This window comes from Arthrobacter sp. 9V (assembly GCF_902506065.1).
Classification (GTDB): Bacteria; Actinomycetota; Actinomycetes; order Actinomycetales; family Micrococcaceae; genus Arthrobacter.
In genome coordinates this window covers 4489196-4546866 of record NZ_LR732912.1, presented here as the reverse complement: position 1 = coordinate 4546866, position 57671 = coordinate 4489196, and the positions used below count along the sequence as shown (strand labels likewise).

General features: G+C 59.8%; 55 protein-coding genes and 1 pseudogene. 38 read left to right on the top strand and 18 right to left on the bottom strand.

Going from position 1 to position 57671, the window contains the following annotated elements; translation table 11 throughout:
* Positions 1-183: 183 nt before the first annotated feature.
* The 10 genes from BACI9J_RS20905 to BACI9J_RS20860 all read left to right on the top strand — a co-directional run bounded on the left by BACI9J_RS20905 (position 184) and on the right by BACI9J_RS20860 (position 7241).
* On the top strand, positions 184-1812 hold the full coding sequence (locus BACI9J_RS20905) for a Mu transposase C-terminal domain-containing protein (RefSeq protein ID WP_236558799.1): 1629 nt from the start codon (positions 184-186) through the stop codon (positions 1810-1812).
* A 48-nt stretch (positions 1813-1860) separates the two neighbouring features.
* Entirely contained in the window at positions 1861-2778 is a 918-nt protein-coding gene (locus BACI9J_RS20900) for a TniB family NTP-binding protein (protein ID WP_159736054.1), read from the top strand.
* Positions 2775-3719, top strand: a complete 945-nt coding sequence (locus tag BACI9J_RS20895) for a TniQ family protein (RefSeq protein WP_159736053.1) — start codon at positions 2775-2777, stop codon at positions 3717-3719. Before BACI9J_RS20900 ends, BACI9J_RS20895 begins: the two co-directional genes overlap by 4 nt.
* Positions 3720-3960: 241 nt before the next feature.
* On the top strand, positions 3961-4227 hold the full coding sequence (locus BACI9J_RS20890) for a glutaredoxin family protein (RefSeq protein ID WP_159736052.1): 267 nt from the start codon (positions 3961-3963) through the stop codon (positions 4225-4227).
* A gap of 5 nt (positions 4228-4232) precedes the next feature.
* Positions 4233-5090: a single-stranded DNA-binding protein gene (locus tag BACI9J_RS24485; protein ID WP_236558798.1), complete on the top strand. Its 858-nt coding sequence runs from the start codon at positions 4233-4235 to the stop codon at positions 5088-5090.
* A gap of 73 nt (positions 5091-5163) precedes the next feature.
* The gene (locus BACI9J_RS20880; protein WP_159736051.1) at positions 5164-5616 is read left to right on the top strand and encodes a hypothetical protein; all 453 of its coding nucleotides are present in this window, start codon (positions 5164-5166) and stop codon (positions 5614-5616) included.
* Entirely contained in the window at positions 5600-5860 is a 261-nt protein-coding gene (locus BACI9J_RS20875) for a ParB family protein (protein ID WP_014923453.1), read from the top strand. Before BACI9J_RS20880 ends, BACI9J_RS20875 begins: the two co-directional genes overlap by 17 nt.
* The gene (locus tag BACI9J_RS20870; protein ID WP_159736050.1) at positions 5857-6447 is read left to right on the top strand and encodes a thermonuclease family protein; all 591 of its coding nucleotides are present in this window, start codon (positions 5857-5859) and stop codon (positions 6445-6447) included. The genes BACI9J_RS20875 and BACI9J_RS20870 overlap by 4 nt, the downstream gene beginning before the upstream one ends.
* A gap of 40 nt (positions 6448-6487) precedes the next feature.
* On the top strand, positions 6488-6748 hold the full coding sequence (locus tag BACI9J_RS20865; RefSeq protein ID WP_159736049.1) for a chemotaxis protein: 261 nt from the start codon (positions 6488-6490) through the stop codon (positions 6746-6748).
* 7 nt (positions 6749-6755) lie between these two features.
* On the top strand, positions 6756-7241 hold the full coding sequence (locus tag BACI9J_RS20860; RefSeq protein WP_043471873.1) for a hypothetical protein: 486 nt from the start codon (positions 6756-6758) through the stop codon (positions 7239-7241).
* Between the two features lie 58 nt (positions 7242-7299).
* On the opposite strand, the gene BACI9J_RS20855 is transcribed toward BACI9J_RS20860, so the two are convergent.
* The gene (locus tag BACI9J_RS20855) at positions 7300-7713 is read right to left on the bottom strand and encodes a hypothetical protein (RefSeq protein ID WP_159736048.1); all 414 of its coding nucleotides are present in this window, start codon (positions 7711-7713) and stop codon (positions 7300-7302) included.
* Between the two features lie 437 nt (positions 7714-8150).
* Here BACI9J_RS20855 and mobF point away from each other — a divergent pair, with 437 nt between their 5' ends.
* The 3 genes from mobF to BACI9J_RS20840 all read left to right on the top strand — a co-directional run bounded on the left by mobF (position 8151) and on the right by BACI9J_RS20840 (position 14712).
* The gene (gene mobF / locus BACI9J_RS20850) at positions 8151-12755 is read left to right on the top strand and encodes a MobF family relaxase (protein WP_236558797.1); all 4605 of its coding nucleotides are present in this window, start codon (positions 8151-8153) and stop codon (positions 12753-12755) included.
* 196 nt (positions 12756-12951) lie between these two features.
* Positions 12952-14001, top strand: a complete 1050-nt coding sequence (locus tag BACI9J_RS20845; protein ID WP_159736046.1) for a PDDEXK nuclease domain-containing protein — start codon at positions 12952-12954, stop codon at positions 13999-14001.
* A 102-nt stretch (positions 14002-14103) separates the two neighbouring features.
* Positions 14104-14712 (top strand): VOC family protein, encoded by a 609-nt coding sequence (locus tag BACI9J_RS20840; protein ID WP_159736045.1) that lies wholly within the window; start codon positions 14104-14106, stop codon positions 14710-14712.
* Positions 14713-15031: 319 nt separating this feature from the next.
* On the opposite strand, the gene BACI9J_RS20835 is transcribed toward BACI9J_RS20840, so the two are convergent.
* The 3 genes from BACI9J_RS20835 to BACI9J_RS20825 all read right to left on the bottom strand — a co-directional run bounded on the left by BACI9J_RS20835 (position 15032) and on the right by BACI9J_RS20825 (position 18715).
* Positions 15032-15670, bottom strand: coding sequence for a phosphoenolpyruvate carboxykinase domain-containing protein (locus tag BACI9J_RS20835; protein ID WP_236558870.1), 639 nt, complete (start codon positions 15668-15670; stop codon positions 15032-15034).
* Positions 15671-16127: 457 nt separating this feature from the next.
* The gene (locus tag BACI9J_RS20830; protein WP_159736043.1) at positions 16128-17570 is read right to left on the bottom strand and encodes an aldehyde dehydrogenase family protein; all 1443 of its coding nucleotides are present in this window, start codon (positions 17568-17570) and stop codon (positions 16128-16130) included.
* A gap of 44 nt (positions 17571-17614) precedes the next feature.
* Complete coding sequence (locus tag BACI9J_RS20825) at positions 17615-18715, bottom strand: NAD(P)-dependent alcohol dehydrogenase (RefSeq protein WP_159736042.1); 1101 nt, start codon at positions 18713-18715, stop codon at positions 17615-17617.
* 249 nt (positions 18716-18964) lie between these two features.
* On the opposite strand from BACI9J_RS20825, the gene BACI9J_RS20820 reads away from it, so the two are divergent.
* Together BACI9J_RS20820 and BACI9J_RS20815 are read left to right on the top strand one after the other, a co-directional pair.
* Positions 18965-19657, top strand: coding sequence for a GntR family transcriptional regulator (locus BACI9J_RS20820; RefSeq protein WP_159736041.1), 693 nt, complete (start codon positions 18965-18967; stop codon positions 19655-19657).
* Between the two features lie 8 nt (positions 19658-19665).
* Positions 19666-20346 (top strand): HAD family hydrolase, encoded by a 681-nt coding sequence (locus BACI9J_RS20815; RefSeq protein WP_159736040.1) that lies wholly within the window; start codon positions 19666-19668, stop codon positions 20344-20346.
* 140 nt (positions 20347-20486) lie between these two features.
* On the opposite strand, the gene BACI9J_RS20810 is transcribed toward BACI9J_RS20815, so the two are convergent.
* Positions 20487-21314 carry a fumarylacetoacetate hydrolase family protein gene (locus BACI9J_RS20810; RefSeq protein ID WP_159736039.1) on the bottom strand — a complete coding sequence of 276 codons (828 nt, stop codon included), beginning with the start codon at positions 21312-21314 and terminating at the stop codon, positions 20487-20489.
* 1 nt (position 21315) lies between these two features.
* Positions 21316-22251, bottom strand: a complete 936-nt coding sequence (locus BACI9J_RS20805; protein WP_159736038.1) for a VOC family protein — start codon at positions 22249-22251, stop codon at positions 21316-21318.
* 117 nt (positions 22252-22368) lie between these two features.
* Here BACI9J_RS20805 and BACI9J_RS20800 point away from each other — a divergent pair, with 117 nt between their 5' ends.
* From BACI9J_RS20800 to BACI9J_RS20755, 10 genes are all read left to right on the top strand, one after another.
* On the top strand, positions 22369-23154 hold the full coding sequence (locus BACI9J_RS20800; protein WP_201296635.1) for an IclR family transcriptional regulator: 786 nt from the start codon (positions 22369-22371) through the stop codon (positions 23152-23154).
* Positions 23155-23559: 405 nt separating this feature from the next.
* Positions 23560-24723: a sugar ABC transporter substrate-binding protein gene (locus BACI9J_RS20795; RefSeq protein WP_159736037.1), complete on the top strand. Its 1164-nt coding sequence runs from the start codon at positions 23560-23562 to the stop codon at positions 24721-24723.
* Positions 24724-24870: 147 nt separating this feature from the next.
* Entirely contained in the window at positions 24871-25824 is a 954-nt protein-coding gene (locus BACI9J_RS20790) for an ABC transporter permease (RefSeq protein ID WP_159736036.1), read from the top strand.
* Complete coding sequence (locus BACI9J_RS20785; RefSeq protein WP_159736035.1) at positions 25821-27377, top strand: sugar ABC transporter ATP-binding protein; 1557 nt, start codon at positions 25821-25823, stop codon at positions 27375-27377. Before BACI9J_RS20790 ends, BACI9J_RS20785 begins: the two co-directional genes overlap by 4 nt.
* A 13-nt stretch (positions 27378-27390) precedes the next feature.
* On the top strand, positions 27391-28383 hold the full coding sequence (locus tag BACI9J_RS20780) for an ABC transporter permease (RefSeq protein WP_159736034.1): 993 nt from the start codon (positions 27391-27393) through the stop codon (positions 28381-28383).
* Positions 28384-28445: 62 nt separating this feature from the next.
* A complete protein-coding gene (locus BACI9J_RS20775) occupies positions 28446-29219 on the top strand; it encodes an SDR family oxidoreductase (protein ID WP_159736033.1) in 774 nt (257 codons plus the stop codon).
* A 94-nt stretch (positions 29220-29313) separates the two neighbouring features.
* Positions 29314-29742 (top strand): cupin domain-containing protein, encoded by a 429-nt coding sequence (locus BACI9J_RS20770; protein WP_159736032.1) that lies wholly within the window; start codon positions 29314-29316, stop codon positions 29740-29742.
* 16 nt (positions 29743-29758) lie between these two features.
* Positions 29759-30058: a hypothetical protein gene (locus tag BACI9J_RS20765; protein WP_159736031.1), complete on the top strand. Its 300-nt coding sequence runs from the start codon at positions 29759-29761 to the stop codon at positions 30056-30058.
* Positions 30059-30100: 42 nt separating this feature from the next.
* On the top strand, positions 30101-31252 hold the full coding sequence (locus tag BACI9J_RS20760; protein WP_159736030.1) for a Gfo/Idh/MocA family protein: 1152 nt from the start codon (positions 30101-30103) through the stop codon (positions 31250-31252).
* A gap of 506 nt (positions 31253-31758) precedes the next feature.
* The gene (locus BACI9J_RS20755; RefSeq protein ID WP_159736029.1) at positions 31759-32853 is read left to right on the top strand and encodes an NADH:flavin oxidoreductase/NADH oxidase; all 1095 of its coding nucleotides are present in this window, start codon (positions 31759-31761) and stop codon (positions 32851-32853) included.
* Positions 32854-33041: 188 nt separating this feature from the next.
* Here BACI9J_RS20755 and BACI9J_RS20750 read toward each other — a convergent pair whose 3' ends face one another.
* A complete protein-coding gene (locus BACI9J_RS20750) occupies positions 33042-33791 on the bottom strand; it encodes an IclR family transcriptional regulator (RefSeq protein ID WP_159736028.1) in 750 nt (249 codons plus the stop codon).
* Between the two features lie 153 nt (positions 33792-33944).
* Here BACI9J_RS20750 and BACI9J_RS20745 point away from each other — a divergent pair, with 153 nt between their 5' ends.
* The 9 genes from BACI9J_RS20745 to BACI9J_RS20705 all read left to right on the top strand — a co-directional run bounded on the left by BACI9J_RS20745 (position 33945) and on the right by BACI9J_RS20705 (position 42690).
* The gene (locus tag BACI9J_RS20745) at positions 33945-34562 is read left to right on the top strand and encodes a nuclear transport factor 2 family protein (RefSeq protein ID WP_159736027.1); all 618 of its coding nucleotides are present in this window, start codon (positions 33945-33947) and stop codon (positions 34560-34562) included.
* A gap of 16 nt (positions 34563-34578) precedes the next feature.
* Positions 34579-35409 (top strand): sugar phosphate isomerase/epimerase family protein, encoded by an 831-nt coding sequence (locus tag BACI9J_RS20740; protein ID WP_159736026.1) that lies wholly within the window; start codon positions 34579-34581, stop codon positions 35407-35409.
* 166 nt (positions 35410-35575) lie between these two features.
* Positions 35576-36940 carry an MFS transporter gene (locus tag BACI9J_RS20735; RefSeq protein ID WP_159736025.1) on the top strand — a complete coding sequence of 455 codons (1365 nt, stop codon included), beginning with the start codon at positions 35576-35578 and terminating at the stop codon, positions 36938-36940.
* A complete protein-coding gene (locus BACI9J_RS20730) occupies positions 36937-37977 on the top strand; it encodes a Gfo/Idh/MocA family protein (RefSeq protein ID WP_159736024.1) in 1041 nt (346 codons plus the stop codon). Before BACI9J_RS20735 ends, BACI9J_RS20730 begins: the two co-directional genes overlap by 4 nt.
* A gap of 27 nt (positions 37978-38004) precedes the next feature.
* Positions 38005-38826, top strand: coding sequence for a sugar phosphate isomerase/epimerase family protein (locus BACI9J_RS20725; protein WP_201296634.1), 822 nt, complete (start codon positions 38005-38007; stop codon positions 38824-38826).
* A gap of 16 nt (positions 38827-38842) precedes the next feature.
* Complete coding sequence (locus BACI9J_RS20720) at positions 38843-39757, top strand: dioxygenase family protein (RefSeq protein WP_159736023.1); 915 nt, start codon at positions 38843-38845, stop codon at positions 39755-39757.
* Complete coding sequence (locus tag BACI9J_RS20715) at positions 39754-40809, top strand: maleylacetate reductase (RefSeq protein WP_159736022.1); 1056 nt, start codon at positions 39754-39756, stop codon at positions 40807-40809. The genes BACI9J_RS20720 and BACI9J_RS20715 overlap by 4 nt, the downstream gene beginning before the upstream one ends.
* A 199-nt stretch (positions 40810-41008) precedes the next feature.
* Positions 41009-41392: a nuclear transport factor 2 family protein gene (locus BACI9J_RS20710; protein WP_159736021.1), complete on the top strand. Its 384-nt coding sequence runs from the start codon at positions 41009-41011 to the stop codon at positions 41390-41392.
* Positions 41393-41892: 500 nt separating this feature from the next.
* A complete protein-coding gene (locus BACI9J_RS20705; protein WP_159736020.1) occupies positions 41893-42690 on the top strand; it encodes an SDR family NAD(P)-dependent oxidoreductase in 798 nt (265 codons plus the stop codon).
* Positions 42691-43167: 477 nt separating this feature from the next.
* Here the strand turns inward: BACI9J_RS20705 and BACI9J_RS20700 are convergent, their stop codons facing one another.
* From BACI9J_RS20700 to BACI9J_RS20680, 5 genes are all read right to left on the bottom strand, one after another.
* Complete coding sequence (locus BACI9J_RS20700; protein WP_201296633.1) at positions 43168-44319, bottom strand: hypothetical protein; 1152 nt, start codon at positions 44317-44319, stop codon at positions 43168-43170.
* A 360-nt stretch (positions 44320-44679) separates the two neighbouring features.
* Positions 44680-44838, bottom strand: a complete 159-nt coding sequence (locus tag BACI9J_RS20695) for a DUF3039 domain-containing protein (protein ID WP_159736019.1) — start codon at positions 44836-44838, stop codon at positions 44680-44682.
* Positions 44839-45180: 342 nt separating this feature from the next.
* A complete protein-coding gene (locus BACI9J_RS20690) occupies positions 45181-46278 on the bottom strand; it encodes an ATP-binding protein (RefSeq protein WP_159736018.1) in 1098 nt (365 codons plus the stop codon).
* 443 nt (positions 46279-46721) lie between these two features.
* Positions 46722-47021, bottom strand: coding sequence for an antibiotic biosynthesis monooxygenase family protein (locus BACI9J_RS20685; protein WP_159736017.1), 300 nt, complete (start codon positions 47019-47021; stop codon positions 46722-46724).
* Positions 47018-47677, bottom strand: coding sequence for a cupin domain-containing protein (locus tag BACI9J_RS20680; RefSeq protein ID WP_236558795.1), 660 nt, complete (start codon positions 47675-47677; stop codon positions 47018-47020). Before BACI9J_RS20680 ends, BACI9J_RS20685 begins: the two co-directional genes overlap by 4 nt.
* A 35-nt stretch (positions 47678-47712) precedes the next feature.
* Here BACI9J_RS20680 and BACI9J_RS24675 point away from each other — a divergent pair.
* Positions 47713-48042: pseudogene (locus tag BACI9J_RS24675) on the top strand (transposase); the annotation flags it as partial.
* 301 nt (positions 48043-48343) lie between these two features.
* Here the strand turns inward: BACI9J_RS24675 and BACI9J_RS20670 are convergent.
* Entirely contained in the window at positions 48344-48589 is a 246-nt protein-coding gene (locus BACI9J_RS20670) for a hypothetical protein (RefSeq protein ID WP_159736016.1), read from the bottom strand.
* Positions 48590-49003: 414 nt separating this feature from the next.
* Complete coding sequence (locus BACI9J_RS20665; RefSeq protein ID WP_236558794.1) at positions 49004-49615, bottom strand: TetR/AcrR family transcriptional regulator; 612 nt, start codon at positions 49613-49615, stop codon at positions 49004-49006.
* An 87-nt stretch (positions 49616-49702) separates the two neighbouring features.
* Here BACI9J_RS20665 and BACI9J_RS20660 point away from each other — a divergent pair, with 87 nt between their 5' ends.
* Complete coding sequence (locus tag BACI9J_RS20660) at positions 49703-50110, top strand: nuclear transport factor 2 family protein (RefSeq protein WP_159736014.1); 408 nt, start codon at positions 49703-49705, stop codon at positions 50108-50110.
* A gap of 1194 nt (positions 50111-51304) precedes the next feature.
* Here the strand turns inward: BACI9J_RS20660 and BACI9J_RS20655 are convergent.
* Entirely contained in the window at positions 51305-51706 is a 402-nt protein-coding gene (locus BACI9J_RS20655) for a winged helix-turn-helix transcriptional regulator (protein ID WP_159736013.1), read from the bottom strand.
* A gap of 41 nt (positions 51707-51747) precedes the next feature.
* Between BACI9J_RS20655 and BACI9J_RS20650 the strand changes: the two genes are divergently transcribed.
* Both BACI9J_RS20650 and BACI9J_RS20645 read left to right on the top strand, forming a co-directional pair.
* Positions 51748-52599 (top strand): enoyl-CoA hydratase/isomerase family protein, encoded by an 852-nt coding sequence (locus tag BACI9J_RS20650; protein WP_159736012.1) that lies wholly within the window; start codon positions 51748-51750, stop codon positions 52597-52599.
* Between the two features lie 23 nt (positions 52600-52622).
* Entirely contained in the window at positions 52623-52850 is a 228-nt protein-coding gene (locus BACI9J_RS20645; RefSeq protein WP_159736011.1) for a hypothetical protein, read from the top strand.
* A 559-nt stretch (positions 52851-53409) separates the two neighbouring features.
* Here BACI9J_RS20645 and BACI9J_RS20640 read toward each other — a convergent pair.
* The 3 genes from BACI9J_RS20640 to BACI9J_RS20630 all read right to left on the bottom strand — a co-directional run bounded on the left by BACI9J_RS20640 (position 53410) and on the right by BACI9J_RS20630 (position 57284).
* On the bottom strand, positions 53410-53868 hold the full coding sequence (locus BACI9J_RS20640) for a hypothetical protein (protein ID WP_159736010.1): 459 nt from the start codon (positions 53866-53868) through the stop codon (positions 53410-53412).
* A gap of 154 nt (positions 53869-54022) precedes the next feature.
* On the bottom strand, positions 54023-55513 hold the full coding sequence (locus BACI9J_RS20635; protein WP_159736009.1) for an NAD-dependent succinate-semialdehyde dehydrogenase: 1491 nt from the start codon (positions 55511-55513) through the stop codon (positions 54023-54025).
* A 61-nt stretch (positions 55514-55574) separates the two neighbouring features.
* Complete coding sequence (locus tag BACI9J_RS20630) at positions 55575-57284, bottom strand: acetolactate synthase catalytic subunit (protein WP_201296632.1); 1710 nt, start codon at positions 57282-57284, stop codon at positions 55575-55577.
* Positions 57285-57671 lie beyond the last annotated feature (387 nt).

The following is a 57671-nucleotide window of genomic DNA, read 5'->3' as shown; positions in this document are numbered from 1 at the left end:
CCAGGCCAGCTGCTAAAGAAGCCGGGGGAGTCACGTCGGACTTGTCATTTTCAGAAGCTGACGGCACAGAGGCCCCTGTAACCCCGGGAGTTGTGCACAGGACTCTTGAACACTGGTTGCTCGATAGTCCTGTGCATTATGGTGCTTTTGTTCGGTACTCCTGTTCCCTAGAAGGAGGCAGGTATGGATGCTGATCAGAGTCGTCTTGCTGCCGATGGGCAGTTGACGATGTCGGATGCCGCATGGGAACAGGCCAAGAATCGTGCCGCGGTGATCGGGGCGTTGGCGCAGCGCCGCACCCCAAGCGCCGCTGCTGTTGACCAAGCGGCCATGGAACTTGGTGTTTCCCGACGCCGGATTTACGTGTTGCTTGCCCGGCATCGCCAGGGTTCGGGTCTCGTAACGGACCTTGCGGTCCATCGTTCCACAGGAGGTAAGGGTCGAAACCGACTGCCGGAACCGGTTGAAGAAATCATGCGCGACCTTATCCGCCGGCGGTTCCTTACGCGACAAAAGCTGAGTGTTGCGGCACTTCACCGGGAGATTGGCAGGGCCTGCGCGCTGAAAGGCTTGAAGCCCCCTACGCGGAACACGGTGACTCGGCGTATTTCCATGCTCAACCCCGTTGAAGTGGGACGACGCAGGGAAGGGCCGGATGCCGTGAGGACCCTGCAGGCCGCGGGCGGTGAGGTGCCGCTGATCAGTTCGGTCCTGGAGCAGGTACAGATCGACCACACGGTCATTGATGTGGTCATCGTTGACGAACGGGAACGTCAGTCGATTGGCCGCCCGTATCTGACCGTGGCCGTCGACGTCTTCAGCAGGGCCCTCGTGGGCATGGTGGTGACGCTGGAACCTCCATCGGCTGTTTCGGTGGGATTGTGCCTGGCCCACACCGTTGGGGACAAGCGTCCTTGGCTTGAGCGGCTTGGCGTGGAGGTGGATTGGCCGATGAGCGGCAAACCGAAATCTTTGTTCTTGGATAACGCGGCAGAGTTCAAGAGCGAGGCGCTGCGGCGTGGCTGCGAGCAGCATGGCATCAGGTTGTCCTATCGGCCACCCGGGCAACCCCACTACGGCGGCATTGTCGAACGCGTCATCGGCACAGCCATGCGCAGGATCCACGAACTTCCGGGAACAACGTTTTCCAACCCGGGGGAGCGGGGCCGCTATAACTCGGAGAGGTTGGCTGCCTTGACGCTGCCGGAGCTTGAGAAGTGGCTGGTACTTGCGGCTGCCAGCTACCACGGCAGCGTGCATAAGACCTTGGGACAAACCCCGGAAGCCAAGTGGGCTGCCGGGATAGCCGCGACCGGCCTGCCCGCCGTTACCGCCAACCAGACTTCCTTCCTTGTGGACTTCCTCCCTGTCATCCGCCGCACGCTGACCCGAACAGGCTTCGTCGTCGACCATGTCCACTACTTTGCGAACGCTCTGAAACCGTGGATCAGCCGCCGCGGCAAACTGGAGCCGTTCGTCATCCGACGAGATCCACGCGATATCAGTCGGATTTGGGTGTTGGAACCGGACGGACACCACTACGTGGACGTCCCGTACCGGTCGATCGCCAACCCTCCCATCAGCACATGGGAGCACCGGCAGGCTCTGGCCCGGTTACATGATCTCGGCGCTACCCAAGTGGACGAAGCAGCACTGTTCCGGATGATCGACCAAATGCGCCAGGTCAGCGAGACTGCCGTGAAAACGACCAAGCGTCCGCAGGGAAACCGAACGTCGCAAACATGCCAAGAACCCGGGCCGACCAGACCCCATACCTTCAAAACTCCCACCACCTCCGGACACACCACGTAGCAAGGACCCGGAAGAGGTTTCCGTTCAACCCTTCGAACAGATCGAGGAATGGTGACCGTGGAAGATAACGAGACCGGGGATTTGTCGCATCTGCACCCCGTATCGCAGGAATTAGCAAAGCTGCCCACCGAGGAGAGGGTGCGGCGCATCCGAGCAGACCGGTGGATCGGCTACCCCAAGGCCTTGGACGCCGTCGCACGTTTGGAAATACTCTTCAGCCGGCCGAAGAAGCAGCGCATGCCAAACCTCCTGCTGGTCGGCCCAACGAACAATGGCAAGACCATGATCGTCGAGCGTTTCCATCGAATGCATCCACCTGTAACTGGCCCGGACGGCGAGAACATCCCGGTCGTGTGCATGCAAATGCCCTCGGAACCCTCGGAGCTTCGCTTCTACACTGCCCTCCTTAACGCGATGGGAGCGCCCTTCCGGTCAAACCTGCGCCTACCTGAAGCCGAACGTCTGGCCCTCTCACTCCTTCGCGAAGTCGAAGCCCGGATGCTCGTGATCGATGAGTTCCACAACGTCCTGGCTGGCCACGGTGAGAAACGACGCGAGTTCCTGAACCTGCTCCGGTATCTGGGCAACGAACTGCGCATCCCGCTTGTCGGCGTCGGCACACGTGAGGCCTACTTGGCCGTCCGGTCCGATGACCAGCTTGAGAACAGGTTCGAACCGTTCATTCTGCCGCTCTGGGAAGTGGGCCTGGAGGCCAGGTCGCTGTTGGCCAGTTTCGCCACGGCATTCCCATTGCGCTTACCGTCGGTCATCGAAACTGAGGACATGGCGAGGTATTTGCTTGCCCGCAGCGAAGGCACCATCGGTGAACTCGCCCACCTTCTGACGGCGGCCGCGGTTGCCGCCGTCGAGACCGGCGAGGAGAGGATCAACCACCGGACCCTGACCCGGGCAGACTACATAGGACCATCGGAGCGGCGCAGGCTCTTCGAAAAGCAGCTCCAGTGACGGCGGTGCGGCGCTGGCCCGTGCACCCGGCACCGACGCCCGGTGAGGCGCTTTCGTCCTGGCTTCGACGGATCGCCGTCCGCTATGAAGTCCGCCTCGAAGACCTCGTCGTCGATCTGGGCTTCTGGCCCGGCCGGGCCGCGGACCTGGACACCTGCCCACCCGAACGTTTCGCCCAGGAGCTCTCCACAAGAACCGGCGTCGATGCGCACCGGATCCGGAGAATGAGCCTCAGTGGCTGGTCACCCTGGCTACTTGACCGGACCGAACCGGATCCCGGGACGTTTGCCAAGTACACGCGACAGTTCTCCGTGCTGCTGCCAGCGGAAATACGGTGGCCGCGTGAGATCTACCCGTGGATGCCTTGGTGTCCAACCCGCCCGGCAATGAGGGCGTGCCCGCATTGCATCGCGACGACGGCGCCTCTCCACCCTTACAAGTTATTGTGGCTGCTGCCGCTGACGCTTAGCTGCCCGATTCATGGATGTCTTCTGGAAAAGTGGACTAAGTCGGCCAGCTACTTCGGGGGCTGGGAACGCAGGCCGCCAACCCCAAGGCCTGTTCCTGCCACGCTGTTGGCGATGGACACCAGAACCTGGCAGGCCATGGCGACGGGGAGAGTCCAGCTGCTCAGCCAGCAGGTCCCTGCCGGGATCTGGTTTCGATTGATGCGCACTATCATCGACGAGCTGGGCGCACCCCTGACCGAGTGCCGGACAGCTAATCGCATGATCATGGGGATTTGGCAACAGGCCGGCCATTCCGGACGGGTAGGACCCCTTAAATGGCAACCCCACGAAGGCTACTCAATCGACAGCCAGCTCCGGACACTGGAGGCAACGGCGACAGCAATTCAACTTCTTGAGAGCGACGCCCTCACCGGCAGAGGCGCGAACACCGTCTTCTTCCGACCGGCAACGGCCCCGGTGGACAGCTGCTAAGGAAGCCGGGATGGGGGCAATGCACAGGACTTGTGACATTTGTGCCGTCAGCTTCTGAAAATGACACGGACTACTGCCCGCAACACCAAACCCGGCACCCGCAACGGGTACCAAATCAGACGCAAAAAACCCTAGAATACGCGGCAAAATCCTTTTTATCCGAGTGGATAAACGCTAGAATAGTAGTAGCAAGCCAGACAGACGAACCTAACTAAAACTGATACGAAACCGAGGACTGAAAATGACTGCTTCAACCGCCGCATACACGGTCTACACCAAGCCCGGTTGCCCGAACTGCGACCGCACCATGGAGTACTTCGACTCCAAAGGCATCACCTACACGCCCGTGGACATCACCGAAGTACCCGCAGCGCTGGAGTACATCACCCAAGAGCTCGGCTACTCCCAGGCACCGGTCATCGTGAACAACTCCGATGACCAGGACCACTGGTCCGGCCTCCGCCGCGACAAGCTCGTCCAAGCGGCCATGAGCCACAAGGCAGCGTGAGGACCGTGACCACCCCGCACCCTGTGGACGGGTTCAAAATCAGCCCACGGATCCCGTTGGAGGTGGACCTGTTCCGGGAAACCAACCCCAGCGGCAGGATCTACCCCGACACCCAGGACTACGACCCGTACGCCGGCTACTACACCAACCCCTGCAGCATCGAAGATGACCGCTACCTTGCAGCGATCAGTAGGGCACCCATCGGGGCCGGCGGTCTCTGGGACGAACACACCGCAGACCAGCACCAACCCAACGACCTCACCCACGACCAACCGGGTGGGACTGAACCTCAGAACGAAACCAGCACACACTCCGAGAACACCACCAGCACACGAGGAAAAGGAACCATCATGGCCGGCGAAACCACGATTACTGTCATTGGAAACCTGACATCAGACCCAGAGCTGCGTTTTACTCCAAGTGGTTCGGCGGTAGCGAATTTTACGGTCGCTTCAACGCCCAGGACCTTCGACCGTCAGTCCAACGAGTGGAAGGACGGGGAGACTCTTTTCCTCCGCGGCAGTGTGTGGCGGGAAGCAGCTGAGAACGTCGCCGAGTCCCTGACCAAGGGCACGCGCGTGATCGTTTCCGGCCGGTTGAAGTCCCGGTCCTACGAAACCAAGGAAGGCGAAAAGCGCACCGTCATAGAGCTTGAGGTAGACGAGATCGGGCCCAGCTTGCGTTACGCGAACGCGAAAGTGAACCGCACCCAGCGCAACAACCAGGGCGCAGGAAACGGCGGAGGTTTCGGGAACCAGAATGGCAGCGGACAGGCTACCCAGCAGGACGACCCATGGGCCTCGAACGCACAGACCAACGCCGGTTCCTGGGGCACCGGTCCCGACTCAGAACCCCCTTTCTAAACCCGCGTGGTGCCGGGGCCGGGCATTACGTCGGCCCCGGTATCCATCGATCCATCAAGCACAGGACCTGAACATGACCCATGCAGAGGACCTTCGTCGTTGGGCGAAAGGTACGTACACAACCGAAGCGGCCACCGAGCTGTTGTTGCGGGCGTTCAACGGGCGTTTCGCGGAGCCGGACCGTCCTTGGATCCACGCCCGGTCTACAGGCAAGGGCACGGTAGATGTCGCGTGGATAGATTTCGCCAAGCTGGCTGACCACGCTCAAAGAGGTGCTTTCTCCGGGGGAGAGGAACGCTTCCTGCTGCTGGCCGCGTCCATCGGCGGCGAAGTGCACATCAACCTCGCTCATGTTCTGGCCGGAATGGATCGAGCCCGGACTGACCTTATTTTGGCGGCCGTGTCACACGCGACCGGCAGCCACGACCATCCCGGAATCACCGTGGGCGCGGACGGCACTCCCAGTTTCTCCGGGCTACCGACAACGCTGTACCCGTGGCCTGGTGACGATGACCAAGCCCACTGAGAAGAAGGGGCCCTACTTCACTGAAGAGGACCTCAATCAGATCCGCGCAGCGGTCCAAGCCGTCGGGAAGCTCGAGGGGTATGTGTCCATCTCGGACTTCGTTGAAGCAGCTGCACGCCGGGAACTGCGGCGGCTGCAGCGCAAGTACAACGACGGCCGGAAATGGCCGGGAGTTGAAGCCGGCGAGCTACGCCCAGGGCGACGGACCCGCGCCGAAACAGCAGTGAAGGAGGACCACCCGTGAACGCCATCCAATACAGGGGCCGGCTCCTACTCGGCAGCGTCGTGGCCGTTCTTGCCCTGTCCGGTTGCACGTCCCAGGGCGGACCGCAGATCGTTCCCGCCGGCAGCCAAGCACCGCTGCACGAAGTCCCCTGTGATGCGACGGACACAGCGGCCCGTCCGCCGGCACTTCAAGTCACGGCCAGCGGCCCGTACACCGTGGAAAAGGTGGTCGATGGGGACACTATCCGGATCAACTGCAACGGCACCAACACCCGGGTCAGGCTGGTCGGCATCAACGCACCGGAGAGCGTCAAGGAAGACGCACCGGTGGAGTGCGGCGGACCGGAAGCGTCCACCTACCTGCACTCACTCCTGGATGGACAGCAGGTCTTTCTTTCAGCGGATCCCGCCCAAGGTGTGCGCGACAAGTATGACCGTCTTCTTGCCTACGTGTGGACCATAGAGGGTACCCTGGCCAACCGCACGATCCTTGAACAAGGTCACGCTGAAGCAACCGGCTACGGCAAATCCTTCGCCTACAGCGAGGACTTCACCGCGGCCGCCGACCAAGCCAGAAAGAGCAAGGCGGGGAGATGGAACTGCTGAGACCACCGACCACCCATCAACCAATCGTTAGGGGAACACCGTGGCCGTCGTTCTGATCTTCTTCGCAGCGTTCGCCGCCGTCGCCTTGGGCGGCTGGATCATCTACGCACTCACCCACCCTGTGGCCGCCGGCCAAGGAATTCTCATCTTCCTCTGCAAGGCGGCCGGCGTGATCGCACTGATCACCGCCGTCGTGTCCTGGCTCGGTCAGAGCCTGCTCCAGGCAGTGCCACCGGCCCTGTTCATGGTCGCGTTCTTCTTCGCCGCGAACAGGCTGGAACGCCGTTGGCGGCGTTGGTAGCCCGGCCATGAACCAGTCACAGGATGCTGAGCGCTTCTGGGCGAAGGTCAGTAAGGGGCCGCGGGAGAATGATTGCTGGCTGTGGGGCCGGGCGGTTGCCGATGATGGCTACGGTAGGTTCACTCTCAACAGCGACGGACGCACCCAGGCGGTCCGTCCCCACCGCTTTGCCTTTCACCTGGCGTACGGTGCCGATCTGGACGGCTTCGGGCCGCTGATGCACCATTGCGACATACCGCTCTGCGTACGGGCAACAACCGGAACGGACACACACCTGAGTGTCGGGGATGCCAGAGCGAACATGCTCGACCGTCAGTCCAAAGGCCGTGACACGAACGGCACGGGTTTCCGGTGGAGGGGACTTGCACGTCGACAGTTCGCGGAACGTTCCAGGGCGCTGAGGGACGAAGTCCGCGCGCATGGGTGGGAACGGGAGGAGCGTATCCGGGCGCTGCTCGCTGGAGCGGATCCGGATGCGCCAACGCTCTTCTAAAATATCGAAAGCCCCCGGCAGAAGTGCCGGGGGCTTTCATGTGTCGTGCTGTCGGTGATCAGGCAGCAACGTCCTGATCGTCGGCGTGGGAAGAATCGCGTTCCTTCGACTCATCGCTTGCAGGGGAAGCAGGCTTTTCGTCAGTGATGAGGTCGAGCATGCGCTTCAGTTCGGCTCCGCTCAGTCCCAGCCGGGCAGCCACGGCGGACTTCGGCTCACCGGAATCGAGCATGGCACGAACCGTCACCGCGGCACCGCGGACGGCGCTGCGGGCGTCGGCTTCGGCTTTGGCCAACAGTGCGTCAGCCTTCTTCTTCGCTTCGGCGCGGACAAGGTCGGCTTGCTCCTGTTGCTGGAAGAACTCCGCAGCCAGTTCGATCAGTTTCTCGTGCCGTTCGGTCATCTCCCTGGCCTTGGTCATCGCCTTCTCGCGGGCCGCCAGCTGCTGTGCAGACTTTCGTGGTGTTGCCATGGTGTGGGTCCCTCCCCTTTGGACTGTCCGTGTACCAAACCTAACGGCTAGCGCGGCGCCTGGTGTCAAGCGGGCGGCTTGCGCCGCATCGGTCCTCGCTTACGCTCGGGCTGGCCGTGCCCGGCTTTCCCACACGTGGACGCTCCGAGAGAAACCTCGCTCTCTCCGTTGCCCACCTGTGGATAACCCGGGCAGCGGTTCTACACAATCGAAACGAACCGTGGATAACGAAAAGCATGTTACCCACCGCCCATTCTCATGTGCAGAACCGCATCAAAACCTTGATGGCCCGATCTTACCCTTTTTCGTCCTGTTCCATTGAGCCCCGCTCGCAAGCTCCCATCAGCCAACTCCACAGGCCAAAAAAGAGCAATATCTGTCACACCTCATGCATCATCGATAAGTGGGGCCGTTTCGCGGGTATGCTGGGTTTCGTGATGACCGTGCACAAGCTCAGTGCCGGCGACGGATACACGTACTACACACGTGAGGTCGCCAGTGGTGATGAGCTGCGCGCGAAGGGCCGCGAGCTGGGTGATTACTACACCGTGGACGGCAACCCGCCGGGGCAGTGGGGCGGCGCTGGTGTGCACCATCTGGAGGTTTCCGGGGAAGTCACCGAAGCTCAAATGGCGGCGCTTTTCGGGAACGGATTGCACCCAAACGCCGCAGAAATGTTGAAGGAAGACCCGAAAGCGGATGTCTCCCTGGGCCAGAAATACCGTCAGGCCAACCAGAAAGACAATGAACTTCAGGCGCGTATCAGCCGCGCAACCGATGACTACAAGCGGATGAACCACCGCGAGCCTGATGCTGACAACCGACGTCTGATCCGCACGAAGGAAGGGGCCAAATACTTCCGCGAGCTCAACGGACGAAACCCTTCGGACAAGGAAGAGTTGGGCAGGTTCATCACAGCCCAAACCAAGCCGGCGACCCAAACTGTCGCTGGATACGACCTTGTATTTGCACCAGCAAAATCGGCTTCGGTCCTTTGGGCCATCGGCGGAGACGACGCCCGCAAACAGATCGAAGCGGCCCACAATGAGGCCATCGAAGAAACCATGGGCTACCTCGAAAAGGAAGCCACGTTCACCCGCCGAGGCCGCAACGGCGTCCGCCAGGAAGACGTGGACGGCGGCCTGATCTATACCAAGTTCCGTCACTACGACTCCCGTACCGGGGATCCCCAGCTCCATGATCACATTGTGGTTTCCAATAAAGTTCTTGGTGCCGACGGCAAGTGGTCCAGCCTCGACGGGCGGCTGCTGTACCAGTTCAACGTGGCCGCTTCGGAGATGTACAACAGGGTCGTCATGGAGAAGATCTGTGCCCGTCTTGGGGTCGGTCTGACCGAGCGCAAAGTCAACGGCGATCGACCGGTCATTGAGATCGCCGGTGTCGATGTCGCGGCCATCGAAGCGGCCTCGTCACGACGGGAAGGCATCAAGCCCGTGATTGATGAACTGACGAAAGAGTTCATCGAAAAGCACGGCTACGCACCGAATAAGAAGCAACTGATTGCCCTGGCCCAGCAAGCAACGTTGGACACCCGTCCGGCGAAGAAGGAGGCCCGGCAACTGTCCGTTCTGGTTGAAGAATGGACGACGGAGTTGGGTGCCTTGCCCGGCGTTGTCACTGGCCCGGCCGCTGTTGAGCAGGCGCGCGTTCATCGGCATGACGCCCGTAAACAGGCCGAGAAGGACCGGCCTTTGTGGATGGTTGCCCATGCTGACGAGCTTGACCCTGCCGTCGAAGCGCAGGGCGTCATTGAACGTCTGGAACGCAGCCGTGGCGTCTGGGGGGACCACCACATCAGGGCCGAAGCAACCAGGCGGCTGGGGTCCCGGCTCGGTGAAATGCCCATCCCCGCTACGCTCCTGGAGCAGGTCGTGGCGCGCGCAACTGACCAGTTCTCACTGCGCATCACACCCGAAACACCTACCCCTGACATCGACGCCCTGCGCCTGTCCAACGGTGCCTCAAAGTACGGCAAACCACACTCCACCCTGTACACCTCAGCGGGAATCCTCCACAGCGAAGACCGGTTGCTGACGGCCGCGCAGAGCGCTGTCATTCCTGCCGCGACCGCCGATTCATTCGACGCTGCCTTGTCACGCCAGGAGAAGACCTTTGACGCCGGGCAGCTGCGCATGGCCAAAGAGTTTGCGTGCAGCGACCGGCTGTTGTTGGTCGGTGTTGGCCCGGCCGGTGCCGGCAAAACCACAGCGCTCAAGCTTGCAGCAGACACCATCCGGGAAGCTGGCGGGCGTGTGTTCGGTCTTGCCCCCACAGCCGTGGCCGCTGCCGTGATGGGCACTGAACTGGGAGCCACGGCGACCACCATCGACTCCTTCGTTATCGCCCACAGAACAGGGGCCAATGACGAGAAGACCACCCCCCAACCCGGTGACGTCATCATCATCGATGAGGCCGGGATGGTGGGTACTGAACTGTTCGCCTCCGCTGTCACCATCGCAGAACAGCACGGCGCTGTCGTGCGCGCACTCGGTGATGACCAGCAGCTTTCAGCTGTGGGTTCAGGGGGTGCGCTGCGTTTGTTGAAGAACACCGTCGGGGCCGTACATCTGGAGGACCTGCACCGGTTTCGGAACGCAGATGGCACCCCGAACGAGGCAGAGGCAGAAGCCACTCTGGCCCTTCGCGAGCCTCCGCTGAACCGGGCCGATGACCCGTGGACCTTCTATCGGGAGAACCGTCGCGTCGTCGGTGGTGACGCCGAGACCATGACGTCCCAGGTCTTCGAGGCATGGCAGAAAGACACCAACGCCGGCAAGCACTCCATCATGATGGCCTTCGACAATGCCACCGTCACGGAACTGAACGCGCGCGCTCAGGGGTACAGGATCGCCACCGGCGAATTGGACTCCACAACGCCGGCAGCCATGCTGCGCGACGGGCTGACTGCCCGTGCCGGGGACATCATCGTGACCCGTAAGAACAACCGACGCTTGTCCACCAACAGGGGCAAAGACTTCGTCAAGAACAACGACGTGTGGAATGTTCTCGGTGCCCACGAGGACGGTTCCTTGACCGTCCGCCACCACAGCCACCAAGGCACCGTCACTCTCCCGGCCGACTACGTGCGCCAGCGAACAATGCTCGGGTACGCGGCAACGATCCACCGCACCCAGGGCGTTACGTGCGACACCGTGCACGCCCTGATCAGCTCGGGGCTGTCCCGCGCCTTGGCCTATGTGGCCGCTTCCCGCGGCCGATACTCCAACAAGCTCTACGGCATCGTGGGCGAGGGAGAAACCATGGAGGACGTACTGAGTGCGGTGGCCGCCAACCATGACGGTAACCTTACCGCGCACGAACAGATGGACGCCGCCCGCGCCCAGGCACGGTCGCTGCCGGAAATGTCGGAGCAGTACAGGGACATTGACGTCCAAGCCAACGAGCTGCGCATGGCAAACATCGCCCGCCGCGAACTTGGCGAAGGCGTAGCAGGAACGTTCACGAAGTCCACTGCCTGGGGAGCAGTCTCCACCCACCTGCGCGCGGCCGAGAACGAAGGTTTCAACCTCGTCACCTTGCTCAAAGACAGCGTGAATGAGGAAGACTTCGGCGCGGCCGAGGATCCCACTGCGGTTCTGGCATGGCGGGTTGAGGACCGCCTTGACCGGTGGCGTTCACGCGCGGCGGATCCCGGCCGCCGGCCCCTGGAATCAATCACTGACGAGGCGCTGGAACGGCTCGATCGTCGCGCAGTTGGCCAGTTGATGCGTGCGAAGGCTGAAGCGGCGCGCACACCAGGTGCGGAGACGCCGGACCGGAAAGACCTTGCCCGGAACTGGATGGCTGAACGGAAAGACACGCCCTGGCAGCGGCGCCTGCACGGCCACCTCAGCGATGACGACCTGGCCACGCGCCTGCGCACAGCACAGCAGCAAGGACGCACGGACACGACCATCGACGACCCTGCGGCCGCGCGGAAAGCACAATGGTTGGCATCGTCCCTGCACAAGGAACAATCCCTCCGCGAACTGATGCGCCCTGAGGCCCGGGCCGATGAAGCCTACGAACGTGGCGCAGTGAGCAACTACCGCCGGGACGAGACCGCGCCCAAGGTTGAAGCAGCGGCCCAGGTCCATCGCAGGATCCGCGCTGAAATCGAACTGCGCCGTCAACTGCCCGCGCCTGTCGGAAAGGAACCAGCAGCTGACCGGTTGCCGGCATGGATGGCACCTGCCGACGTCGCAACCCATGACGACACCCCGGCTTTGTGGCGGAAGGAACTTGCCGCGCGCCGGGAGATCATGGCCACCGAAGTCACCCGGCTTGGTGCCCAGCTCGTGGCTAAACCTCCAACCTGGGCAGCTGCCCTTGGGCCGGTTCCGTCCGATCCTGCACGACAGGATCAGTGGCGGCAGCTCGCCGTGGAGATCTCCACCTACCGGGACATGTACCGGATCCCGGTAAGCGAAACTGCACCCGTGCCCGCGGACCACCAGGACAAGGGTCTCGGCTCGGAACTGACTGCGCGGGTCACTGCCATGCACAAGTACACCGCCCAGGCTGCCAAGGAGCCCCTGTCGCAGGATGACGCGTCGCTCATGGCAGAAGCCGCCCACGTCGAGGCAGTTGTGAAGGAAACCCCGACGCCGGCTGAAGAAGTCGTGGACCACCTTCAGCAGGCACGCGGCGCCGAAGCGCAGCTGAGCCCGGCGCAGGAACTCGCCGAACGGCTGGCCGAACTCGCCCGCAAGGTCCGCCAGAACCGGGCAGAACGCCACGGCGGCGAATCCGAAGCCCGGAACCCGGAAGCGGTCCAGGAAGCCCTGGACCAGCTCAAAGCCCGCCGCGAACTGGAAAAGGAACAGGCCAAGAAGACCAGCCCGGGCTTTGCCGAGAAGCTGGCCGCCCGCCGCGCAGCGCAGACCAGCGGAACCCCCTCGGTGGTCGAAAAGCTCCGCCAGGAACAAGCAGAAGCGAAAGCCGCCGAAGAACGTCGCAGCCGGGACCAGCCAGGCCCGGGCACCGGGCCCGAACAAGGCCCCCGAGGCCCACGCCTGTAGCCTGGTCTGCCTGGTCCACGGGCCCGGCAAGCGGCATGACCGACGCCGCGGTGGGACTACCAACAGAGTCGTAATGCCGATCACCCACAAGCAAGTCTTTGCAACCGCACCCCTCACGTGACCGAAAGGCAATTGTCCAGACACGATCTGGACAATTGAAAACTTGAGCATCAGTGGTGGCCGTTAAGGTGGAATGATGACCGACTCTCGCGATCTGGACCTGCCCGCTGGCTACACGGACCTCCTTGAGGATCTGAAGGCGACAGTCAAGGCCGCCAGGACAAAGGCCCTTCGGACTGTTAACACCCAGCTCATCGAGCTGTATTGGACGATCGGCCATGGTGTCCGGCTGCAGCAGGAACGGCAGGGCTGGGGGAGCGGGGTGATCAAGCGTCTGTCCTCGGACCTTCACGCCGAGTTCCCGGAAATGAAAGGCCTTTCGCCACGCAACATCCAGTACATGACAACGTTCGCCGGAGCCTGGCAAGGCGGTCCAATTGCGCAACAAGCTGTTGCGCAATTGCCGTGGGGCCACGTCACTGTCCTGCTGGACAAGTTGGACATACAGGAAAAACGCACTTCATACGCTGCAGCAGCCGTCCAATACGGGTGGTCCAGGAATGTCCTACTGAACATGATCATGAACCGGACCATTGAAAGGACCGGAGCAGCTCCGTCCAACTTTTCGCAACAGCTTGTTGCGCAAGACTCCGAGCTTGCCCAACAAATCGCAAAGGACCCTTACAACTTCGAATTCCTGGGGTTGTCGGGGGAGGTCGCTGAACGCGAACTGGAACTGGCTTTGACCAGTCGAATCACCGAAACCCTGCGCGAACTCGGACCAGGGTTCGCTTTCGTTGGGCGACAAGTCCACTTCGACGTCGACGGCGACGACTACTACGTCGACATGCTGTTCTTCCACATGGACCAGAACAGATACGTGGTTATCGAACTCAAGACAGGGAAGTTTCAGCCGGAGTTCGCCGGCAAACTTAACTTCTATGTCGCCCTCGTCGATGACATGCTCCGTCGGGAGCACCACAACGAAACTATCGGCATTCTTATCTGCGGCACCAAGAACGACCGCAGCGTCCGCTACAGCCTCGGCCGCTCAACATCACCCATGGCGGTCGCTGCCTACACCTACGACAAACTCCCGGCAGACGAGAAACGTGCCCTGCCCAACGAAGGAGACGTTGTCGCTGCCCTCGAATGGGCCGAACCCGGCACTGAACCAGAAGCCTGAACCCGTAAAGGTCTACCCTCGGGTTGTTCCAACGCGGCCAACTTCAGATTCACCCGACGCCAGGTACTACGATTCTAGTGTCGGCTAAGGAAGGATCAGGGGATGGCAGAGGACCAACACTCTCATGTGCCAGGGAGCTCGCCCAGATTGCATCACACCACATTCACAACTCTTCAATTAGAGGAGATGGTCCTGTGGTATGAGAAAGTGGCTGGCCTCAAGGCGGTATTCCGCGGAGACCTAGGAGCTTGGCTGACCAATGACGAAGCCAACCACCGGATAGCCCTTTTGGCATTGCCGAATCTCAAGCGGCCGGTGGATAAACCCCATACAACCGGCCATCACCATACGGCATTTGAGTATCCTGACTTCGATCAATGGGTTAACAGTTACGTGCGCCTTCGGGATGCCAATATCAAGCCATTCATGTGCGTTGACCATGGAATGACAATCTCTCTTTACTACACCGACCCTGATGGGAATGGCGTAGAAATCCAGGTAGATACCTTTGGACAATGGGACAAGTCCAAAACGTGGATGAGCAACTCTGAGGAGTTTGCAGTCGATCAAGTAGGAGAATTCTTCGATCCTGAACACGTTGTCAAAGCGCGTTCAGAAGGATTGACTTTCGCGGAGATTCATCTGCGCGTTCGTAACGGGGAGTATCGTCCTGAGGTGATCCCGGACGTATACCTTCCGGAAGTCTACTAAGCTGGCAAGTGAAGGCTCGCTACCTCAAAAGGACTGCGTGCTCCGCCAGCTCGACAAGCTTTCGCTCCCCAAGGGAGTCATGAATCCATATGATGCCCTGGGCTTCATCCGCGACATCGACGGTCCCTAGCCAAACACGACCCGACGGCTCCCGAAATTCAACTACTTGTCCGGGGCATATGCTTGCCGGGCCGCATGATTGATTGTCTCCTGCCTCTTCTTCCATTAGCTTTCCTTTACTTGTATTCGCTTTTGGGACGACTGATATACCTTGAGCAACATCCCGGTGGGTGTGGGAACCTGGCCGCCATTGGAAAGTTCAGATAGCATAGATAATCTTCTCCTTCAGGGTCTCCAGTTGTCCCCACATCTCATCGGGAACGTCGGCTCCGAGGTCTCGGAAGATGGATTCGATTTGCATCGCTTCTTGTAGCCAAAATTCGGTATTCACGAAGCTACGTTGTCTCCTTATTCCTGCGCCCTGGGAACGGGTGCGCAAGGCTGGTGGAGGAACTTTTCCTAGAGGTGTGGTGATTCCCGTTGCGCCTAGCGTCATTCTGTCGAGGAACCACTCAAAAGCGTCGAGGTGGTGCGTTGAGGGGGGCCAGGAGAGTTCTCCGTGAGGGCTTCTGCGGAAAAGGTTAATCTGAAAGACGGTTGGAACGATTCGCCTTCTTCGCAGTTCGCTTCCGAAGCTTATCCATTGCTGCCATGAGTTCGTTTCTGGTTCCCTCGATGAGCGGTGAGGCTGGCATTCGCATGATGTTACAGCAGGCCAAGGTGCAGTCGAGGCCGCCACGAATAGGCCGTGTTCCCAACTAAATGCTTCTAGGATTGAGGGCCGTTCCGGGTGGACGTATCCTGCCCACAGGAGAGCGTCTACGGTGACTTCCTCCGCTGAAGCAGGTCCGGACAGCTCCTGCGGATTCAGAGGAGTGACCTGTAACGCCCCGTCCATGCCGGACCAGAGGGAAAAGTTCCCGTGAAGTTCTTGCTGGCCGAGTGCGGTCGACTGCATGGCCAGTAGCCGTCGCTTGTCACTTACGCTGAACCGGCCAGCCTTTCCCAGGACTGTGACGCGGGGGTCCGGGAAAGATGCACCAAGCCGGGCAAAGTCTGTTTCGCAGACGAGATGGGGAAAGATGAGCGCTGCGTGCACTGTTCGTCCGTAGGCGGCACATTTGAGGATGACTGTGTCTTGGACCAGCCATTCGTTGCCAGAGCGGCTCAGCGGAGGACTGGGGCAGTAAGGCAAATCCGACCTGTCCTGTCTGCTGTTAGCGGGAAAAGGAAAGGCCGGCTTATCGGACCTTTCCGTTTGGTGAGGTTACTAGGCAACTAGGTGCTCGCACCGCAGGTTGGGCGGCGGCGGGAGACAGGACCGCGCACTTGCCGGGATGCGCGGCCCTGTCGGTCTAGTTGGTGCTGCGGTAGATGTGCTTTACTTCCTGGAATTCGGCCAGACCTCCGTGCCCATTGAGGCGTCCGACTCCGCTCTTCTTGTAGCCACCTTCCTCGAACTGGTCAAGGATCTGTGCCCATGCATTGGTCCACACGGTTCCCGCCTCGATCCTTTCGGAGACTCGAAGCGAACGTCCGCCATCCCGTGTCCATACGGAAGCTGACAAGCCGAAGTCGGTCGCGTTGGCGCGCTCCACAGCTTCATCCTCGCCATCGAAGACCTCGAATGTCGCGACTGGCCCGAAAAGTTCCGTCTGGATTAGAGGGGAGTTCAGGTCCTGAACTCCCAAGAGTGCCGGCTTGTAGAAGGAACCCGGCCCTTCGGTCGCTCCGCCTCTGACAATGATTTCAGCGTCATTAGCCTCTTCGATGATGCCGTCCAAGCGGGCGACGGATGCATGGTCGATGAGCGGGCCCATCTGGGTACCAGGCGTGGTGCCGGGACCGATCACTACGTTTTCGAGAGATTCGGCGAGCCGGCGCTTGAGTTCCTCGGCGATGCCTCGTTCGGCCAGGATTCGGCTCCCGGCCATGCAGAACTGGCCGGCGAAGATGGTCACGCCTGCTGTTAGTGTGGGCACCACCTGGTCTAGATCCGCATCGTTAAACACGATCATTGGCGTCTTGCCGCCAAGCTCAAGGGACGTTTTCTTCAGCTGCTCACCTGCAGCACTGGCAATCTGAGCTCCGACTGCGGTGCTTCCCGTGTAGCTGATGACAGGGACATCCGGTGATGACACGAGTTCCCTCGCGCCGGCGCTGTTGGCCCCGGTGAACATGTTGATGACTCCTGCAGGAAGCGACTCAACTTCGGAGAAGACCTGAGCCAGGAGTGCATTCGTCAGTGCAGTCTGTCCGGGCATCTTCATAGCCACGGTGCATCCGGCGGCCAGGGCGGGGGCAAGTGATCTGATTGCCAGGATTGCCGGAGAGTTCCAGGGGACGATGATGCCAGCTACACCCAGCGGTTCTTTGAGGAGCATCGAGGTCGCTCCCTTGTAGACGCTGGCCGCGGTGCCTACATCGGTGAGGGCAAGCCCCGCGAAGTAGCGAAGCTTCGGAGCAGCAATGCTCAGTTCAAAACGCGCGTCGTTGACGGGTTTCCCGTTTTCAAGGCTGATGGACAACGCGAGTTTTTCAAGGTTCGCTTCGACTGCATCGCCCAGGTCCCACAGGACCTTGGCGCGCAGTTGACGGTCCTCGCGCCAGGTCGATGTGCGGAAGGTCTCAAGGGCGGCGGTGATTGCAGCCTGCGCCTCGGCCTGGCCTCCATCAAAGTAGGTGCCAAGAACTTCGTCTGTCGCAGGATTGACTGACTCCTTGATCGAACCGGAGTCGGACCATTTTCCGTTGATGTAGTGCTGAGCGGTCGCTGCGCTAAATGGATTTTCCGTCATGTGCTCGGTTCCTATCTCGTGAGGGTGATTGGTTTGGCTGAGGCTCAGTAGACGAGGACGGGTTTGATGGTGAGACCCTTTTCTGCGTCTTCAAAGGCTTCATTGATGTCCTTGAAGCTGTACTTTTTGATCAGTCGGTCGAAGGGGAACTTCCCCTGCTTCCACAGCTCAATGAGCGCCGGGATGAAGAGCTGCGGCACAGAGCTGCCCTGGATGATTGTCTTGAAGGTCCAGCCGCGGTTCAGGGATTCGCCGATTTCCAGATGGACTTCGGTTCCTGGGCGCGACGAGCCAACCACGGCCGCCGTTCCCCGGACAGCGAGATTGTCCACTGCAGTGCGAAGAACCCGCGGGATTGCTGTTGTATCGAGTACGAAGTCCACTCCCCGGCCCGCAGTTATTTCCTGGAGTCGCATCGTTACGTCGTCAGTACGGCTGTTGATCACATGAGTCGCGCCCAGCGCCAGGGCGATATCCAGGCGGCTGTCGAGGATGTCGATGGCGATGATGCGGGTGCAGCCGGAGACTGCAGCGGCCATGAGTGCGGCTGATCCAACAGCGCCGGTACCGAAGACAGCAATCGAGGAACCTGCAGGAGGGCGAAGGTCGTTAAGCACAGCCCCTGCACCCGTCTGGATTCCGCATCCAAGCGGGGCGACCAGAGACAGATCAATGTCCTTATCAACGCGGACAATGCTTCGCTCAGCGACATTCGAGACGCTGCTGAAGGATGACTGCCCAAAGAACATTGAAGATATCTGTTCGTCCTCAAAGCTCAGAGGAGTTGATCCATCCGCGCGACTGGCACCGAAGTTCCTCGCGAACAGGTCCTCGCAGTACGCCGACTCCCCGGACAAGCACTTGAGACAGACACCGCAGGAGTTGGCGGACAGCACAACGTGATCGCCGGGCCGGACAGTAGTTACGGCAGACCCTATGGATTCAACAATTCCTGCTCCTTCATGACCCAGGACTGCCGGAAGCGGAGTTGGGATCATCTGGTCCCGGACCACTGCATCCGTGTGACACACACCCGTGGCAACCATCCGCACCCTGACCTCATCAGGGCGCAACTCGTCAAGATCCAAGGTCTTGAGGATGAAGGGGGCGCCGGTCGAGTGGGTCACCGCGGCTGTAACTTGCATGCTTTTCTCTATTCTGAGGACTCTGCACCGGACGGCGCCGGCGAGCTTTAGCGGTAAAAGGACCGTCCCCTCAAGCCGGTGCGGCGAGGAGATGGGTCGGCGTGTCGTACTGCAGGTCTTATTGCAGACCCCCACGCCGCAGGTTCATTTACATCAAACGACAGATATAGCGAAACGTCAACACATTTTCGAAATTCAGGCCATGAAGCTAAATGGACTGCTACTATCGACACAACCAAGGAGGAGCACATGGTCCGATTGCAGGAGCGCCCCGGGGCAAGCTCTACACGGAGTGGTGCCGTTTACGAAGGGCTGCGGAAGGATATTCTCGCTGGCCGCCTGTCGCCCGGGTCGAAGCTTCCTTTCGCGGCACTTGCAGAGAAATATGAATGTTCGATGGGCTCCGTGCGAGAGGCTCTGCAGAGGCTAGCAGAGCAGGGATTGGTAGAGTCCATCGCTCAACAGGGATTTCGCGTCGTCTCGATAAGTGTCGATGATTTGGTAGACCTAACGGCAGCGCGCTGTGAAATCGAAACGCTGGCGCTCCGGTATGCCATTGCCGATGGTGATGTGACCTGGGAGGGTAGCGCCGTCGCTGCTCTTCACATTCTGGAGCGCATCCCGCAACTCGATTCGGAGGATCCCGGCCGACAGTCGGACGACTGGGCGGCGGCGCATGACAATTTTCATCTGGCGCTGTTAAGGGGTTGCAAGAACCGCCGGATCCTGGCAACGGCAATTGCTCTCAGAGACGCGGCGGAACTCTACCGACGCTGGTCTGCGCCGCTTCATGACCGCCAGAGAGACATTAGTGGCGAACATCGCGCACTGCTGGACGCGGCAGTGGGCCGTCGGGCTGATGAGGCAGTGGAAGTCCTGCGTGGCCACATTCAGCGGACAACCGACAAGCTGCTGCCGGCGCTTGCCGAAACGGAGTCGTAGGTCGTTCAATGGATTCCATCTCGCAAGAAGCACTACGGGCGCAGTCACTGTCGGAAACGTATCTTGATGGCTGCTCGGGTCTCATATGGGACATGGATGGAACGCTCATCAACTCGGCGACGGTAGTTCCAGATTCGTTTATTGCCACAGTCCACGGCATCGGCGGATCCGTGTTTAGTCGGGATGAAGTGGTTGCGCTCTACTCCTTGGGGGAGCCCGCCGCGATGCTGGCGCATATGCTGGGCCGCCCCGCTTCCCCTGGGGAGGTCGACCGGTATCACTACGAGCTTTCGGAGCGCGCTCATGCCGCCAAGGCTTACCCTGAAGTCCACCGAGTCCTGGCGGATCTTCAAGGCATCTTGCCAATGGCAGTGTTTACTGGGGCCAGCCTAAGGGCCGCTGAGATTTTGCTTGAGGCCACTCAACTTCGGCAGTATTTCGCGGTCATTGTCGGTGGTGACCAAGTGCGCCACCCCAAACCGGCTCCTGACGGCATCCTTCGTGCCTGCGGCGACCTTGGCCTTGCCCCTCACGCTTGCGCTTACATCGGAGATGCCACGACCGACCTCGAAGCTGCTAAGCGGAGCGGAGCCCGAGCGTTGGCGGCGGGCTGGGGACACCTTTTCCGCCCCGAGAGCACCAGCGGCGAGATCGTGGTCAGGACGCCAGGCGATCTCTGTTCCAACTGATATGGAACCCGGAGCAAAGCCCTAAGGGAGTCCGTCGAGCGCGATGATCCGTCTTTACGAGCGCTTACCGCTGCCATGGCCTTGCAGTCTGTCCGCTGCAAGGCCATGGTGATCAGCGGTTCGGTACGCTGACGGGAACGCTACACAGTTTCTGCAATGATCTTGTTGTCGATGCGCCCGATTTTCTCGATTTCCACAGAGACGACGTCTCCTGGTTTCAGGAACACCTGGGGATCGCGACGGTAGCCCACTCCTCCTGGAGTCCCAGTCAAGATGACGTCGCCCGGTTCAAGCTCTGTGAACTCGGAAATATCCGCGATGAGTCTGGGGATAGTGAAAATCAGGTGGGAGAGGTTCGATTCCTGCATTACGTCACCGTTGAGGATCGTTCTGATACTTGCGTTGCTGATGTCGGCTTCATCTGGTGTGACAATCACGGGGCCCAGTGGAGTGCTTTTGTCCCAGGCCTTACCCTGTAGCCACTGGTGAGTCTTGTACTGGTAATCCCGCATTGTTACATCGTTGGCCACGGTATATCCCAGAACGTGCGAGTACGCCTCTTCCTGCGGGATCCGCCTGCCTCTTTTGCCGATGACTACCGCCAGCTCGCACTCGTAATCTACTTGGTGCGACTCAGCAGGGAGCGCGATGTCATCGTTGGCGGCCACAAGATTAGAGGCAAACTTTGGGAAGAGGACGGGATACTGAGGGATCTCTCTTCCTGTCTCGTTGATGTGGTCGTGGTAATTAAGGCCCACGCAAAGGATCCTGGCCGGACGCGGGCTGGCCGGCAGCAAGGTCACGGATGAAATTGGCGTACGCCCCGAGATGTCCCTCTCGGCAGAGGCCAGCTCGTTTGTGCCCGTGTCGGGGCCGATGCGGGTTACCCCCGACAAAGGGATGACGCTGTCATCCTCCAGTACCCCGACGTGATCATGGTTGTCTTTTCGATACGAAACGTAAGCCATGCTAGATGCTCGCCTCGCTCGTATTGCGCCATGTGGGAAGCTGACCGCCCCAAAGATTCACACTGCTGGGAACAGGGCTCCACTTCCGCGGCACATACGTGACATGGCTGTCGTAGAACTTTTCCATCTCAGCGGAGAGCTCGATGTGGTTTCCAGCCGGGTCATCGAAGAAGACGAACAAGTTGTTGCCCGGGCCGTGGCGCCCCGGCCCCCACGCTACGGGAACGTCTAGCTCCGTTAACCTGTCACACCAGGCTTTGAAATCCTCCCACTCGGCCAAGTCGTAGGAGTAGTGGTCGAGCACGCCAGGGGTGCCTACGTTGACGACAGCCAAGGTGTGATGATCCTTGTTGCTGCGAAGCCAGCAGAATCGGCCGTCGGCCAGCTGGTCACTGATACGGAAGCCGATCGTGTTGACGAAGAAATCGACCATGGCCTGAACATCGGAGGTTCCGATGGTGGTGTGCTGAAACTTGATGGGCCGGCGGCCCGGGTCAGCAAGACTCTCCCCTTGGCGCCAGACCGCAGAGTGGAAGTGGACCGGGGTGCCGTCGGGGTTGGTAGTTGTGAGACCTTCAACAGGTCCGTCGGCAAAATCAATGTACGCCGGGTCAAGCTCAGAGACTTCATGTCCCTTTTCCTTCAGTCGAGCCCGGATGCCCTCCAGCCCGTCTGCATCGCGAACTTCGAACCCGAAATGCGCCAGTCCCTGATCCCCGGGGATCAGATCCATGACGTGGTGCCCGGTTCCCCAGCCCAGCCTGACGCCGCCATTTGGAAGGTCGGCCTGCCGGACCAGACCAAGAACATTCGCGTAAAAGGCTTCGGCTGCCGGTACATCCGGCACGTAAAAGCCAATGTGTGAAACGGAGGTTCGCCGAAGGATGCCGGCGTTTTCGGTTTCCTCTAATACAACTCGGGTCGGACGATCGACCATGACAGCTCCTTTGGGTCGTTGTATCGAATAGCATGACACTATACGCGAAAAATGATACATGAGAAGCCTTGCCTCGTTCTGGCAAGGCAATGTCCGCAGGAAAACTAGGATGTAGATGTGGCAGAGGACCGAAAGACCTACAAAGATGGCAACAGTACGGCGGATCGCGCTCTGACGATCCTCGGTCTCTTCAGCGATGCCAGGGCCACGATTTCTGCAACTGAAGTTGCGTCAGAACTTGGGGTCACCCGGTCCACCGCCTACCGCTACTTGCAAACCCTCGTAGGGTCGGCGTTTCTTCAGGAAGGACCGAAAAGCGGCTTCAGGCTCGGCCCTCGGATTCTTGAACTGGCGCGCATAGCGCGCCGGGGGAACGGGCTGTCCGATCTGGCTTTGCCGAAAATGGAAGCCTTGGCCATCCAGTTCCAGCAGACGGTGCTGCTTACCGGCCGTAGCGGACCCGCAGTCATCTGCCTTGAGTGCGAGGAGTGGTCGGGACAGTACGTCCGCTTCTCATACGAGCGAGGCAGTCGTCTCAGCATCAACGCCGGAGCCGCAGCCTTGACGCTCCTCGCATGGCTTCCCGAAGAGGAGGTCCGGGCACTGCTTTCCCGGGAACCCCTCCAGCGCTATTCCCCCCATACCCTGACCGACATCGACTCCATCGTGGACCGTCTGGCGCAAATTCGCAGGGACGGGCACTCCATCACCCGGGGTGAAGTGGACGCGGAAGCGATGGGCATCGCCGCTCCGGTTTTCGGGCCAGGAGGGGACGTCGTGGCTGCCTTGAGTTTCGTTCTACTTCAATCACGTCTCCCAGAAGAACAGCTGCCCCGCATGACTGAGGCGCTCAAATTTCAAGCGGCAGAACTGACCAGGTCCTTGAACCTTTACGCGGGCTGAGCGCCCCTGCATGATCACAACCTGCGCCCCGGCCTTCCAGCGAAACATCTTGATCCTGACGGCGGCAAACCCCCATCGAAGACACACCGCTTAATTTCGAAAATATGTTGACTGCACTGATTTGCCCTGATACTTTCGGAAATGGGTCGGTGCAAGACAGATCACACCGCACCCACAAAGGAGTGGGTTGGATGCAAAATGTCGATGCCAGATTTGCACTCTTCCGCTGACTGCGGACTTCGTTCCCGGGTTGTTCCAATGGATCTTTTCCATAGACCCAGAAGCACACCGGAGTGTGCCGGAAAGTTGGCGACTTACTCCCAGTTTCTGACGCAGAACACGCAGTGTTCTCAGCGTCCTTCCCCGTTCGCGGGCCAGATCAGGCCCCAAACCTTAAGAGGCTGTATGTCGAATCCGTCTTCACCACAGCGTCGGCGAATTTTCGCCCTCGGCAGCGCTGTTGCTTTGCTGGGCATGTCGCTGGTCGCATGTTCCCCTGGTCCGGGCGCCGACGGCAGCGCGGCCGCTTCAGAAGCTTGCAGCGCAACAGTCAAACCCGAAGATGCAAAGCTGATTCTCGGAGTGGGCGATCTTTCGAGCGCCTACTGGCAAGAGGTCATCGCAGGGGCGCGAGCCGTCGCTGATTCCGTTGATGTCGAACTTACGGTTTATGAAAGCAAGTTCGATGGCCAGGCCATCCTGAATACTCTCACTTCCGCCCTGGCTGGGGGAGGGGCCGGTACGGGAATCATTGTTGATCCCACTTCGAATGCTTTTACAAAACCGATCGTGGAGGCGGCACAACAGTCGGGCGCTCGGATCGTCACGCTTTGGAACCGCCCAACGGACGCTCATCCCTGGGATTTCGGCGGGGGGTGCTGGGTGGCCCACACTGCTTTTGACGGAGTGGATGAAGGTGCTCAGGGTGCCGGCAACCTGTTCAACGCCATCGGGGGGACCGGAGACATTGTGGCTTTGCAGGGCGTCCCGGACGCCCCCTCCAACAAACAACGTATCTACGGCCTTCACCAGACTTTGGAAAAGAACCCGGAGGTGAACCTTCTGGATACACAGACTGCCAATTGGACGGCAGCGAACGCGCAGAGCGCGGTCAACGCACTCTTGTCCAAGTACCCCGGCAAGATAAAGGGCATTTTCTCAGCGAATGATGACATGGCGGTCGGAGCTGTTGAGGCACTCCGAAGCAAGGGCCTGGCGGGGAAAATTTTTGTAACCGGTTCCGACGGCTCTTCCGACATGCTGGGCCTGATTAAAAAGGGCGATGCGTTGTCCACCGTGAAGACCGATGCCTTCGGTCAGGGCGCCTATGGTGCAGCCATTGCCTACGCGTCAATCATCGGGGACATCAAGCCCTCCGAGCTGACCCATGAGCAGCGCGATTTCTACCTGAAGCAGCAGGTCGTCACCCGAGACAACGTAGACGCTGCCTTGGCGATCGGTGCGAATTTCCGACCCGCCGACTACACCTACGACAAGCTCAAAGACGACCTCTGGGGTTCAGTCGCCAGCCCCATCAATGATGACACCTGGATCCCGGACGTACCCTGATCCAGCTTTCCCGGTCGGGTACCGGGGCCTCACCTAAGTCACACACCGTAAGAAGGAACAAGGATGTCGACCGAAGCAGTTAGAACGAAGCCGCCTAAACAAGGGTCGGCGCCAAGTAGTCGCGGGGGTTTCACCTCCAAGGGCGGTATGCTCCGCGGGAATGCCCTCTACGGGCCGATCGGCATCCTTGTTCTCCTACTCATTGTCTTTTCGCTGATCAACCCCCAGTTCATGACTCCAGGCAACATGGTGGCCATTGTGGACGCTGCGGCAGTACCTGTCGTAATCGCAGTCGGACTGACCTTTGTAATCCTCATGGGCTCAATTGACCTTTCAGTTGAAGGAGTGATGGCTACTGTCAGCATCACCATCGCCTTGATGCTGAGAAACAACGTTAATGCCCAGGACTTCGGAATGTGGGCGCTCGTTGTTGGATTGGGCATCGGTCTGGCTTTCGGGCTGGTCAACGGACTTGTGTACACGAAATTGCGCCTGCCGTCGCTGATTGTGACCCTGGGAACCTGGTTCATCGGACTTGGCATCGGCAGCTTCCTTTTTCCCGGCAACCCCCCTGCGATCCAGGACGAAGCCTTCCGCTCACTCTCACTGACCAGGTGGCTGGGTCTGGAGAGCTCGGACTTCATCGCTTTGGCAGTTGTCCTCGCCGGAATAGGGATCCTGCGCTTCACCCGTTTCGGAAGGATGTTGTACGCAATTGGAGGGTCGGAAGAACTCGTCGCCCTTGCAGGCGTCAGAGTGGCGCGTTATAAATTGATGGCCTTCGTCCTCGCCGGCTTTCTCGCATCTCTTGCGGCCATCATGATGACTGCCAAGCTCGGCATCGGAAACGTGGGGGCCGGAACCAATCAGCTATTCCCCGCCATCAGCGCTGTTGTAGTTGGAGGCACCCTCCTTAGCGGAGGCCGGGGCAGCATCGGGCAAAGCGTCATTGGTGTGCTGATCCTGACAGTACTCGGAAACGGGATGATCCTTTCTGGGGTCACGCCTTACATTCAGCAAGCAGTAGTAGGCGTCATCATCGTCGTCGCAGTAGTGGCAGCCAACTGGCGCAGCCGCCGACCTTTGAGGATCATCAAATGAACGAGACAGTACCTGGCCCCGGCACAGGTGCCACGACCGTATTGCGAGTCTCAGGGCTCAGCAAGAAATACGGTCCGGCATATGCCCTCAAAGAACTCGATCTCGAGCTAAAAACGGGTGAGGTTGTTGGCCTCATCGGACAGAACGGGGCAGGAAAATCAACGCTACTCAAGCTCCTTACCGGAGTAGAGCAACCCGACCACGGCAAAATTGAGCTTCACGGACGTCCGACAACACTGCGCAATGTAGCAGACGCAGGCATGAAGGGCATCGGTATTGTCTTCCAGGAGCAGTCCTTGGTGCCGAACCTTACCGTGGCCGAAAACCTTCTCTTGGGCCGTCAGTCCGCAGCCACCGCTGGCGGCATTCTGCGCTGGAGCCAAATGAGGGAGGAAGCCCAGCGTTACCTGTCCATCGCAGGCAGCTCTGCAAGCCCGGATGCAGTCATTGAGGACCTTTCCTTCGTCGACCGGCAATCCGTTGAACTGGCGAAGGTGCTTGCGCTTGAAGAGAGTGTGGACGGCCCCCTCATCATTTTGTTTGATGAGCCGACCAGCGTCCTCACCGCTTCCGAGATCGAAGGCCTCTTTAGTCAGATTCGGCGGCTTCGCTCTCGCGCAGCAATCGTGTTTGTCAGTCACCGCATGGACGAAGTCCTGGCAGTCTCGGATCGTGTGCTGGTACTCCGCGATGGTGAGAAAGTAGCCGAGCATTCGCGTGCTGACGTCGACGGAGACGACCTCTATCGGCTAATGGTTGGCTCCGAACGGGCGGATAACTACTACTACCAAGACGAAAGCGCTGAAAAAGCTTCCACCGACACCCCAGTAGTGCTCTCGGCCCAAGGTTTGAGCCGCAAAGGCTCGTTCAGAAATCTGTCCTTCGACCTACATGCCGGTCAGATCATAGGCATCGCGGGGGTAATCGGCTCCGGGCGCGAATCTGTCTGCCGCGCTTTGTACGGCGCAGATCCGCTGACATCCGGGCAGCTGAAGCTTGACGGGACGGCTGTTGAAATTCATACGCCTTCCGACGCTGTCCGCAAGGGCATTGGCTTTATCCCAGCAGAACGCAGGGTCGAAGGCATGGTTACCCACCGAAGCGTCACGGAAAATCTGGTACTCACAGCGACGCCCTCCCTTAGCTGGAAGGGCCTCTTGCGGAGACCCAAAGTTGAACGCCGGCTCGTTGCAGACTGGGCAAGGCGCCTCAAGATCAAGATGGACTCGCCATCCATTGAAATTCAACGCCTCTCTGGAGGAAACCAACAAAAGGTAGTGCTCGCAAAATGGCTTGCACTGCCGCACCTAAGGGTCCTGATTTTGGACCACCCGACGCGAGGGCTCGACGCAGGAGCAAAAGGCGACGTTTACCGAGCCATTAGGGACGCCACCAAGGCTGGAATCGGTGTGGTGCTGCTCTCCGACACGCTGGAGGAACTGATGGGCCTGGCCGATCAGGTCGTAGTGATGCGCGACGGAGTAGAAACCGGGCGATTCGACCTTCAGGACGACGAACCCAGCTCGGAAGACCTAGTACGGCTGATGGTGTGAGGAAGGACCTAAAATGACAACAACATCACCTGCGGCAATCTCCAAAGGAACCCCGCTTCTCATACGAATTCGGCGCTGGAACGGACTGGGAGGGCTCCTGCCCCTTGTCCTTCTCATTGCCCTCTATTTCTCCATCAGTATCAAATCTCCCGGCTTTCTCTCAGCCGGATCGATGCAGTCCGTCGCAACCCAGGCCGCTCCGTTGGTCTTTTTGGCGGCCGGACTGACGCCCATCATTATTCTGGGAGGCATCGACCTCTCCTTGGCGGCCCTGACAACTTTGTCATCCATCCTGATCGTTCAACTCCTCCCGCCGTTGGGCCTCGGAGGTCTCTTGCTGGTTCTCCTTATTACGACTGCTTTTGGCGCCGTCGTGGGTTTCATCCATGCCGTTGCCCAAGTCCCGTCGTTCGTGGTCACACTCGGAGCATTTGGTCTTTACGGCGGGCTGGCACTGCAAATCTCCAATGCCACCAACCAGCCCCTGACCAAGCACCTCGACCTGGTCACCTGGACCACGTCCTACATCGCAGGTATTCCCGCGTCCTTCGTGGCGGCTGTCGCCTTCGTGATCCTCATCTGGCTGGCCATGACGTACCTTCCGTTAGGCCGCTACACCTACGCAGTCGGCGCCAGCGAGTCAGCTGCCCTTATGAGCGGGATACGCACAGTTCGACTCAGGGTGGGCCTTTTCGCTCTCGCGGGACTCTCCGCCGGCTTGGCCGCATTGCCCCTCGTAGGGCGTACCACCTACGGCTCGCCCAGCCTCGCCAATACACTTCTCCTGCCGACCATCGCTGCCGTGGTCGTTGGGGGAACCGCAATCTCAGGTGGGGTTGGAAGCGTTTTACGGAGCCTGGTCGGTGCCCTGATTGTGACAGTTGTCCAGGTGGGTTTGGTCGTCGTCGGAGTAAACGCCGTCCTTCAAAACGTCGTGTTTGGAGCAATGATCGTTATCGCGGTCGCTCTCACCACGGACAGATCAAAACTTCCAACCATCAAGTAGACGCAGAACACCGGCGGTACCGGTAGCGATTCTGCCCCTAAGCGCACAAGCAAAGGAACGACATGCGGTTTAAAGGCCAGTCAGCAGTAGTCACGGGTGGAACCCGGGGAATCGGCCGTGCGATCGCGAGCCAACTGGCGTGGGAGGGCGCATCTGTTCTCTTGACAGGTACGGATGGTGCCCAAGCCGAGAAGATTGCGCAGGATATTTCTTCGGAAACAGGCGGATCTGTCTGGGGAACTCGATGCGAAGTCTCCGACCAAGAAAGTGTCCGTACTCTGGCCGAAACAGCGAAACGGCTGTTCTCGACCGTAGACGTCCTTGTAAACAACGCCGCTATAGCTCGCCGGAACCGGATCGGTGATATCACGCTCAGCGAATGGAACGAGGTCATGGCGGTCAATGCGACTGGCACGTTCCTGGTGACCAGAGACGTTCTCCCTCTTATGACAACCGGGTATGCCTCAATCGTCAATGTATCGAGCCAATCCGGCAAACGAGGCGAAGCGCTCCTGAGCCACTATGCAACATCAAAGGCCGCTCAAATCTGCATGACAAAGAGCTTCGCATTGGAGCTGGCGCCAGCCATCAGGGTAAACGCCGTCTGCCCGGGATACATAGAGACAGACATGATCTTGGAGCACTACGAGGTGCAGGCAGGCCTTCGCGGACTGAAACCAACAGACATCAAGGACGAAATGCTGGCCCGGATACCCCTTGGGCGCATGCAGGAACCCCACACCATTGCCGACCTCGTGCTCTTCCTCGCGAGCGATCAGGCCCGAGACCTTACAGGCCAGGCGATTAACATCTCCGGTGGCATGGTCATGGACTGACGCCGGCGCACAAATCAGCCAAAACCCAACACGCTCACAACCACTTCTCCTCGTACCAGAGGGATCTGTGGAACCGGCAAGAAAGATAAAAAACATGTCGACAGTAATAACGGGCCACACAGACAACGCAGGCGCTGTTCTTGGTGTGCATGGCGGCGACGGCGTCATGCTTTGGGCACGCCTAGCTACCGGAGCCCACCTGTACAGCGACTGGGATGGCGTCGAATGGGTCGCCTTGGAACCTGGCGGCCGGGCAGGACTTCACACTCACAGCCACACCGAGGAAATCTGGTTCTTCCTCAAGGGCAGCGGATACATGGAGCTCAATGGAACTCGCCACGATGTTTCGCCGGGAACCCTAGTCCTCACACCCCTGCATTCCCAGCATGCGGCCTGGAACACGGGCAACGAGCAATTGGAATACATCGTCATCGAAGTATTTCCCCCTGAAATCAGTAGCAAAATTCCCCCTCGGCGACCCACCGAAGAAGACGACAGCGCCACCGGCGCCTCGAAGAACTAACGAGAGGACTTGAATTATGACTGGATACGTCGGACAGCTGGAGTCGGGACAGACTTTGTCCGCCAAGCCCTACTTTGAAGGCCCTTGGCGTGAATTTTCTCGCCAGACAATCCCGGAAGGCAGCGATCATACTTTTGACGCTGTCGATGGCGAATATGCAATTTTCATCATGTCAGGCGAAGGCAAAGCCACTGTAGGTTCCACTACCCACGCCATCACTCCGGGATCGGCGCTGACCGTTGGATACAGGGCAAATGTCAAGATCTCCGCCCTCTCCGGCGACGTGGAAGTCTTTGTCACCACCCTGAACGTTTGACCAGTCCTCTAAGGACGCCCATTAGGTATAGGAGTACTTCTGTTGAATCGTCTACGCATCGGCTTTGTCGGGGCAGGTGCAATCAGCCTCCGACTCATGCCCCATTTCCAAATTGCGGACACTGCCGAGCGCGCCCTGGTGACCGCTGTTTGTGACCCTGTCATTGAACGAGCTGAAGCAGCTGCCGACAAGTTCGGTGCCCCTGGAGCCAGAGCATACGCCTCACTGACAGAGATGTTGGCGTCGGATGATGTGGACGCAGTGTCGATCGGTTCACCGATCGGCCTTCATTATGCCCATGCTCTTGAAGCAGTTAAGGCCGGTAAGCACGTCCACGTCAATAAGACAATGACGGTCACCAAAGCCGAAGCGGACATCCTCATTGCTGCGGCCAAGGAGTACAACGTTCGGATCGTCGCCTCACCGGGGGAGATGCTTCGTCCTCACAACCGGGAAACGAAGCGGCTGATCGAGTCAGGAGCAATCGGCAAGGTTTCATGGGCGGCCTGCGGGGCTGCCTTCGGAAACTATCACGAAGATGAACCAGAACGACAGGGGAGTGATCCCCTAAACAATGTCGATCCCAGCTGGTACTTCCGGGTCCCGGGAGGGGGGCCGCTTTACGACGTCACGGTCTATGCCCTGCACGGACTGACTGGTGTCCTTGGCCCTGTCAAACGCGTTACAGCTCTCTCAGGCACGCTTGTGCCTGAACGACTGGTCAACGGCAAGCCGCTGAAAGTCGAAGCGCACGACAACACCTTGATGCTGTTGGACTTTGGCGGAAATACCTTCGCGATGGCATTCGGTACAGCTGCAGGAAGTCTCACCCCCGGCGTCGAGTTCGATTTCTCTGCTCGCTATTACGGCACTGATGGCGAGATTTGGGGCCTGACGATGAACGGTGAACCCTACGATTATCCTGGGCGGGAAATCGCACTTACCGCACCGGACAAGGGCACTCAATCCAACTTTGGCGGTAACGAGTGGATCCTTCCGCACATATCCCCTGAACACCGCGATCTTTCCGAACACCACGTTTTCGAAGATCTGATGCAGCTGGTGGATTGGGTGCTCGACGGAACGCCATCTCCAGCCACCGCTGAGCACGCCCGGCACGTCATCGACGTAATTGAGTGTGCATACCGGGCAGCGGAAACGGGAATGACGCAAGTAGTAACGACGTCCTTCTAATGCATGCAGCGACTTACGGTCGGGGCACTGTCGAACCTTAAGGCGCAGGAGTGCAGCGGGAAACGGGCAGCAACGTTTCCCGCTGCGCACTTTGAGATCGATTGCTTCGCGGCGTGGCTGCCTGATGACCTGAGCTGCCAAGCAGAGCCCCGCAAATCAGTACGTGCCCAAAAGCCCCGCCACCGCATATCAGTTTCAAGGAAAACCAGTTGTCAAAGTCTGCAGAAAATTGGACCATCGAGATCACCGCAGGTAGCCGACAGATCCTCGATAAGAAGATCACAGAGGCCGAGTCCATTGCACGTAACCGTGCGATAAGCGAAGGGCAACGAGGAATCCTCGTTGCCCGGCACGCGGCGGGCAAAGTGACGGTATCCCTTAGCGAGGACGTTCCATACGGTTGCACTCACGAAACTCAGTGCTGGTGAAATCACAGAGTGTGGAGCAAGTCTGCTTTTAGACGCGGGCCAAATCAAGCTCCACCAGGCAGTTTTAAGGATCAAGACTTGAGCAATCTCTTCCGCCCCTTGCGCCTTAGGGGACTAGAAATTCCCAATCGCGTGTGGATGGCACCAATGTGCATGTACTCCGCGTTGCCAGAAGGCCCTGAGGCTGGCGTCCCCACTGATTTCCATCTGACCCATCTGGTCAGCCGCGCCTTCGGGGGCGCAGGGCTGGTCATGGTCGAAGCAACAGCGGTCCGTCTGGACGGCCGCATCAGTCCTTGGGACCTGGGGTTGTGGAACGACAAGCAGGAACGCGCCTTTGCCCGTATTGCCAACGCGCTTTCCGCCCACGGGACAGTGCCGGCTATTCAACTCGCCCATGCAGGGCGCAAAGCATCAGTTGCTAAACCATGGGTTTCTTCCGGCCCGGTCCAAAAACCTGATGGTGGTTGGACGTCAGTTGGGCCGAGCCCAGAAGCCTATGAAGGGCTGCCAGCCCCTGAGGAGCTGACAAAAAACGACATTGAGCAACTTGTAAGCGACTTTTACCGCTCAGCACAACGGGCCGCTCGAGCCGGATTCCAAGTCGCGGAAGTTCACGGTGCTCATGGATATTTGCTCCACTCCTTCCTGTCACCCGCCTCGAATAAGCGGACAGACTCCTACGGCGGCAGCTTTGAAAACCGCCTGCGTTTCCCACTCCAAGTCGTTGATGCCGTTCGAGATGCTTGGCCAGATGATCTACCTGTCTTCTTCCGCGCCTCCGCAACCGACTGGTTGTCAGAGAACCCTCGGGAAGAGCGAATCGGTTGGACCTCGGAAGATACAGTCCGCCTGGCCCGGGAGCTTCAATCTCACGGAGTGGATCTGCTGGACGTTTCCAGTGGTGGCGTGGTTCGTGATGCCCTCATACCGTCAGAACCCGGCTATCAAGTGGGCTTCTCCGCTAAAGCGCGCACGGAGGTAGGGGTACCTACTGCTGCCGTCGGCCTCATCACCGATCCTCATCAGGCTGCTGCCATCCTCCACAACGGCCAAGCCGACGCCGTCTTCCTTGGACGGGAGCTCCTGCGAAATCCTTACTGGCCGCAACATGCAGCGAGGACTCTGGGCGTAGAACCTGTTTGGCCAGAGCCCTACGCTTACGTCGTCTAGACTGAGAAATTCCTCCCGGATGTACCCCTGAAGCGACCCGACTGAGACGAATGGGCGCCGAAGCCCTCCTAAAACGGTTCATGCGCTACCTGCGGGCAAGGCCTGCCCGCGGGGAGTGAACCCTCCCAGCATGCCACCAGCGTGCAGCTGAGCTCCGCGCGCCACCTGACGTGCACCTGCTCCCGGCATCAGCCCATTGAACGGGCGATTCCTAGCGCCGCAGTCCGTACCGCGGGCACCAACCTGTCCAGCGCGGTATGGGAGTGAGCCACGATTCCCAGGGCAGCGCGAATAGTGCCGTCGACCTTGAGAATCGGCGCAGCGACCGAAACCGCTCCCAACGTCATCTCCTCGAGTGAAAAGGCAACTCCCCCTTTTCGCACACCGGCCATGGCTGCCACCAGGCGGCCCGGTTCCGTAATCGTGTAGGCAGTCAGCCTGGGTAAGCGCGTGTCCAGTAATACCCTCAAAAAATCCTCCCCGGCGAAGGCCAAGAGCGCTTTCCCGACTGCGGTCGCGTGCAGCGGCAGGTGCCCGCCGACATGCGTCTTAGTGGGCACAGATTTGTTGCTATTGATCTTTTCGATGCACAGTGCATGCTGATCCTCTAGAACGGTCAGCTGAATATTCTCCTGCGTCGCTTGGTACAGATCATGCATGTAAGGCACAGCGGACTCTCTCAAATCACGTTGGCGAGGAGCCAACGAACCGACTCTCCACAAATGCATGCCGACCCGGTAGCGGCCGTCACTGAGCAATTCGAGACCTCCCCAGGCGCAGAGCTCTCCTATAAGGCGGCGGGCCGTCGAGACCGGAAGCCCGCTACGCCTGGCTACCTGCGTCAGCGTTAACGCCGGATGAGCCACATCAAAACAATCGAGCACCATGAGCAGTCGCCGCGAAACTGTCTGTCCAGGAGTGGTTATGCCGCCAGCCATGTGACCAGACTAACAGGGATTGCCACTCAGTGGCAGCGAAAGGTTGGCAGCGAAAGCTGCAGGGAGCAAGATCGGTGTATCGAACAACGAGGAGTCCGTTGGACTTTGTAAGTTCACTTTTTACTGAAAGCCCCAGCATTTAGGAGTTAAGGCATGTCGGAAAACGCTGACGATAGGTTTGCCCTTCGCCAATTGGTCGAAGATTGGGCAGTCTGGCGGGATGCGGGGGACTGGGAGCGCTTTGCCACTGTGTGGCACTCCGAGGACGGTTGGATGACAGCGACTTGGTTTCAAGGGTCAGCAAGGGACTTCATCAAGCTCAGCCGTGAAGGCTTTGAGTCTGGAGTAAATATTTCGCACTTCCTCGGAGGGCATACCGCCGACATCGTTGACGGACGCGCTATTGCCCAGACGAAAATGACCATCAACCAGCGCGCGACCGTTGATGGGGTGGAAGTAGACGTTGCTTGCACAGGAAGGTTTTATGACTTCTGCGCCCGAGGTGCGGACGGATGGAAGATCGTTCGCCGGCAGCCCATATACGAAAAGGACCGCTTGGACCTGGTGGATCCATCCGCCCAGCTGACCATCGATCCTCAGCTGCTTACCCAGTTCCCCCTCGGCTACCGATACCTCGCCTACGTACAAACCAAAGCCGGGTTCACAGTGAAGTCCGGACTTCCAGGCCTGACCGGTGACGCCGTCCTGCGGCTTTACGATGAAGGCGCTAGGTGGCTCGCCGGAGCCGCATCACCCGGCGACCCCCACTAGGGCTGGTCCTGACACCATGTTCACCTTGACCTGCCGCGCAAGCACGCTTCGCCCCGCGAGCCTCCCAGAACGCATCAAGGCAGCCTCAGAAGCAGGCTACGCGGGCTTGGGATTGCGGCTGCAGGACATCCGCAACAGCGGAATCGACTACCCGGAGATCCGTAAACAACTCAGCCGGCACGGTTTAAGCATTCTGGAACTAGAGCACCCTTGGAATTGGGTCTCCCGGGCTGTTTCCGAAGACGAAGAGGAAATCTACCGGTTCACCGATGCTATAGGAGTCCGACAACTCAACGTCGCCACGTTTGGGGAAGCGTCAACCGAGGTCGTATCCGCCGCTTTTGGCAGGCTCTGTGATCGGGCTGCCGCCCACGGGCTTCTGGTAGGTCTTGAATTCCTACCGTTCAGTTTCATCCGAACACTGCCACAGGCATGGGAAATCGTTCTCGCCGCAGACAAGGACAACGGCGGGATCCTCTTGGACATCTGGCACTGGCGGAGATCCCATGCCACGTTCGATGACCTGGCAGGAATCCCTGCCGAACGCATCACGTCACTTCAGTTATGCGATGTCCGGCAGCCAGAACCGCTGTCAGACCTGCGCCACGAGGCTCGTCATCACAGGGAACTGCCAGGAAAAGAAACCATTGATCTCGTTGCCGGTCTCGCCGCGCAGGGTATCAGCTGCCCGGTCTCCGTTGAAGTGTTCTCAGACCTACTCGACACCCGGCCTTCCGTGCAAACCGCAACAGCGTCAGCGGAGGCGGGAAACTGGGTTCTTGAAAAGGCCGGCAGGATCGACTGCCCTGATCTGAAACCTATCCGACGAAAGCGGCACAGGAACTAGCAGTCCGATGATGTGCTGCTGCCGGAATCAAGACAGCCTCACAAAGGCAGCGCTGGAACCAGACAGGAAATCAAAGAGAGTTTGCAGACCAGCTACAACAACGCATTTTCACAATGAAACTTAGCCGGTTGTCGAGGATGACAGCCACTGTCCAAAGGAGGACAACGTGCAAGAACAACGACGTGATCTTCAAGAGGTGATCGACGGCTCCAAAATCGGAAGCCTGCAACGGCGAGTACTGTTCCTGTGCTTCGGAGTGCTGGTCCTGGACGGAATCGACGTCTCATTGGTCAGCTACATCGCTCCCTCACTCATGTCCGACTGGGGCCTCACGAAAGCCGAACTCGGGCCAATCGTTACGAGCGGGCTGTTCGGCCTTGCGATCGGGTCACTGATCGCCGGCCCGCTCGCTGACCGGCTCGGCCGCCGACGGGTGATCATCGCATCTTTGATCCTTTTCGGAGTCATGAGCGCGGCCACGGCGCTGACGAATGATGTGGTGTGGTTCTCCATTTTTAGGGTTCTGACCGGTTTCGGCTTGGGTGCCGCCATGCCGAATGCAACGACGCTTGTCTCTGAATACGCGCCCAAGCGACGGCGCAGCGCCATGATGGCCTTTACCTATTGCGGGATGACGCTTGGAGCGGCCATCTCCGGTTACCTCACCACCTTGGTTCTTCAGGTCTTGACCTGGCATTGGATGCTCGTGCTCGGCGGCATCTTACCGCTGCTCTACGTCGTTGTAGTGGCATTCGCCCTACCGGAATCACCGAAGTTTCTCGCCCGTCAACAGGGCAGCACAGCTGCCCTGTCCGGGTTGATGCAGAAGATCTCCTCAGGCCCCATCCCTGCCGGCACCCAGTTCACTCTCAATGAACCCCCAGGCGTAGCCAAGGTCCCTGTCGTCGGTCTACTTACCCGTCAATACCGGATCGGCACGGTGACGATCTGGATCGGCTTTATCGCAGCCTTCTTCATCGTGTACCTCATGAACAGCTGGCTGCCGATCCTGATGACCGACGTCGGATTCTCTCTTGCGGCCGCCGCCACCATTGGGCTCCTCCTCCAAGCCGGAGGCACCATCGGGAATATTGCCATCGGCTGGCTCATGGACCGCTTTGGCCTTCACCGGACTGTGGCTTTGGGCATGGCCTGCGCCGCTGTGATGCTCATAGCTATCTCCATCGCCCCCCAGGACGTTGTCGTAATCGGCATCCTCATCTTTATTCTGGGCATGTTCACGAACTCAGTTGCCACCGGGTTCCCCATCCTCAGTGCCAGCTTCTACCCAACAGCCATCCGTGCCACAGGAACCAGTTGGGCAACGGGCATCGCCCGGTTTGGGGCAATCGCCGGGGCAGCGGCCGGTACGGCGCTCGTCGCAGCGGGGCTGACCTACCAGCAGGTGTTCCTTTCGCTGGTGATTCCGGCTGGAGTCTCCATCGTCGCCGTTGTCGTGAAGGCTCGCCGTCAGGCCAAGGAGCCAGCCCAAGACACCGCACCTACCCGCGTGAAGGAGGAAATCCTGTGAGAACCGCGCAGCTCAATATAGGCATCATCGGTGGCGGTGTCATGGGTACAAAGCATGCCTCCATCATCAATGCCGAAGGCACCGGGCGGGTAGTTGCCGTCGCAGACCCTGTCAGTGACAGACTGGCGACTTCGCTCGGCGTACCGAACCACGTCGATTACCAGCATCTGCTTAGTATGCCTGGCCTGGATGCGGTTGTCGTGGCAAGCCCAAATGACCAGCATGTAACCACAGCGCTGGCCTGCCTGAACCGCAGTATCCCGGTGCTGCTCGAGAAGCCCGTGGCATCATCGATCGAAGAGGGCCAGAAACTGGCGGCAGCGCTGGAAGGCATATCCACGCCGATACTTGTCGGACACCATCGGCGCCATAACGCCGCCGTCACGGCCGCGCAGTCATTCATCCACGACGGCGGACTCGGGCGCATCGTAGCCGTCAACTCCCTGTTTCTTAGCCGGAAACCCGAAGACTACTTCAACCAGGCGTGGCACCGGCTAAAAGGAGCCGGTGTGCTGCTGATCAACCTGGTGCACGACATCGACCTGCTGCGATATCTCTGCGGTGACATTACCCGGGTTGCGGCCATCACCTCATCAGGTTCGCGAGGATATGAGGTGGAGGACACCGCCGCCGTTACCGCGGAATTCGCCAGCGGGGCACTCGGAACATTCATCGTTTCGGACAGTGCCGCATCACCGGTCAACTGGGACCAGGTATCCGCCGACGACACGAGCTTCCCACGGCACCCCGGCGTAGACACCCACCTCATCACCGGCACCAAGGGATCCCTGACATTGCCGCAGCTAACCCACTACTACTACCCGGACGACGCCAAGGGTCACTGGAAGATCCCCATGGCGGCACAGAGCCTGCCTGCAGCGGAAACTGAGACCTACGCCAACCAATGGAAACACTTCCTCGATGTCATCGACGGAACCGCAGAACCCATCGTGTCCGTGACTGACGCTCTGCGGACGATCGAAATTGTCGAAGCCATCAGAGCAGCAGCGATTGATGGAAAAACAACAGCCATCTAACCTACGGACAAGGAAAGAGAACACCCCGTGCGCCTCGCATACACGATTGAACCCGCCCCGCTCGCACTAGGCGCGATGTGCTTCCGCGACCGGCCCTTCGCTCAAATCCTCCAAGCGGCAAGCCAAAGTGCCTTCGACGGCATCGGACTCACCGTAGGACAGTGCATTTCAGCCCTCGAGCGCGGCATCCCAATCAACGAACTCGGCAAACGAATAGAAGACGCTGGACTTGTGGTCGCAGAACTGGAGCTCGTCCGGCTCTGCGACGACGGCCCAACCAGGCACGCCAATTCTCTGGTCGAAGACCTCATCGAAGCCCTACACCCTGACCGTGTACACGTCGCAGCCTTCACCGGAGACCCGTCTCTCGCTGCCGACGAGTATGCGGCCCTGTGCCAACGACACCCGAACACCCCGGTTGCCGTCGAATTCATGCCCTACTCAGTGATCAACGACGTTCAAGCTGCACAAAAGCTCGTCTGCCACGCCGGCACATCCAACGCATCCATCGTGCTCGATGTCCTCCATTTCTTCAGGTCAGGCGGACAACTCAAGCACATCGATGCCGAACTCCTCGAGCGCGTAGCAGTCGTCCAGCTGTCCGACGTCGGCCGCCGGCCTGGCGTGGAGCTGGCACGGGAAGCCCGACAGCTGCGAACCTACCCGGGCAGGGGATCCCTTGACATCATCGGTTTCCTGCGCACGATTCATGAGACTCAGGCGCCGTACCCGCCGATCAGCGTCGAACCCATTTCCAATGCGCTGGAACTGCTTCCGATGGAAGTGGTTGCAGAGGAGGTCATGTTCACGACTCTTCAAGTATTGGAACGTGCGGGATGGATCCGTTGAAAGCGTGCGCACAATTATGAGTACCGAATCCGGAACTGAGTCCCTTACCTCAGCTGTCCTTGAAAGTTTTGCGGAGACCCCTAATCAACGGCTCAAAGAAATCCTAGGGAGCCTGACCAAACACCTGCACGCTTTCATCGCCGAGGTGGAGCCCTCCATTGAGGAGTGGGAGGCAGGCATCGACTTCCTCACCGCCACCGGGCAAAAATGTGACAGTGTCCGGCAGGAGTTCATCCTGCTCTCGGACGTGCTCGGGGTTTCAATGCTGGTCGAAACCATCAACGACGCGGAAACACCCGATGCCACGGATTCAACTGTGCTTGGCCCGTTCCACATGGTCGAATCCCCGAAACGGGGACTTGGCGAAAATATCTCGCCTGAGAGCGAAGGGGACATCTGCGTCGTCAGGGGGCGGATCCTCTCAGTCACAGGACAACCGATACCACGGGCGAGTATCGATGTCTGGCAAGCAAACATGGAGGGCTTCTACGACGTCCAGCAGCCAGGCATTCAGAGCATCGGCAACGGGCGTGGCCTCTTCACTGCAGACGACAATGGGGAGTTCTATTTCCGCAGCGTCGTTCCCAGCTACTACCCCATACCCACAGACGGGCCGGTTGGTGATCTGCTGGCGGCCACCAACCGCCACCCCAATAGGCCTGCGCATATCCACTTCATCGTCGCCGCTCCCGGCTATAAGGAACTGACAACCCATATCTTCGTAGGCGGCAGCGAGTACATCGAATCGGACGCGGTGTTCGCTGTAAAGGAATCCCTCATCAAACCCTTCACCACCAACACGGACCCGGACGCAGCAGCTGCCTTCGGCGTGAACTCCCCCTTTGTCGAAGGGCTTATCGACATCGTCCTGCATCCCGAAATCCACGCCCACACCCCCACGCACGAAACCACCAAGGAGATTGTTCGATGAAGGACTTCCGGTATCAGGCCCTGCCGATGCGTGTAACGTTCGGCGCAGGTTCGCTCAAGACGCTGCCTGAGGAAGTTCGTACTCTCGGACTTCAGCGTGTGCTTGTGCTGTCAACCCCATTCCAGGAAGACCTGGCACGGGAAGTCTCAGAGCAGCTTGGCGACCTAAGCGCCGGCGTACATGCAGAAGCAGAGATGCACGTCCCGATTGAATCAGCCCGCCGGGCACGAGAAGTCGCAAAATCGGCAGGCGCCGACGGATACGTCGCAGTCGGCGGGGGCTCCACCACAGGTCTGGGGAAAGCCATAGCCCTGGAGTCTGGAGCGCCCATTATCGCGGTGCCCACCACCTACGCCGGCTCGGAAATGACCCCCATCTGGGGCATGACCGAAAAGGGCGAGAAGAAAACCGGCCGCGACCCGAAAGTGCTACCCACCAGCGTCATCTACGACCCGGATCTGACACTAACCCTGCCAGTGGGTATGACCGTGACAAGCGGCTTCAATGCCATCGCACACGCAGTAGAAGCCCTCTACGCCCCGGACGGCTCGCCCATCATTTCCCTCATGGCTGAAGAAGGCACCCGTTCCCTGGTCAACGCCCTGCCGCTGATCGTGAAAGACCCAACCGGCACGGACGCCCGCTCAGAAGCCCTCTACGGTGCCTGGCTCTGCGGCGCCACCCTCGGGGCAACCACAATGTCCTTGCACCACAAGCTCTGCCACACCCTAGGCGGGACATTCAACCTGCCGCACGCCGAGACTCACACCGTCGTCCTGCCCTACGCCCTTGATTACAACTCCGCCCATGCCCCTGAGGCACTCGCTGCCCTGCGGCGCGCCACCGGTGCCGAGAACCCGGCAGCTTACCTGCGAGAGCTGAGCCTGGAACTGGGCGCGCCGTCATCCCTGCGCGAACTCGGGCTGACGGATTCCGACGTGGAAACAGTAGTCAACATGGCCACCCGCAACCCCTACTCAAACCCACGTGAAGTAACCGCCGAAGGAATTCGTGGCCTGATCACCAAGGCCCTGAACGGCGAACCGCTCTAACAGTCCCGCGGTCCAGGGCGATCTGGGGGGGCACCATGGGCACCTTTGACCACACAACAGCGGGCCGAAGTTGCCGTTTCCGGCGACTCCGCCTGCCTAAAAGCAGATCACCCGACGTGAAGCAACACCAGACTTCGAACCTCCACCGGTACGGAGCAAGGCACCTGCGGGGCTCAGTAGCAACTCAGAAAGCAGACAAATGACAATAGAAAACAGCCCTATAGAGGCAGAGATACGGGCGCTGGAGGACCGCAGGTATAACGCCGTGATTCGCGGGGACTTCGACACGCTCGAAAGCCTCTTCCATATCCAGCTCGTCTACACCCATTCCCGCGGCGATCGAGATACACTTGCCAGCTACCTGACCAAACTTCGCCAAGGCTTTTACAAGTATCACCGCATCGAGCACCCTATCGACAACATCCTGCTAGTTGGCGACACCGCCATAGTAGTTGGCGAAATGAACGCTGAGCTCAGCGTCAACGGTACGGCCAAGACCCTCACAAACAATGTGATCGCCGTCTGGACCAAAGACAGCGGAACCTGGAAATTATTGGCCTATCAACCCACTCCCCGATCCTAGAAGCCCCGGCGTCACTCGTAACCACGTTTGGAGTATGCCGGCCGGGAAGAAAGGGAGATTGAGAACTTCAACCGCCAGATCCAGCAGAACGGGGCTGAGTTGCAGCCAAGGGACCGGATCACTACATATCTCCCTGAACGCCCCCGGACTTTCCTGGGCAATTGCCGACGGCAAGACGGAGAACTCAAGCGTCGTCTGGGTCAGGCCGAATGTTGATTTTCGTCGGGCCTACCATCACAAGGAGCGATCTTTCATCCTGCCGGCCAGGGAGACGTTGGCCGCGGACAAGTGGAAAGAGTGAAGATATGGAAGTCTCCCCAATACCCCTGCTTGACTTGAGACAGCTGGTTGGCGGAATTTCCTGTCCAGGACGCCAGACTTCGGGGCCCTACAAGCTGCAGGGGCGACAAGCGTGACGATGAATCTCTACAGAGAGACCGTGCTCGAGGGGCAACTCTCGTGAAAGGCCCCCGACATAGCACCTAAGCGAAGGAAAACAAGTGGATCTTCAACTAGCAAGCAAGAGAGCCATAGTGACAGGGGGAAGCCGTGGCATTGGGTTCGCTGTAGCCGAAGCATTGGTTGCCGAAGGAGCGCACGTAGCACTAGTTGCCCGGGGCCGTGAAGGCTTGAATCAAGCCAAGGCCTTGCTTGCCCGCCATAACGGTAAGGTCTTGGCCATTTCCGCTGACAGCAACGATGACCCTGCGGTTAGAGAAGCGGTCGCCTCCACTGTCCGCGAATTTGGTGGCGTGGACATCCTGGTCAATGCCGCCGCACGTCCGGGCAACCCCTTAACTGCACCGGCCCTGCAGGACCTCACCGACGACGACTTGCGCACCGAGGTGGAGACCAAGGTCCTCGGCTATCTACGCTTTGCCCGAGCCGCTGCTCCCCACATGGCACGGCAAGGCTGGGGGAGGATCATCAATATTAGCGGCCTGGCAGCGAGACAAACGGGGCTTACCTTTGGTTCCATCCGCAATGTAGCTGTGGCCGCAATGACCAAGAACCTGGCCGATGAACTTGGGCCTGCAGGAATCAATGTAACCGTCGTGCACCCGGGCTTTGTGATAACGGAACGTACCCCGATGTTAATTGCTGCGCAGGCAGCATCAAGTGGCACGAATGAAGACGAAGTTCGGGCCGTCATTGCTTCAAGAACGAGCATCGGACGCTTGGTTACCGCTGCAGAGGTCGCAAACGTTGTGGCTTTCCTCGCCTCTCCTAGGAGTGTTTCGATCACGGGCGATGCCATCGCTGTTGCCGGTGGCGTCCCCGGGCCTATCCACTACTAAGCTGGGCGATCCTACACTGCCCGTCCATATTGGAAGGGCAGGAGACGTCGATAGAACGGTTGCTCGTGCTCGTCAGTCTTCCTCGGAAGCGCACGGCCGCCTCCAGGACTAAGCAATCTACTCGTCCTACGTAAATGTCGGTAACCGATCTTCTGTAAGGCTGGGGGAGTGGGTGAGCTTTGGAGTGCGCTGTCAGAATTTGCCGCGGCAACCGGGTCCGACCGGCCATCAGCATTGCCAAGTGTCGGTGACACAACTGCGCCAACCGTCCCATTTGGGCTCGAACACTGTGTTTCTGTGCAGGGCGTCGGCGGGAGGGATGGCTTCTATCGCTTTCGCCAACGCTAGGGAAATAGGTGGACGAAGCGACCGCGGAATGCTCTTTATGGCGTCAGTGTAGGCGTGCCGGCGTCATCGTTCCTGGCTTTCTCAAAGAGAACCCACCTGATCCGAAGACCAGGTGGGTTCTGCATTTGATTAGGCTGCTTCGTCGAGAGGCTGCGGCTCGACGCGCCAACCGCGCACCGGCAGGCTAGGTACGCGACGCCATGATGCGCGGCATTTGTCGCACTCGATGATCACATCTTGTTCCCGGAAACCGGGGGTGTTGTCATGCTCCTCGACGATCAGCCCCCGGCCGCAAGGGCACAGGTGTTCATACCTCTCGATCGTCCCGGGACCCGCTCCCCATCCGGAAGTGTCTTCTTTGCTGCTGGTGATGCGCTCCGTGCGGAGGCTCATGTCCCCGCGCAGCTTCGGGGGCGCGACGCGGGCCCACTCAACGATCGCTTCCAGCGCTGAGTCGAAGGCTTCGGGCATGGCTGAAAGCTCCCGGAGGATGTCCAGCAGATCCTGCGCAGTGACAGCGATGCGGTGGTAGCTGCCCTCAACGCCGGCGAAGTGATCGCCGGCCAGATCGGCCACAACGTCATCGCGGCCTGCCTGCTGCATCAGCCACTCGTGGAACGGGTAAACCTCCGTCGACGACTCCGGCTTCTCCCAGCGGCCAAGAACAAGCTCACCGGCCGCATACTGCTCAAGGGCCGTCTCCAGGTGCGTGAATCCCGAGGGCCGGTTCTGGTGGCCTCTGGGCTGGCGTTCTTCAATGACGATGCGCCTAACGTAGGCATGCTCTTGTTCAGACACACCTACCAGAAGGTTCAGGCCGCCGTCCTCGACCATAGGAAGTCCCAGCGCAGCTGCCGCCCAGATGATGCGGCCGTTGGAGACGGAGCGGCAATGCGGCTTCAAGAATTTCTCCGCCGTGTGTTTCAGTGAGTAGCTGCTCACTGAGGGGGTTTCGCCCGCCCTGATGGGGGTGAACATCCGCAGGAATTCGGTGATCAGGGCCAGCTCGACATAGTCTCTGGTTCGGTCGAAGCTCCACCGGGTATCGGCATGGAAGCCGGCTTCGCCCAGGACCCATTCACCGCCGTCTGCACCGATCAGCGGGTGGTCTTTGAGGGTGTTGATCAGCTGCCTGGCGCTGATTCGCTCTCCCAGGAGGCCCTGGGCCAGCGGCGATTCGATCTGGCGCAACGCGGTGGTGTAGTTCGAGCCGGTCAGCTCTTTCCAGGCGCGCGCGTCCTGCTGGACCTTACGGTCACGGTCATTGTTGTTGGAGTTCATCTCGATCTCATATCCGGGCACACACCCCGCGTCTGCAAGCCCTAGAGAGAGGTGTCTCAGGTGTTGCGATTCTGGATCTGTAGCAGTTGTCTTCGTTGTCGTCGCCACGCGGGGGCTCGGACTCAGAGGGTGGCGGACCAGACCACCATAATAAATCTTACCATCTGAACCTGTGAGTTTGCTGTGCGTCTACTGAGTGCCCTGCAAAGAGAAAGCCCTCCCGGTGCGCACCGGGCAAGGGCTTCTTCATGGGGGCGGGCGTGTTAGTTGCCGCCCGGGACGTTGGATTCGATGACGTTCTCGAGGATGTCCTTGCAGTCCGGGCAGGCAGGGAGCTTTTTTCGGTCGCGGGGTGGGCACTCACCGCTTTCCGCGCAGGGCAACGGCAGGGGTGCTTTCGACTGCGGTGCGCGCAATGGCGTCCTTCTTGACGTAGTGCGCGAACAGGTTGTGGCCACCCGGCTCCCGGACCTTGAGGTCGGCGGCTCCGTCGACGCGTGTATCGGGAGCTGCGGACATGATAATTACCTCTTTCGGCTGTAATGAGCAGCAGGTTTCCGCCCCTTTCGAGCCTCTCCCCGGCTTCACTTTGCAGAGCCGATAATGGACGTTCCGACAAGCTAGGGGAGGGGCGTAAGGATTCCTTGGCTCTAGAACTGCATCGCCCCGAAGTTCTTCAAGCAGAACCAAAACGACACCGCCCCTACTGTCAGGTCCTGCCAATCAGGGGTGTCCACTACACTGCATTACGGGCAGGCCATCTCGCCCTTGCTCGACGTTGTCGCGCGTACAAATAAGCCAGGTCAGGTCTGCGGCCGGGACGGGGAAGGTGCCGCAGGTCAGTGACGCGCAACAGCCTAGCTATCGGTTGATTGTTTTGCGGAGGTATTCGCGCAGGCCCGGGATGGCGAAGTCGACCTTGCCATATGCAGGGGCTTCGATGAGTCCTGCCGCGATGAGACGGGCCCGGTAGTTGGCCACGACGTTGCTCTTGGCGTTGAGTCGTTTTCCGATGTCGCCGGCAACAACAGGGCCGTCGTCTTCGGCCATGGCACGGAGGAAGTCTTTGTCTTTGTCTGATGCGGTGGAGAGGGCCGCTTCAATGACGGTCGCCTCGTGGCGGCGGGTCGCGGCATTGATGGCTTGGTCAATGTTCGTCTTTTCCAGTGCCATGTTGTTGATCTCGGCTTGTCGCCACAGCTGGTAGCCGATGAGCTGGATCAGGAACGGGTACCCTCCGGTCGCCTCAGCCGCATACCGGACCAAGTCAGCGCTGATGCTGATGCCGGCATTTTGGAAGGTGCTGGCGTAGGAGCGTTCGACATCGGCAATGGCCGCAGCGTGCAGGTCGATGCGCTCTGCCCGCCGCAGAAACGTTGCCACGCCCTCGTTGAGCAGGTCCGAAACCGCCGCCGGCAGCCCGGCGAAGATCAGTCCTATCGGAAGCCCGTCACGGATGAAATGCTGGACGTCAGCGGCAAGCTGGGACAGTTCTGCACGGTCTGCCGAATGTATTTCGTCAACGGTGAAGAGCAGCCCGGTCTTTTTCTCCGCGAGAACGTTCAGCAACTGGTTTCCCAACCGTCTCCAGTCAACCTGGCGCTCGGGCGGCAGCTGGGTGGTCACGGTGAAACCTGCCACGCCTAACGCTGTGATCCTGCGCCCGGCCGGGCCGGGGCCGAGTTCATCCAGGTGCAGTCGCATGGTCTCGCCGATCCGTCCAACGAAGCCCGACGTGGCCGTCTCTGGAACCACAAGCCACCCTTGCCCGGCGGCCGCGCCCTGCGCGGCACTGAGTAGCGCGGTCTTGCCGATGCCGCGGGCGCCTGTGATGATGGTCAGCAACCCGGGCGCCCCGGAACCAAGCTGCAGACCATACTCAAACTCATCGAGCATCCCCTCGCGGCCAATGAGTTCAGGGGGAGTGGCGCCGGCTGTAGGGCGGAACGGGTTCATCATCGCAGATCCTGTGAGTCCTTGTGAGTCCTTGTGAGTCTTGTGAGTCCTTGTGAGTCTACTCCTCCAAGGCCAGCTACCCGAGACTCGAACGTCGTCCGATGATCCATGCCCGGGGACCCGACCTGGGCTCCCTAGCTGATGCACCGCCGTGCATGACATTGGCGCTGGCCGCTGACCGGTGACCGCTGACCGACAAAGCTGGACTAACCTGCGAAATCACCCGGACAGTGGGGGAAGGATTAGCGATTCTCTTTTACTCGTCCCACTCCAACGCCGATAAGCACCCATATGTCATATTCATCTTTCCCTCTCACAGAGGAATCTCGACTTCTGGCGCATTCCGTTTTGCGCGATGGCGGCCTCGCCGTGAGGAGGCCGCCATCGCGGTGACCGTTCTAGGAGAGCAGTGCCCTTCCCTCAGTCCGGTCAGCATGTGTCCCGGCCTAGAAGCCGAGGTAGGCGTGTTGGGTGTGTTTGACGTGGGGGACAGCAGCGAAGTGAGGACCGACGAGATCGCGCCATTGCTGGAATGCTGCTGATTCCCGGAAACCGGTGGTGTGGTCATCAAGGGACTGCCAACCAACGGTGAGGGTGTATTCGTTGGGGCTTTCGATGGTTCGGTCCAGCCGGAAACCGAGTGCACTGGGTGCTTTCTGGAACAGTGGCACGGCTTGGGCCGCTGCGGCTTCAAATGCCTCTTCGTGGCCGGGTGTGATGGTGAGGGTGGCAATTTCCTGGATCACGCGATGAATCCTTCCGTTGCGGGTTCCTGCAGGGGTGGCTGGTTGGCTTGTTCCTCGTCGATGCGGGTCCGGTCGGCGGTTCCGGCCATGGTGCGGGTGGCGTCGATGGAGGCGTAGGTCCAGAAGATCTTCATCTCTTGGGTGTCGGAGGCGTTCCTGAACCGATGGACGATGTTCGCGGGCACGAATGTGGTGTCGTAGGTGTCCAAATGGTGTTCGGTGCCGTCGATGTCGACGTAGGCGGTGCCTTCGATGACGGCCACGGATTCAACACAGTTATGGGAGTGGTGACCGATGGCCGCACCGGGCGCGAATGTGGTGATGCCGTTCAGGAACGTGGTGGCGCCCAGGTGTGCCCCGACCAGGGGGACGGTCGAGGCGCCGTTGCCGCGGTCTTTGCGGGGAAGTTGGGGCGTGCGGGGGTGTTGGTCTTCTGAGGCTTCATGGTCGCCCGGGCGGTTCCGGAGCGCCAGCTTGGGATACCCCGCTGGCGGTTTGTGCTTCTTGGCGCTCCGGGCCTTGCCCGGGCAGGACGGGCCTCTGTCAGAAGGGCCCAACACGGGGAAGGTTCGTGATGTGGGGGTGGTGGGGGCTGGAACCTTCTCTTCAAAGAGTCTCGTGGGTTGCCCCAGACTCGTTTTAGGGGGTAGAGCCACATTTGAAGTTTGGAGGTTCCAGCTATGTTTGAGCGTACTCATCCGGCGGGCACCGCTCCCAGGGATCCATCACGAAAACAGGCAACCCCCACGCCCGCAGGCTCCTGGTCGAAGCAGCCTGGCACCACCGCCGCGCCTACACCCACCCCTCCAGAGAGCTGCAGTCACGATGGGAAGCAGCAACCCCTTGGGCAAGAGCCCGCGGCAAAGCCGGCAACAAACGCTTGCACGAACGCTGGCTCGTCTACCAGGAACACCGGAAACGTCCCGTCATCGCCGACGTCGCGATCGCCCGTGAACTTGCCGGCTGGTGCTGGTCACTGGCCAGTGAAGCCCAACGCACACCAAAGCATCAAAACCCCTAAACGTCCGGGGGGGCAACCACACCAGGGGGCCACCGGTTACACCGGCAGCGCTTGGAGCAACCCGCGACCCAACTATGGGCAACCACCAAGGCCACGCCCGATCCCTAGAGAAGCGACAGTCTCCAGCCGGACACCTCGTCCTGCGGTACCCAACCCGCGCATATTAGTCTGACCACGCCGTCGCCAACGACACGCTGGAACACCCCCCCCAACACAAGGACACCCCCGGACCAAAAAGGAAGCGACCCCGGAACCAAACCGGGATCGCTTCCCCACGCCCATTGACAAAAGAAACTACATATTAGTTGGGTGCATCGGGGTGCTTGACGAGTTCAGCCGATGCTTTCTCAATGCGGGCCAGTGCTTCTGTCGGCGACGACGAGCCATGGCAGGGACGACCCTGTTCGAGTTGCCTGATCGCCCCTAGAGCTGCTGAAAGCAGACCCTTACGCGATGGTTGGATCGTCGCTCGCGGGGCGTGATCCAAGTCCCGTCCGAGGACGAGCTTGGCCCGGAGTGCTTGGGCAGCAACATTCCTGCTGTCCATGATTCTGCCGTCGATGCGAGCCTTATCGGCATGACTACCGCTCTCCCGCTTCGAAGTAGCTGTGGGAACGGATCCGCAGTGAGGTTCAACTGCGCAGCTTTGAGAGGATCAGCAGCTGGGCGTCAGCGGTCGCATTGCCGATAATTGCGGAATTCATGCCTGGCACCGATGAGGACACCCCCTTGCCGCTGCAGTCATACCGGCCTTGACACCGAGAGCGGAAGCCATTTTATGCGTGTCCGAGTATTGGCCGTTCCTTCCCCACCGGAAAGGCGGCAACGAGGGTCTGGCAACTCCTTGGAAAGCAGACCTTATCTGGTTCTGCAGAACCCAGAGAACTCCTGCAAGAAAGTCGGCCTCGCTCCCGCGTTTCCATCCGAAGCGGCAGACTGCCATGTTCCTGAGCATATGCGGCTATCTGCTGGGCTGATTCGACGCTTCCTTGGAATTCCAAGAGCCTTCAGCGGAATGTGGAGCGGCAACGATGCTATCAAGCGCTGTCGTCGCAATGCCGGTCAGTTCTGCCCGTGCAATTCCGGCTCTGCCTATGACCTCCATGCCCCGCGTCAGAGCCAGGAAGAAGGATGCCAGTCCGTCGAGGTCAGCGTCCTCGCCAAGCTCACCGAGGGTTTGCGCTTCAGCAAGGCAGTTGCGGTAGATGCGACGCAAATCCTCGTAGGCATGCAGCGCCGACCTCGCGACGTCTTCATCGCGGTCACCCAGCTCAACTGTTGCCTTTGTGAAAAGAACATTCTTGCTGTTCCCAGCACTGTAAGTAATGGCCAATTTTAGAAGGTGAGCTCGAATCCGAGAGAGGGGCGTTCCTTCATCAGTACCGAGGGCTTCGTCTACGGCCGCGATGGCGTCTGCGGTATCAGAGGTCAATGCCCGCAGGAAGAGTGAATGTTTACCTTCGAAGGCGTTGTAGAGGCTTTGCTTGCCAAGCCCGGTAGCGCGAACGAGATCATCCATCGTGGTACCCCCAAAACCGTTCGCGGAAAAGGCTTCTCCCGCCAAGGCCAGCACTTCACTTTCTCGGAACTTTCTCGGTCTACCCACCGCTCCAATATACCATTTTTGACCTAGTAGTCAATAAGTCTTATATTTGACCATATGGAACAAAACCGCGATATTACCGAGTCCCTAATCACCAACTTCCTTCAGGGCGTGGGAGCCGGCGATGCCGATGCCATTGCCGAGTTATTCACAGACAGGGTCGACTGGAAAGTTCCGGGCAACAGTGCGCTACCCTGGATCGGCACCCGAAACGAGAAATCTGAGGTTGCAGAGTACTTCCGAACGATGTGGTCGCAGTTCGCGGGCCCAGGCATGGCGGAAGTGCACAGCATCGTTATTGACGGTAACGAAGGCGTGGTTCTTGCAACGATCGGCAACTCTTCGGCATCCACTGGCCGCTCCTTTCAGTCTCCCGTCGCCATTTACTTCCAGATCGATGACCGCAAAATTAGCAAGTTGCATCTTCACGAGGACTCCTGGGCTGTCAGCAGGGCTTTCATGTGATCCGCCCCCGTTGAGAAGAGGAAGGTCGTGAGCACACAAAATTCGAGTCGATCTCTTGAATACAGCGCGCAATGGAGCTCCGGCGAGTCTGCGAAGAGGTTCTCCATGACAGTGATGCGCCGCATTTGCTGCCCTGGTCCTGGACGAGACGCAGTTTCTAGGGTTTGAGTGGAACCGGAGCCACCAAGAACCGGGGACGTGATCGCCAAAATCACACCCTTGTAATGTGAATCTCTGATGCGGCTCCTCCTGCGACGCGGGCCGGAAACCCTGCGCGCCAGCTACAGCTGGTGGCACAGCTCTTCCGCTTCCGCCGACGGGTTTAGGTACCGCTTCAGCTCCGGTTTTACTCTCTCTCGGTGCCGGTTAAGTGCGTCGACGCCATGCAGCTGGCCGATGGACGGCTGATGATGAGCCGGGCGGCGCCGTAAGTAACGGGGTCGTGGCTATGAAGCAGCGGAAGACACGTCCAAGTCCGCGCTCCTGCTGCCGGGCGTAGAGCTGACATCGTGATGTCCGCGTTCGCGCAGCTCGAGCGAGACTATCCCGCCGAGCGGACCAGAGTCGGCATGGCCGCGGCGTGGAGCATGGGCGGAAGGTTGGCCGACGGGAAGTGACCCTCGATCACGCGAAAGGTCAGGCGACCGAGGGACCTCGAAGCGCAAATTCTCGCCCGAGCCGACATCGGGAAGATCATCGGTGCCACCCGGGCGACGGGGTATCGCTACTTGAGCATGCCAGCAGAGACCGGGGCCTCTTGAGCCAAGAGGGTACTAGCACCGTGATCGGGTCGCATGACATCACTCATTGCCGCACCCCTTCTTACTCTGGTGAGGACGCCGGAGAGAAGTATGACGAAGAGTCCTCCGAGGGGCACGACGAGGAGTCCGTAGCGAGGTTGGTGGCGGCGGCGATCGCGTGGACGAGGAGGAAACCGATGCAGAGTAGCCAGCTGAGGATGGTCAGTCCTCCGCGTGCTGGTGCGCGAGGTCATGCAGAACCATCAGGTACAGGTGGTAATCGTTGACCGAAAGTGGACAGGAACTCGTAGGTGTTCTCCCGCCCTTGGTGCCTTGGGCGTCCAATGGGGTGCAGTCGACCTACTAGCCCCACCACCAGCTTCTAGGGAGGCTCACCGCATTGACGCCGACTAGTGGTCCGTGTGGCAGAAAAGCTAGCGAATCGAGCCGGCAGCTAAAGGTTGCCTGAGCCTTCGTCGTATACGTCCCTGTGTTGTTCCACTTCGGCGAGGTGATCGGCCGTCCAAGCAAGAAGAGTCAAGAAGGGCTTGTCAAGGGTGCGCCCGAGCGGTGTGATGCGGTACTCCACGGCAATGGGACGTTGCTCTAGCACCTGACGTTCGACGAGGCCGTTGCGTTCCAACCGGCGCAGAGCCTGCGTCAAAGACTTCTGAGTGATCCCGTCCAGTTCTCTCTTGAGCTCGTTGAAGCGTCGCGGCTGCTGACATAGTGCTGTCAGTAGCAGCTGGCCCCATTTGTCTAGAAGTTGATCTAGGAGCTCACGCTGCGGGCCAACGATGGTGCCCGAGGCGGCCTGGTCTTCAGGGGTACCAGGTTTCGTTGAAGTGCCTTTCATGTACCAGGTATACCAGAGATACCTACTACATAAGGAAACCCATGCCCAAACAGTCTCTGACCACCCTCCTTCTCAAGCGCCAGGACGGTGTGCTGTGGGTCTCGATCGATGTCCCGCCCGTCAACCTCATGACGGCTCAGCTCCTCCTCGACCTGGACGCCGTCGCTGCATCGGCCGAGAACGATCCTGACCTGCACGTCATCGTCGTCCAAAGCGCCAATCCTGAGTTCTTTATAGCCCATGGCGACCTGACATTCGTCGAAAACCCTGAGACGTACGCTACCCTCCCGATCGCGGAGGAAACCCTCGTCGGCACCGGCCCGATGATGCGGCTCCACGAACGCTGGAGGCGCCTGTCCCAGACAACCATCGCGAAGGTCGCAGGACTTGCCCGTGGCGGCGGCCCCGAGATGATGTCCAGCTTGGACCTCCGCTTCGCAGCGCTCGAAACTGCCGCATTCGGCCAGTTTGAGACCCTGACGGGCATCGTCCCCGGCGCTGGCGCAACTGCTCACCTGCCTCGTCTCGTGGGTCGCGCTCGTGCCCTCGAAATCGTGCTCACAGGCGGCCTCATCGACGCAGCGACCGCCGAGCATTGGGGATGGGTAAACCGGGCCTTGCCCGCCGCGGAACTGGACGATTACGTCGACTGGGTCGCGCTGACCATCGCCAACCTGCCCGCAGGTGTCCGCGTCGCAGCTACTAAGGCGATCGACGCCGCCGACGGCCCACTCGAGGCTGCACTGCGGGCGGAGGACCGCTACCTCGGGGAAACATTCACCCCTGCATCCGGGGAACTCGCTAAGGCAGCACTTGCGGCTGGCGCTCACACGCGCGAGGTCGAGCTAAACCTCGAAGAGGTCCTGCGGGCAAACCTCGCCCGACAGTCCTGAACCTCCGCTCTGTAGTGAATGGAGTGAAGAAGTCGATACCTTTCGAGTTCGCCGCATTGCGGGTCATTCAACGGCTCGAGGTATTTCGTGCGGCGGAAGGCATGAGCTGGGCATGCTTCGGGCTCTACTTCGGCATCCATTTATCGGGCGCCCCGGACGCGACCCACGTCTTGAGGAGGAATACCATGACCGATTATCGTCACGACTATCAGCTCGGGCTGGCGCTAGCGCAACTCCCTTCGGAGTTTTGAGCATGTCCGATCCTCCCGCGAACGATGTGCGCCGGATGCCTCCGTCCTTTGGGTTTGGCTGGATGGAGGTCGGGGACGCATAGCGCTCTATGCCGACGAGGGCACACGTGTTTGGCTATCCGAATACTCCCACCTTGGAGACACTCAAAACCAGGAGGAGCCACTGGGCTGACTCCGGAAAGATGTACCAATAGATGAAATCGAACATGGACGAGTACCAGTGGAGCTTCGGCGGGCCCGTTGTCCTTCCGTAAATGGTGGGGAGTGGGCGAGATTGCAACTTGGTCGCTCCAGAACTGGGTTGTCGTCCGCACCGAGCGGAAAAGAAAATGGCACCGAGAGCGAGCTACAAGGATAATCAGGGGGCTGCCCTAGGCCAAGCGGACATCAGGTCTTGCGTTAATACTGTCGTTTAGTTTGGCGTGACAACTGCGCCCATCTGGGATGAGCACATGGAGCCGGACAGCATCAATGCCCCTATGCCGGCGCTCCATAACGCCACTGTCATTGGATTACACGCACAGACTGACACTCACGAAATGGAACAGTTTTCTCTCGTTTAGCTCGTCTCTGATCCAGATGATGAGGCCGTCGCTTGTCTTGGTTTCGACGGTGGTGTCAGCCCCTTGAGTGATATGGCATCACCGGGAGCGAGGCTTGTCCAAATCGATATCGGATGTTTGTCCGCCTCTTCGTAGTGTTTGTCTCTGGCGAGGCCGTATTCTCGTGACTCTGGCACAGACGGTCCTTTCGGGGGCCGGGCATCACGTTCCTGCATGAGCGGGATCACTGGAGCATCCAGGTCTGCCGCACTTCTGAGCAGATCGATTTCATGGGTGACGCCTAACCCGACGGTAGGACTGAGCGCTATCTCGAACGTGAAGTAGTCGACCTGGGTAACCAGAACGCCGCAATCTGTAGCTTCCGTGCGTAGCAATGCACAGGCCTCGTCAAGCTGCTGGTCCTTTGATCCAGAGTCCTCAATTTTGAGGATTACCCTTGAGGTTGTTGTCCACATAGTGCTCCCCTTACTTCCCATCAAAGAGGGCTTTCTATCTCAGGGCCGCATACGCCTGACGTTGCATGTGGCCCCTCCAAACCAGGGCCTCCCAGTTGCGAGGAGGGAGGCCCTGGTGGTTTCCTTTGTCCCTGCCCGGGAAGGAAGGCGCCCGTCATCCAGCGTAGGGGTCTGAAATGCCGGTGTACTGGGTGTAGAGGTATTCCTCGATGCCCTCCAGGCCGCCTTCACGGCCCAGACCGGACTGCTTAACCCCGCCGAACGGGGCCGCGGCGTTGGAAATCACGCCGGCGTTCAGGCCGAGCATGCCGGTCTCGAGGCGTTCGCCCATCCGGATGCCGCGGTTCAGGTCGTTCGTGAAGACGTACGCGGCCAGGCCGTATTCGGTGTTGTTGGCCAGGCGGATCGCCTCGTCCTCGGTGTCGAAGGTGATGATCGGTGCGACGGGTCCGAAGATTTCCTCGGACAGGATCCGGGTGCCCTCCGTGACGCCGGTGAGGATGGTGGGCTGGTAGAAGTAGCCCGGCCCGTCCACCGGTCCGCCGCCTGCCAGGGCCACGGCCCCGGAGGCCAGGGCGTCGGTGACGAGTTCGTGGACCCTGTCCCGGCTCTTCGCATCGATCAGCGGACCTACCATGGACTCCGGCTCGGTGCCGCGGGCGGTGGTCATGTCCTTCATCTTCGCGGCGAACTTTTCCGCGAATTCGCCGGCGAGGGACTCGTGCACGATGAACCGGTTTGCCGCGGTGCAGGCCTCGCCCATGTTCCTCAGTTTTGCCAGCATCGCCCCGGCCACGGCCGCGTCAATGTCGGCGTCCTCGAACACCACGAACGGGGCGTTGCCGCCGAGCTCCATGGAGGTTCGCAGCACCGTTTCGGACGCGTCCGAGAGCAGCCGGCGGCCGACCTCGGTGGAACCGGTGAAGGAGAGCTTGCGCAGGCGCTGATCCTTGATCAACGGCCCGGTTGTGGCACCGGCCGTCGAGGTCGGGATGACGTTCAGGACACCGGCCGGAAGGCCCGCCTCCTGCATTACAGCGGCGAACAGTTGCGAGGTCAGCGGGGTCAGGTTGGGGGATTTGAGCACCATCGTGCAGCCGGCAGCCACAGCCGGGGCGATCTTGCGGGTGGCCATCGCTAGCGGGAAGTTCCACGGCGTGATCAGCAAGCACGGGCCCACCGGCTTCTTGGTCACCAGCAGCCGGGACTTCCCGTCCGGAGAGACCGAGTACCGGCCGAACGCGCGGACGGCTTCCTCGGAGAACCAGCGCAGGAACTCCGCCCCATAGGTGACCTCGCCGCGGGCCTCGGCCAGCGGCTTGCCCATCTCCATGGTCATCAGCAGCGCAAAATCCTCCGCACGTGCCGTGACCAGCTCAAAGGCGCGGCGCAGGATCTCCCCGCGCTCACGGGCCGGGACCTGCGCCCAGGAATCCTGCGCGGCAGCGGCCGCGGCCAACGCCGCCCTGCCGTCCTCCGGACCCGCGTCAGCAATACTCAACAGGACCTTGCCCGTGGCCGGGTCCTCGATCTCGAAGGTCTCCCCGGACGCGGCCGGACGCCACTCGCCGTTGATCAGCAGGCCCGTCGGGACCATTGCCAACAGTCCTGCCTCACGTTCTTTGTACATCTGTCGGCCTCTCATGTGGGCGAATTTTGTTTTGAGCGCAGCGCGAAGTCCTCCGCGCTGCAGTCGGTTTGTTGCGCTATTCCCCGTTGATTCGGCCTGGTTTCTCATCCCAGGCGCGTACGGGCGCATATGCATCCGGGTCGGTCATTACATCGATGACCGTAGTTCTGTTTGACTCGAGCGCAGATTTCAAGGCCGGGCCGATGTCGTCCGCATGTTGTACGGTGACGCCGTGTGCGCCGACCGTGCGAGCCATGGCGGCGTGGTCTACCGGGGCGAATTCGATGGCTGTTGTGGTTGTGCCGAAGAAGTAGTTCTCGGCATGGCGCTGGTAGGCCAGCACCTTGTTGTTCAGGATGATGACGACGACCGGGATATTTTCTCGGACAGCCGTTTCCACCTCCGACCAGACGTGCGCGAAGCCCCCGTCCCCGACGATGGACACGACGCGGGCCTCGGGATTTGCCAGCTTCGCGCCGATCCCGAGGGGATAGCCCCATCCCAGGCCGGCGAGGCCCCGGGGAACGAGGAAACGCTGGCCCGCTCGCTTCGCCGTGAGGTAACTGGTCACCCAGATCGAGGCATAACTGGCGTCGGCGACGACGATGTCCTCGGGGTTGAGAAGGGTGTCAAGCTCAGAGAGGAGACGCTCCGGTGCGATCGGTGTGCTGTCGGAGGTTACTAGAGCCTCCACGGCAGTGGCATGCCTCCGACGGCCTTCCTCGATGGTTGCTGCGAGCTCTGGCGACGCCGACTCTCTTTTGGTCAAATCGACGTGGTCAAAAGCCGCGGTCAGATCGGCCAACGCCGAACGGGCGTCTCCTACTAGGCGTATAGCCTCATAGTTCCGGCCAACTTCGAGACCATCGACATCGATGTGGATATACGTTGCGTCCGGTGAAGTGAGGCTCCAGCCGTCCGTGCCGTTCTCGTTGGTTCGCGTCCCGACAAGGAGCACCACGTCCGCCTGCGAGATAAGGGGCAGGTGAAAATATGCTGGCCCGTGTTCGCCGGTCACGTTTGCTGCGACGCCAAGCGACAACGGGGCTGTCTCATCGATGGCGCCCTTGCCCATGTTTGTCGTTGCGACGGGGAGATGGGCACGGCCCTGAAGGGCTGCCAGCTCGTTGGTGGCTTGAGATATATGAACGCCGCCGCCGGCAATGACTAGTGGCGAACGCGCATTCGCAAGAAGTTCCGCGGCGTGGGCCACGGCACTAGCCTCCGGTCGTGGGCGGTCCAGGGGAAATCCACCTAGATTCCGCGATCGATGAAAGCGGCTAGGCTGCGCGTTAAGATCGAGAACATCTTTAGGGAGCAGCAGCACGACTGGGCCCGGGCGCCCGCTGTTAGCCACGGTGATGGCGAGGTCCACATTATCTTCGGCGCGTGCCGGGTCGTCTATGCGTCGAGTCCACTTCGAGACCCCCGCAAATAAAGCGAAGTGGTCGAGCTCCTGGAAGGCATTGCGATCCCGATTCGCGGCCGGGACTTCCTGCACCAGTACCAGCATCGGAATTGAAGCTTTCATTGCTTCAGCCATCGGCGCAACAAGGAGTGTCGCAGCAGGACCGTTTTGGGCTGCGACGACACCAATCTGACTGGAGATTCGTGAGTAGCCGTCCGCCATCACTCCCGCGGCGTTCTCGGTGCGGTAGAAAACTTGTCTGATGCCGATCTTCTCAGCAGCGAGCATGAGGGCCGTGGGGTTGCTCTGCCCGAAAATCATCGTTATTCCGTGCCGGCGCAGGGCCGCGGCAATTATGTCAGCGACGGTGGTGCTCATAATTCCTCCAGATTCTTTCTTTGTTGCTTCACAATATTTCATTATCTGTACTGCGTGTCAAATACTGATACCTCTTACGATCGGAAGCAACTTGCATTATTTGGTAATCATTTCATATGTTGACATCGCTGGAAGCGTGTCTATAAGCTCTCCAGAGCGCTCGAGACGGCGGGATCCTCGCATTGGGGGCCTGCGTGGGATCACTAAGCACAAAATGAATCGTCCACGGATTCGTCGGACTTGGATCCAGACTTGTCCGCGTGCCGACCGTCGAGCGAGCTGCCGTATGGATGGAACACGCGATCAAGTAGCCAGCGACCTCAAGCCGCTCCCGAGCCACCAACAAGATCGCGTAGTTGGAACACCCATTTGTTAGGAACCAGTACC

Excerpts from the sequence above, each read along its gene's own strand:
- BACI9J_RS20635 (WP_159736009.1), bottom strand. The coding sequence starts at position 55,513 with ATGAGAGGCCGACAGATGTACAAAGAACGTGAGGCAGGACTGTTGGCA.
- BACI9J_RS20750 (WP_159736028.1), bottom strand. The coding sequence starts at position 33,791 with ATGGCTGGCGGCATAACCACTCCTGGACAGACAGTTTCGCGGCGACTG.
- BACI9J_RS20900 (WP_159736054.1), top strand. The coding sequence starts at position 1,861 with ATGGTGACCGTGGAAGATAACGAGACCGGGGATTTGTCGCATCTGCAC.
- BACI9J_RS20825 (WP_159736042.1), bottom strand. The coding sequence starts at position 18,715 with ATGCAAGTTACAGCCGCGGTGACCCACTCGACCGGCGCCCCCTTCATC.
- BACI9J_RS20695 (WP_159736019.1), bottom strand. The coding sequence starts at position 44,838 with ATGTCCGCAGCTCCCGATACACGCGTCGACGGAGCCGCCGACCTCAAG.
- BACI9J_RS20785 (WP_159736035.1), top strand. The coding sequence starts at position 25,821 with ATGAACGAGACAGTACCTGGCCCCGGCACAGGTGCCACGACCGTATTG.
- BACI9J_RS20690 (WP_159736018.1), bottom strand. The coding sequence starts at position 46,278 with ATGATGAACCCGTTCCGCCCTACAGCCGGCGCCACTCCCCCTGAACTC.
- BACI9J_RS20845 (WP_159736046.1), top strand. The coding sequence starts at position 12,952 with ATGACCGACTCTCGCGATCTGGACCTGCCCGCTGGCTACACGGACCTC.
- BACI9J_RS20670 (WP_159736016.1), bottom strand. The coding sequence starts at position 48,589 with ATGGACAGCAGGAATGTTGCTGCCCAAGCACTCCGGGCCAAGCTCGTC.
- BACI9J_RS20855 (WP_159736048.1), bottom strand. The coding sequence starts at position 7,713 with ATGGCAACACCACGAAAGTCTGCACAGCAGCTGGCGGCCCGCGAGAAG.
- BACI9J_RS20660 (WP_159736014.1), top strand. The coding sequence starts at position 49,703 with ATGGAACAAAACCGCGATATTACCGAGTCCCTAATCACCAACTTCCTT.
- BACI9J_RS20720 (WP_159736023.1), top strand. The coding sequence starts at position 38,843 with ATGAGTACCGAATCCGGAACTGAGTCCCTTACCTCAGCTGTCCTTGAA.
- BACI9J_RS20860 (WP_043471873.1), top strand. The coding sequence starts at position 6,756 with ATGAACCAGTCACAGGATGCTGAGCGCTTCTGGGCGAAGGTCAGTAAG.
- BACI9J_RS20840 (WP_159736045.1), top strand. The coding sequence starts at position 14,104 with ATGGCAGAGGACCAACACTCTCATGTGCCAGGGAGCTCGCCCAGATTG.
- BACI9J_RS20655 (WP_159736013.1), bottom strand. The coding sequence starts at position 51,706 with ATGAAAGGCACTTCAACGAAACCTGGTACCCCTGAAGACCAGGCCGCC.
- BACI9J_RS20630 (WP_201296632.1), bottom strand. The coding sequence starts at position 57,284 with ATGAGCACCACCGTCGCTGACATAATTGCCGCGGCCCTGCGCCGGCAC.
- BACI9J_RS20740 (WP_159736026.1), top strand. The coding sequence starts at position 34,579 with ATGTTCACCTTGACCTGCCGCGCAAGCACGCTTCGCCCCGCGAGCCTC.
- BACI9J_RS20790 (WP_159736036.1), top strand. The coding sequence starts at position 24,871 with ATGCTCCGCGGGAATGCCCTCTACGGGCCGATCGGCATCCTTGTTCTC.
- BACI9J_RS20875 (WP_014923453.1), top strand. The coding sequence starts at position 5,600 with ATGACCAAGCCCACTGAGAAGAAGGGGCCCTACTTCACTGAAGAGGAC.
- BACI9J_RS20795 (WP_159736037.1), top strand. The coding sequence starts at position 23,560 with ATGTCGAATCCGTCTTCACCACAGCGTCGGCGAATTTTCGCCCTCGGC.
- BACI9J_RS20830 (WP_159736043.1), bottom strand. The coding sequence starts at position 17,570 with ATGACGGAAAATCCATTTAGCGCAGCGACCGCTCAGCACTACATCAAC.
- BACI9J_RS20640 (WP_159736010.1), bottom strand. The coding sequence starts at position 53,868 with ATGTGGACAACAACCTCAAGGGTAATCCTCAAAATTGAGGACTCTGGA.
- BACI9J_RS20650 (WP_159736012.1), top strand. The coding sequence starts at position 51,748 with ATGCCCAAACAGTCTCTGACCACCCTCCTTCTCAAGCGCCAGGACGGT.
- BACI9J_RS20805 (WP_159736038.1), bottom strand. The coding sequence starts at position 22,251 with ATGGTCGATCGTCCGACCCGAGTTGTATTAGAGGAAACCGAAAACGCC.
- BACI9J_RS20765 (WP_159736031.1), top strand. The coding sequence starts at position 29,759 with ATGACTGGATACGTCGGACAGCTGGAGTCGGGACAGACTTTGTCCGCC.
- BACI9J_RS20880 (WP_159736051.1), top strand. The coding sequence starts at position 5,164 with ATGACCCATGCAGAGGACCTTCGTCGTTGGGCGAAAGGTACGTACACA.
- BACI9J_RS20700 (WP_201296633.1), bottom strand. The coding sequence starts at position 44,319 with ATGAACTCCAACAACAATGACCGTGACCGTAAGGTCCAGCAGGACGCG.
- BACI9J_RS20780 (WP_159736034.1), top strand. The coding sequence starts at position 27,391 with ATGACAACAACATCACCTGCGGCAATCTCCAAAGGAACCCCGCTTCTC.
- BACI9J_RS20905 (WP_236558799.1), top strand. The coding sequence starts at position 184 with ATGGATGCTGATCAGAGTCGTCTTGCTGCCGATGGGCAGTTGACGATG.
- BACI9J_RS20810 (WP_159736039.1), bottom strand. The coding sequence starts at position 21,314 with ATGGCTTACGTTTCGTATCGAAAAGACAACCATGATCACGTCGGGGTA.
- BACI9J_RS20820 (WP_159736041.1), top strand. The coding sequence starts at position 18,965 with ATGGTCCGATTGCAGGAGCGCCCCGGGGCAAGCTCTACACGGAGTGGT.
- BACI9J_RS20890 (WP_159736052.1), top strand. The coding sequence starts at position 3,961 with ATGACTGCTTCAACCGCCGCATACACGGTCTACACCAAGCCCGGTTGC.
- BACI9J_RS20835 (WP_236558870.1), bottom strand. The coding sequence starts at position 15,670 with ATGGACGGGGCGTTACAGGTCACTCCTCTGAATCCGCAGGAGCTGTCC.
- BACI9J_RS20775 (WP_159736033.1), top strand. The coding sequence starts at position 28,446 with ATGCGGTTTAAAGGCCAGTCAGCAGTAGTCACGGGTGGAACCCGGGGA.
- BACI9J_RS20745 (WP_159736027.1), top strand. The coding sequence starts at position 33,945 with ATGTCGGAAAACGCTGACGATAGGTTTGCCCTTCGCCAATTGGTCGAA.
- BACI9J_RS20710 (WP_159736021.1), top strand. The coding sequence starts at position 41,009 with ATGACAATAGAAAACAGCCCTATAGAGGCAGAGATACGGGCGCTGGAG.
- BACI9J_RS20715 (WP_159736022.1), top strand. The coding sequence starts at position 39,754 with ATGAAGGACTTCCGGTATCAGGCCCTGCCGATGCGTGTAACGTTCGGC.
- BACI9J_RS20815 (WP_159736040.1), top strand. The coding sequence starts at position 19,666 with ATGGATTCCATCTCGCAAGAAGCACTACGGGCGCAGTCACTGTCGGAA.
- BACI9J_RS20770 (WP_159736032.1), top strand. The coding sequence starts at position 29,314 with ATGTCGACAGTAATAACGGGCCACACAGACAACGCAGGCGCTGTTCTT.
- mobF (WP_236558797.1), top strand. The coding sequence starts at position 8,151 with ATGACCGTGCACAAGCTCAGTGCCGGCGACGGATACACGTACTACACA.